The sequence below is a fragment of the Nitrosomonas sp. PY1 genome, assembly GCF_022836435.1.
Taxonomy (GTDB): domain Bacteria; phylum Pseudomonadota; class Gammaproteobacteria; order Burkholderiales; family Nitrosomonadaceae; genus Nitrosomonas.
On the sequence record NZ_BQXC01000001.1, the window covers coordinates 2,191,518 to 2,249,188 of the forward strand.

The 57,671-nt window shown below is 42.5% G+C and carries 60 protein-coding genes, 1 tRNA gene and 1 pseudogene; 28 read left to right on the forward strand and 34 right to left on the reverse strand.

Features of this window, described 5'->3' with window-relative positions; all coding sequences use genetic code 11:
• The first annotated feature begins 80 nt into the window (after window positions 1-80).
• From glyA to ribD, 3 genes are read left to right on the forward strand one after another with little or no spacing between them, the layout of a single operon-like run.
• Window positions 81-1,328 (forward strand): serine hydroxymethyltransferase, encoded by a 1,248-nt coding sequence (glyA, locus tag W03_RS10145; RefSeq protein WP_244072960.1) that lies wholly within the window; start codon window positions 81-83, stop codon window positions 1,326-1,328.
• 41 nt (window positions 1,329-1,369) lie between these two features.
• Complete coding sequence (gene nrdR, locus W03_RS10150) at window positions 1,370-1,831, forward strand: transcriptional regulator NrdR (protein ID WP_244072962.1); 462 nt, start codon at window positions 1,370-1,372, stop codon at window positions 1,829-1,831.
• Window positions 1,832-1,862: 31 nt separating this feature from the next.
• Complete coding sequence (ribD, locus tag W03_RS10155) at window positions 1,863-2,975, forward strand: bifunctional diaminohydroxyphosphoribosylaminopyrimidine deaminase/5-amino-6-(5-phosphoribosylamino)uracil reductase RibD (RefSeq protein ID WP_244072964.1); 1,113 nt, start codon at window positions 1,863-1,865, stop codon at window positions 2,973-2,975.
• On the opposite strand, the gene W03_RS10160 is transcribed toward ribD, so the two are convergent.
• From W03_RS10160 to W03_RS10175, 4 genes are all read right to left on the reverse strand, one after another.
• The gene (locus W03_RS10160; protein ID WP_244072967.1) at window positions 2,953-3,516 is read right to left on the reverse strand and encodes a response regulator transcription factor; all 564 of its coding nucleotides are present in this window, start codon (window positions 3,514-3,516) and stop codon (window positions 2,953-2,955) included. The genes ribD and W03_RS10160 overlap by 23 nt on opposite strands.
• Entirely contained in the window at window positions 3,513-4,784 is a 1,272-nt protein-coding gene (locus W03_RS10165) for a GerAB/ArcD/ProY family transporter (RefSeq protein WP_244072976.1), read from the reverse strand. The genes W03_RS10160 and W03_RS10165 overlap by 4 nt, the downstream gene beginning before the upstream one ends.
• Window positions 4,785-4,902: 118 nt before the next feature.
• Window positions 4,903-6,132 carry a murein transglycosylase A gene (locus tag W03_RS10170; RefSeq protein WP_244072978.1) on the reverse strand — a complete coding sequence of 410 codons (1,230 nt, stop codon included), beginning with the start codon at window positions 6,130-6,132 and terminating at the stop codon, window positions 4,903-4,905.
• Window positions 6,133-6,483: 351 nt separating this feature from the next.
• On the reverse strand, window positions 6,484-7,230 hold the full coding sequence (locus W03_RS10175; RefSeq protein ID WP_244072987.1) for a Nif3-like dinuclear metal center hexameric protein: 747 nt from the start codon (window positions 7,228-7,230) through the stop codon (window positions 6,484-6,486).
• A 79-nt stretch (window positions 7,231-7,309) separates the two neighbouring features.
• Here W03_RS10175 and W03_RS10180 point away from each other — a divergent pair, with 79 nt between their 5' ends.
• The 6 genes from W03_RS10180 to W03_RS10205 all read left to right on the forward strand — a co-directional run bounded on the left by W03_RS10180 (window position 7,310) and on the right by W03_RS10205 (window position 14,591).
• Window positions 7,310-8,449: a trypsin-like peptidase domain-containing protein gene (locus W03_RS10180; RefSeq protein WP_244072990.1), complete on the forward strand. Its 1,140-nt coding sequence runs from the start codon at window positions 7,310-7,312 to the stop codon at window positions 8,447-8,449.
• Between the two features lie 11 nt (window positions 8,450-8,460).
• Window positions 8,461-10,125 carry a hypothetical protein gene (locus W03_RS10185; RefSeq protein ID WP_244072991.1) on the forward strand — a complete coding sequence of 555 codons (1,665 nt, stop codon included), beginning with the start codon at window positions 8,461-8,463 and terminating at the stop codon, window positions 10,123-10,125.
• A gap of 405 nt (window positions 10,126-10,530) precedes the next feature.
• The gene (locus tag W03_RS10190) at window positions 10,531-11,124 is read left to right on the forward strand and encodes an alginate export family protein (RefSeq protein ID WP_244072992.1); all 594 of its coding nucleotides are present in this window, start codon (window positions 10,531-10,533) and stop codon (window positions 11,122-11,124) included.
• A gap of 5 nt (window positions 11,125-11,129) precedes the next feature.
• On the forward strand, window positions 11,130-11,354 hold the full coding sequence (locus tag W03_RS10195; protein WP_244072994.1) for a hypothetical protein: 225 nt from the start codon (window positions 11,130-11,132) through the stop codon (window positions 11,352-11,354).
• Window positions 11,329-11,928 (forward strand): alginate export family protein, encoded by a 600-nt coding sequence (locus W03_RS10200; RefSeq protein WP_244072996.1) that lies wholly within the window; start codon window positions 11,329-11,331, stop codon window positions 11,926-11,928. The genes W03_RS10195 and W03_RS10200 overlap by 26 nt, the downstream gene beginning before the upstream one ends.
• A gap of 845 nt (window positions 11,929-12,773) precedes the next feature.
• The gene (locus tag W03_RS10205) at window positions 12,774-14,591 is read left to right on the forward strand and encodes an acyltransferase family protein (RefSeq protein WP_244072998.1); all 1,818 of its coding nucleotides are present in this window, start codon (window positions 12,774-12,776) and stop codon (window positions 14,589-14,591) included.
• Between the two features lie 86 nt (window positions 14,592-14,677).
• Here the strand turns inward: W03_RS10205 and W03_RS10210 are convergent, their stop codons facing one another.
• A complete protein-coding gene (locus W03_RS10210; RefSeq protein WP_244072999.1) occupies window positions 14,678-15,121 on the reverse strand; it encodes a septal ring lytic transglycosylase RlpA family protein in 444 nt (147 codons plus the stop codon).
• Window positions 15,122-15,306: 185 nt separating this feature from the next.
• On the opposite strand from W03_RS10210, the gene speB reads away from it, so the two are divergent.
• The 13 genes and pseudogenes from speB to W03_RS10275 all read left to right on the forward strand — a co-directional run bounded on the left by speB (window position 15,307) and on the right by W03_RS10275 (window position 24,891).
• Window positions 15,307-16,299: an agmatinase gene (speB, locus tag W03_RS10215; RefSeq protein WP_244073001.1), complete on the forward strand. Its 993-nt coding sequence runs from the start codon at window positions 15,307-15,309 to the stop codon at window positions 16,297-16,299.
• Window positions 16,300-16,369: 70 nt separating this feature from the next.
• A complete protein-coding gene (locus W03_RS10220; protein WP_244073002.1) occupies window positions 16,370-16,894 on the forward strand; it encodes a DNA-deoxyinosine glycosylase in 525 nt (174 codons plus the stop codon).
• 165 nt (window positions 16,895-17,059) lie between these two features.
• Window positions 17,060-17,536 (forward strand): hypothetical protein, encoded by a 477-nt coding sequence (locus tag W03_RS10225; RefSeq protein ID WP_244073004.1) that lies wholly within the window; start codon window positions 17,060-17,062, stop codon window positions 17,534-17,536.
• 8 nt (window positions 17,537-17,544) lie between these two features.
• Window positions 17,545-17,952, forward strand: coding sequence for a hypothetical protein (locus tag W03_RS10230; protein ID WP_244073005.1), 408 nt, complete (start codon window positions 17,545-17,547; stop codon window positions 17,950-17,952).
• Window positions 17,918-18,535 (forward strand): annotated as a pseudogene (istB, locus tag W03_RS10235) (IS21-like element helper ATPase IstB); the annotation flags it as partial. The gene W03_RS10230 and the pseudogene istB, both read left to right, overlap by 35 nt.
• A gap of 13 nt (window positions 18,536-18,548) precedes the next feature.
• Window positions 18,549-18,788: a hypothetical protein gene (locus tag W03_RS10240; RefSeq protein WP_244073007.1), complete on the forward strand. Its 240-nt coding sequence runs from the start codon at window positions 18,549-18,551 to the stop codon at window positions 18,786-18,788.
• 12 nt (window positions 18,789-18,800) lie between these two features.
• Window positions 18,801-19,568, forward strand: a complete 768-nt coding sequence (locus W03_RS10245) for a DNA adenine methylase (protein WP_244073009.1) — start codon at window positions 18,801-18,803, stop codon at window positions 19,566-19,568.
• A 356-nt stretch (window positions 19,569-19,924) separates the two neighbouring features.
• The gene (locus W03_RS10250) at window positions 19,925-21,196 is read left to right on the forward strand and encodes an integrase family protein (protein WP_244073011.1); all 1,272 of its coding nucleotides are present in this window, start codon (window positions 19,925-19,927) and stop codon (window positions 21,194-21,196) included.
• Between the two features lie 29 nt (window positions 21,197-21,225).
• On the forward strand, window positions 21,226-21,546 hold the full coding sequence (locus W03_RS10255; RefSeq protein WP_244073013.1) for a type II toxin-antitoxin system RelE/ParE family toxin: 321 nt from the start codon (window positions 21,226-21,228) through the stop codon (window positions 21,544-21,546).
• The gene (locus W03_RS10260) at window positions 21,521-21,829 is read left to right on the forward strand and encodes a DNA-binding transcriptional regulator (RefSeq protein WP_279600072.1); all 309 of its coding nucleotides are present in this window, start codon (window positions 21,521-21,523) and stop codon (window positions 21,827-21,829) included. The genes W03_RS10255 and W03_RS10260 overlap by 26 nt, the downstream gene beginning before the upstream one ends.
• A gap of 298 nt (window positions 21,830-22,127) precedes the next feature.
• Window positions 22,128-22,799 (forward strand): hypothetical protein, encoded by a 672-nt coding sequence (locus W03_RS10265; protein ID WP_244073015.1) that lies wholly within the window; start codon window positions 22,128-22,130, stop codon window positions 22,797-22,799.
• Window positions 22,800-22,979: 180 nt separating this feature from the next.
• Window positions 22,980-23,174 (forward strand): AlpA family transcriptional regulator, encoded by a 195-nt coding sequence (locus tag W03_RS10270; protein WP_244073017.1) that lies wholly within the window; start codon window positions 22,980-22,982, stop codon window positions 23,172-23,174.
• A 7-nt stretch (window positions 23,175-23,181) separates the two neighbouring features.
• Complete coding sequence (locus tag W03_RS10275; RefSeq protein ID WP_244073019.1) at window positions 23,182-24,891, forward strand: replication endonuclease; 1,710 nt, start codon at window positions 23,182-23,184, stop codon at window positions 24,889-24,891.
• A 58-nt stretch (window positions 24,892-24,949) separates the two neighbouring features.
• Here W03_RS10275 and W03_RS10280 read toward each other — a convergent pair whose 3' ends face one another.
• Together W03_RS10280 and W03_RS10285 are read right to left on the reverse strand one after the other, a co-directional pair.
• The gene (locus W03_RS10280; RefSeq protein WP_244073021.1) at window positions 24,950-25,186 is read right to left on the reverse strand and encodes a DUF2188 domain-containing protein; all 237 of its coding nucleotides are present in this window, start codon (window positions 25,184-25,186) and stop codon (window positions 24,950-24,952) included.
• A 72-nt stretch (window positions 25,187-25,258) separates the two neighbouring features.
• Window positions 25,259-25,429, reverse strand: a complete 171-nt coding sequence (locus tag W03_RS10285; RefSeq protein ID WP_244073022.1) for a hypothetical protein — start codon at window positions 25,427-25,429, stop codon at window positions 25,259-25,261.
• 146 nt (window positions 25,430-25,575) lie between these two features.
• Here W03_RS10285 and W03_RS10290 point away from each other — a divergent pair, with 146 nt between their 5' ends.
• The 3 genes from W03_RS10290 to W03_RS10300 all read left to right on the forward strand — a co-directional run bounded on the left by W03_RS10290 (window position 25,576) and on the right by W03_RS10300 (window position 27,943).
• The gene (locus W03_RS10290) at window positions 25,576-25,896 is read left to right on the forward strand and encodes a helix-turn-helix domain-containing protein (protein WP_244073024.1); all 321 of its coding nucleotides are present in this window, start codon (window positions 25,576-25,578) and stop codon (window positions 25,894-25,896) included.
• Window positions 25,889-26,779: an ImmA/IrrE family metallo-endopeptidase gene (locus W03_RS10295; RefSeq protein WP_244073027.1), complete on the forward strand. Its 891-nt coding sequence runs from the start codon at window positions 25,889-25,891 to the stop codon at window positions 26,777-26,779. Before W03_RS10290 ends, W03_RS10295 begins: the two co-directional genes overlap by 8 nt.
• Window positions 26,780-27,178: 399 nt before the next feature.
• Entirely contained in the window at window positions 27,179-27,943 is a 765-nt protein-coding gene (locus W03_RS10300; RefSeq protein ID WP_375792734.1) for a DNA-methyltransferase, read from the forward strand.
• Here W03_RS10300 and W03_RS10305 read toward each other — a convergent pair.
• The 9 genes from W03_RS10305 to W03_RS10345 form a co-directional block, all read right to left on the reverse strand.
• Window positions 27,929-28,687: a hypothetical protein gene (locus W03_RS10305; protein WP_244073030.1), complete on the reverse strand. Its 759-nt coding sequence runs from the start codon at window positions 28,685-28,687 to the stop codon at window positions 27,929-27,931. The genes W03_RS10300 and W03_RS10305 overlap by 15 nt on opposite strands.
• Entirely contained in the window at window positions 28,684-28,950 is a 267-nt protein-coding gene (locus W03_RS10310) for a helix-turn-helix domain-containing protein (protein WP_244073032.1), read from the reverse strand. The genes W03_RS10305 and W03_RS10310 overlap by 4 nt, the downstream gene beginning before the upstream one ends.
• A 283-nt stretch (window positions 28,951-29,233) precedes the next feature.
• A tRNA-Thr gene (locus W03_RS10315) sits at window positions 29,234-29,309 on the reverse strand.
• A gap of 26 nt (window positions 29,310-29,335) precedes the next feature.
• Entirely contained in the window at window positions 29,336-29,758 is a 423-nt protein-coding gene (locus W03_RS10320; protein ID WP_244073033.1) for a ClpXP protease specificity-enhancing factor, read from the reverse strand.
• Complete coding sequence (locus W03_RS10325; protein WP_244073035.1) at window positions 29,755-30,354, reverse strand: glutathione S-transferase N-terminal domain-containing protein; 600 nt, start codon at window positions 30,352-30,354, stop codon at window positions 29,755-29,757. Before W03_RS10325 ends, W03_RS10320 begins: the two co-directional genes overlap by 4 nt.
• A gap of 57 nt (window positions 30,355-30,411) precedes the next feature.
• Window positions 30,412-31,140: a cytochrome c1 gene (locus W03_RS10330; RefSeq protein WP_244073037.1), complete on the reverse strand. Its 729-nt coding sequence runs from the start codon at window positions 31,138-31,140 to the stop codon at window positions 30,412-30,414.
• A gap of 4 nt (window positions 31,141-31,144) precedes the next feature.
• Complete coding sequence (locus tag W03_RS10335; RefSeq protein ID WP_244073038.1) at window positions 31,145-32,395, reverse strand: cytochrome b N-terminal domain-containing protein; 1,251 nt, start codon at window positions 32,393-32,395, stop codon at window positions 31,145-31,147.
• Window positions 32,396-33,001, reverse strand: a complete 606-nt coding sequence (gene petA / locus W03_RS10340; protein WP_244073039.1) for a ubiquinol-cytochrome c reductase iron-sulfur subunit — start codon at window positions 32,999-33,001, stop codon at window positions 32,396-32,398.
• 311 nt (window positions 33,002-33,312) lie between these two features.
• Window positions 33,313-33,510, reverse strand: a complete 198-nt coding sequence (locus tag W03_RS10345) for a hypothetical protein (protein WP_244073040.1) — start codon at window positions 33,508-33,510, stop codon at window positions 33,313-33,315.
• A 599-nt stretch (window positions 33,511-34,109) separates the two neighbouring features.
• Here W03_RS10345 and W03_RS10350 point away from each other — a divergent pair.
• Complete coding sequence (locus tag W03_RS10350; RefSeq protein ID WP_244073042.1) at window positions 34,110-36,311, forward strand: TonB-dependent receptor; 2,202 nt, start codon at window positions 34,110-34,112, stop codon at window positions 36,309-36,311.
• Between the two features lie 98 nt (window positions 36,312-36,409).
• Here the strand turns inward: W03_RS10350 and asnB are convergent, their stop codons facing one another.
• From asnB to W03_RS10415, 13 genes are all read right to left on the reverse strand, one after another.
• Complete coding sequence (gene asnB, locus W03_RS10355) at window positions 36,410-38,368, reverse strand: asparagine synthase (glutamine-hydrolyzing) (RefSeq protein ID WP_244073043.1); 1,959 nt, start codon at window positions 38,366-38,368, stop codon at window positions 36,410-36,412.
• Between the two features lie 149 nt (window positions 38,369-38,517).
• Window positions 38,518-39,639 (reverse strand): glycosyltransferase family 4 protein, encoded by a 1,122-nt coding sequence (locus W03_RS10360; protein WP_244073046.1) that lies wholly within the window; start codon window positions 39,637-39,639, stop codon window positions 38,518-38,520.
• Window positions 39,640-39,685: 46 nt separating this feature from the next.
• A complete protein-coding gene (locus W03_RS10365) occupies window positions 39,686-40,948 on the reverse strand; it encodes an O-antigen ligase (protein ID WP_244073047.1) in 1,263 nt (420 codons plus the stop codon).
• A gap of 12 nt (window positions 40,949-40,960) precedes the next feature.
• Complete coding sequence (locus W03_RS10370; RefSeq protein ID WP_244073050.1) at window positions 40,961-42,112, reverse strand: glycosyltransferase family 4 protein; 1,152 nt, start codon at window positions 42,110-42,112, stop codon at window positions 40,961-40,963.
• 155 nt (window positions 42,113-42,267) lie between these two features.
• Complete coding sequence (locus tag W03_RS10375; protein ID WP_244073051.1) at window positions 42,268-43,404, reverse strand: glycosyltransferase family 4 protein; 1,137 nt, start codon at window positions 43,402-43,404, stop codon at window positions 42,268-42,270.
• A gap of 13 nt (window positions 43,405-43,417) precedes the next feature.
• A complete protein-coding gene (gene murJ, locus W03_RS10380; protein WP_244073052.1) occupies window positions 43,418-44,746 on the reverse strand; it encodes a murein biosynthesis integral membrane protein MurJ in 1,329 nt (442 codons plus the stop codon).
• 79 nt (window positions 44,747-44,825) lie between these two features.
• The gene (locus W03_RS10385; protein WP_244073053.1) at window positions 44,826-45,836 is read right to left on the reverse strand and encodes an NAD-dependent epimerase; all 1,011 of its coding nucleotides are present in this window, start codon (window positions 45,834-45,836) and stop codon (window positions 44,826-44,828) included.
• A gap of 4 nt (window positions 45,837-45,840) precedes the next feature.
• Window positions 45,841-47,169: a UDP-glucose/GDP-mannose dehydrogenase family protein gene (locus W03_RS10390; protein WP_244073056.1), complete on the reverse strand. Its 1,329-nt coding sequence runs from the start codon at window positions 47,167-47,169 to the stop codon at window positions 45,841-45,843.
• A 303-nt stretch (window positions 47,170-47,472) separates the two neighbouring features.
• Window positions 47,473-48,567, reverse strand: a complete 1,095-nt coding sequence (locus W03_RS10395) for a biopolymer transporter Tol (protein ID WP_244073058.1) — start codon at window positions 48,565-48,567, stop codon at window positions 47,473-47,475.
• 87 nt (window positions 48,568-48,654) lie between these two features.
• Window positions 48,655-49,653 (reverse strand): sulfate ABC transporter substrate-binding protein, encoded by a 999-nt coding sequence (locus W03_RS10400; RefSeq protein WP_279600073.1) that lies wholly within the window; start codon window positions 49,651-49,653, stop codon window positions 48,655-48,657.
• A 90-nt stretch (window positions 49,654-49,743) separates the two neighbouring features.
• Window positions 49,744-50,979, reverse strand: coding sequence for a multifunctional CCA addition/repair protein (locus W03_RS10405; protein WP_244073060.1), 1,236 nt, complete (start codon window positions 50,977-50,979; stop codon window positions 49,744-49,746).
• 59 nt (window positions 50,980-51,038) lie between these two features.
• Window positions 51,039-51,509: a cytochrome c gene (locus tag W03_RS10410; protein WP_244073062.1), complete on the reverse strand. Its 471-nt coding sequence runs from the start codon at window positions 51,507-51,509 to the stop codon at window positions 51,039-51,041.
• A 9-nt stretch (window positions 51,510-51,518) separates the two neighbouring features.
• Window positions 51,519-52,061: a DUF411 domain-containing protein gene (locus tag W03_RS10415; RefSeq protein WP_244073064.1), complete on the reverse strand. Its 543-nt coding sequence runs from the start codon at window positions 52,059-52,061 to the stop codon at window positions 51,519-51,521.
• A gap of 303 nt (window positions 52,062-52,364) precedes the next feature.
• Here W03_RS10415 and ttcA point away from each other — a divergent pair, with 303 nt between their 5' ends.
• The gene (gene ttcA, locus W03_RS10420; protein ID WP_244073065.1) at window positions 52,365-53,279 is read left to right on the forward strand and encodes a tRNA 2-thiocytidine(32) synthetase TtcA; all 915 of its coding nucleotides are present in this window, start codon (window positions 52,365-52,367) and stop codon (window positions 53,277-53,279) included.
• On the opposite strand, the gene W03_RS10425 is transcribed toward ttcA, so the two are convergent.
• The 5 genes from W03_RS10425 to cutA all read right to left on the reverse strand — a co-directional run bounded on the left by W03_RS10425 (window position 53,259) and on the right by cutA (window position 57,292).
• The gene (locus tag W03_RS10425) at window positions 53,259-53,648 is read right to left on the reverse strand and encodes a DUF2784 domain-containing protein (RefSeq protein WP_244073067.1); all 390 of its coding nucleotides are present in this window, start codon (window positions 53,646-53,648) and stop codon (window positions 53,259-53,261) included. The two genes, ttcA and W03_RS10425, sit on opposite strands and share 21 nt — an antisense overlap.
• 85 nt (window positions 53,649-53,733) lie before the next feature.
• Window positions 53,734-54,066: a BON domain-containing protein gene (locus W03_RS10430; protein WP_244073069.1), complete on the reverse strand. Its 333-nt coding sequence runs from the start codon at window positions 54,064-54,066 to the stop codon at window positions 53,734-53,736.
• 254 nt (window positions 54,067-54,320) lie between these two features.
• On the reverse strand, window positions 54,321-54,896 hold the full coding sequence (locus tag W03_RS10435; protein ID WP_244073071.1) for a TlpA disulfide reductase family protein: 576 nt from the start codon (window positions 54,894-54,896) through the stop codon (window positions 54,321-54,323).
• Window positions 54,897-54,979: 83 nt separating this feature from the next.
• Window positions 54,980-56,953 carry a protein-disulfide reductase DsbD gene (gene dsbD / locus W03_RS10440; protein ID WP_244073073.1) on the reverse strand — a complete coding sequence of 658 codons (1,974 nt, stop codon included), beginning with the start codon at window positions 56,951-56,953 and terminating at the stop codon, window positions 54,980-54,982.
• 6 nt (window positions 56,954-56,959) lie between these two features.
• Complete coding sequence (gene cutA, locus W03_RS10445) at window positions 56,960-57,292, reverse strand: divalent-cation tolerance protein CutA (RefSeq protein WP_244073076.1); 333 nt, start codon at window positions 57,290-57,292, stop codon at window positions 56,960-56,962.
• Between the two features lie 160 nt (window positions 57,293-57,452).
• Between cutA and W03_RS10450 the strand changes: the two genes are divergently transcribed.
• Window positions 57,453-57,650, forward strand: a complete 198-nt coding sequence (locus tag W03_RS10450) for a hypothetical protein (RefSeq protein ID WP_244073078.1) — start codon at window positions 57,453-57,455, stop codon at window positions 57,648-57,650.
• The last annotated feature ends 21 nt before the right edge of the window (window positions 57,651-57,671 follow it).

Sequence of the window (57,671 nt, forward strand, 5' to 3'; positions counted from 1 at the left end):
TCCATTGCATGAATTCGAGTTGCTAATGGTAATATATGGCTCTGGTTGATTTACAAAAATTTCAAAGGATTAGTATCGTAATGTTTGCAAAGAATCACACCCTAGAAAATATCGACTCCGAAGTTTGGCAAGCGATTAAAGGCGAAGTTAAACGTCAAGAAGAATACATCGAATTAATCGCATCGGAAAATTACGCCAGCCCAGCCGTTATGGAAGCACAAGGCTCTGTACTGACGAATAAATATGCAGAAGGCTACCCAAACAAACGTTATTACGGTGGCTGTATGTATGCCGACCAAGTTGAACAACTCGCGATTGATCGATTGAAAGCCCTATTTGGTGCTGAGTATGTCAATGTACAACCACATTCTGGATCACAAGCCAATGCCGCAGTGTATTTGTCAGCGCTAAAACCTGGTGATACTTTATTAGGCATGTCTTTGGCACATGGAGGGCATTTGACGCACGGTTCCAGTGTCAACATGAGCGGTAAAATTTTTCATTCGGTATCCTATGGATTGAAGCCGGAAACTGAATTGCTTGATTATGATGAGGTAGAACGTCTAGCCCATGAACATAAACCAAAAATGATCGTGGCGGGCGCTTCTTCATATGCACGTATCATTGATTGGAAACGCTTCCGCGCAATCGCTGATGCAGTTGGCGCTTATTTATTCGTTGACATGGCACATTATGCCGGATTGGTTGCCGCAGGCTTATACCCTAATCCGGTCGGTATTGCTGATTTTGTTACCAGCACTACGCACAAAACCTTGCGCGGCCCTCGCGGTGGTATCATTATGGCCAAACCCGAGCATGAAAAAGCTCTAAATTCCGCTATTTTCCCGCAAACCCAAGGCGGACCACTAATGCACGTAATCGCAGCTAAAGCCGTTGCCTTCAAAGAAGCCGCAACGAAAGAATTCCGGAATTACCAAATACAAGTTATTGACAATGCACGCGTGATGGCAAAAGTACTGACACAGCGCGGCTTGCGCATCGTGTCAGGACAAACCGATTGCCATATGTTCCTAGTTGATTTACGCGCAATGGATCTAACCGGTAAACACGCCGAGGAATCCCTTGAAAAAGCACATATCACTGTGAATAAAAATGCTATTCCCAACGATCCGCAAAAACCTTTTGTTACGAGCGGTATTCGCGTCGGCTCACCCGCCATTACAACGCGAGGTTTTAAGGAGTTAGAAGCGGAACAATTGGCTAATTTAATCGCCGATGTGTTAGCAGCCCCCGATAACGATGCTGTTTTGGCAAAAGTCGCAACGGAAGCCAAACAATTGTGCATGAAATTTCCGGTATACGGCTAACAATTTGCCATAAGTCACAGCGTTTTTTAGCTAGTCATGAAATGAAATGTCCGTTTTGCAATGCTGACGATACCAGTGTCATAGACTCTCGAGATAGCGATGATGGTCACAAAATTCGGCGACGGCGGCGCTGCCAAGGTTGCGATAAGCGATTTACAACGTATGAGTCGGTTGAACTCCACTTACCTGAAGTGGTAAAACATGATGGTAGTCGCACAGAGTTTGACCGCAATAAGCTTCTCACCGGCTTTAAACGAGCGCTACACAAGCGCCCGGTACCGACCAGCTATGTTGACGCAGCAATTGACCGCATTGTGCAAAAACTGCTAAGCACTGGAGAACGCGAGGTGTCATCTCGCAGTATCGGCGAAAGCGTGATGCAAGAACTTTATCGCCTCGATAAAGTAGCCTATATCCGTTTCGCATCGGTATATAAAAGCTTTCAAGACACTGATGACTTCCGTGATGCGATCCAGGAAGCAGAAAAGCCCTCTGATGATTAAGCAATAGCTTTCCCTATTCAACATTACCACGATGTTTTCTGCTGCCGATCATACTTTCATGTCACATGCGTTGCAGTTAGCTGAGAAAGGATTATATAGCACCACACCCAACCCCCGCGTTGGATGCGTAATCGTTCAAAATGAACATATCATTGCCAGTGGGTGGCATAAAAAATCAGGCCATCCACATGCCGAAATATATGCGCTGAAAATGGCAGGTGAAGCAGCGCGTGACGCCACAGCCTATGTAACGCTTGAACCATGCAATCATTATGGATTGACGCCACCTTGCGCAAGGGCTTTGATAGAAGCCGGAATTGCGAAAGTCAATATAGCAATGGAAGATCCCAATCCAATAGTTGCCGGACGCGGTCGAGTGCTATTACAACAAGCCGGTATTACAGTAACGACAGGATTATTGGAAGCACAGGCACAAGCGCTCAATATCGGTTTTGTTTCACGCATGACGCGAAAAAAACCATGGGTACGCTTAAAGATCGCAACCAGCCTCGATGGGAAAATTGCTCTTCGGAACGGTGCCAGTCAGTGGATTACTGGAGAAGCGGCACGAATCGATGCTCATCGTTGGCGTGCGCGCTCTTGTGCCATTATGACTGGTATCGGCACGGTCAAATCCGATAATCCGCAACTCACAGTTCGGCACGTTGAAACAACTCGCCAGCCGAAAAAAATCGTGCTCGACAGCCAGCTATCCATTCCGCTGAGTACCTCACTATTACGAGATGAATCAGTTATTATCTTCACCACTAACCGTCAAAATCAAGGAAAAATATCGCAGCTCACACAATTAGGCGTTCAAGTAATCCTTATGCCTGCAAATAATGGCATGGTCGACCTAGAAAAAATGCTAACCCTGCTAGCCACTGATTTTGCTATGAATGAAATTTTGGTGGAAGCAGGAAGCCATCTGAATGGCGCTTTACTTAACGCCAATTTAGTCGATGAAATTATCTTATATATAGCACCACATCTACTTGGCGATGATGCGCAAGACATATTTAGGTTACCTGGATTGGTTGACCTTAAACAGAAAAAAACATTAATTTTTGAGGATATCCGTACAATAGGACAAGATATCCGTATCATTGCGCGCCCAGTTGCTACTGGCGTACAGGTCGTTTAGCTAATTTACGCTGCAAGGTACGGCGATGCATATTGAGTATTCGGGCTGTCACAGAAACATTGTTATCGTTCTCACTCAAAATACGCTGTATATATTCCCATTCCAGTCGCCCCACCGATAGAGGATTGGCGCTAATCGACATATCGGAATCGCCACTGGTGCGTTCAAATGCAGCCATGATTTCATCAGCATCGACAGGTTTTGCCAAATAATGCGTTGCACCCAGTTTAATTGCTTCAATCGCAGTTGCAATACTCGCATAACCCGTTAGCATCACGATTCTGGTACCAGGATCTAGAGCCTTTAATTTCTCAACCAAAACAAGTCCGGATTCATTCGATAATTTTAGATCCACGATCGCATATTCAGTAGTCGCAGATTCACACAAGCCCAGTGCATCTTCAATACTATGCGCACAGACCACCTGAAATCCTCGCTTGGTCATGGCTTTCGCCAACACACTACAAAATACCGTATCATCATCCACAATGAGTAGACTGGGGTTCTCTTCGGTACAATCTTCTAAAGAAATTTGGCTCATGATCTTGTTGCAATGAGTGGTAAAATAACTTGTGTGCATGCACCACCTTGTTCAAGGTTAAACAAGCGTACACTTCCACCAAAACGCTCGATATTAGCATTGGCAAGGAATAACCCAATACCAAAACCCTGCTGCCCAGGTTTCTTACTGGAGAAAAACGCCTCCCCAGCACGTTCCATCGCCTCTGCTGATAAACCTTCACCATCATCGACAATCTCAAAATGTAATATTTGTGTGGTCCAACTACTCTTGATATCGACACACTTAGAAGAAGCGTCTGCAGCATTATTTAGCAAATTAAGAATCGATTGACTAAGCAGCTGATTCTCCATAATTTTAGGTATCGGCTGTACGCCACCACTATGGTAGGTAAATTCCACCGAGGGGCGTATCAATTTCCACTTATCCAGAATCTGGTTCAAAAATTCATCAACAGGCAATTCGCTACCTTGCTCAGTTCTAGCATGCCCAGCTTTCGCCAGCAAATGAGTAAGCGTTTGCTTACAATGCCCGATCTGATCTTTGAGGATACGAACATTGTTCTGGAATTCGGTGTCCTGAGCATAATCTTTCTGTAATTCTCCGGCAATCACCGCCATCGTGGAAAGTGGCGTCCCTAGTTCGTGTGCCGCACCGGCTGCCAAGGTTCCTAACGCGATAATTTGCTCGTTACGTAAAGCTTGTTCACGTGCTTTTGCAAGATCTCGATCACGATCACGAATGGATGAACTCATGAGAACTACAAACCACGCGATAATCACAGTGCTTAATACAAAAGCCAGCCACATTCCCGATACGTGCAAAGCAAACTCAATCAAGTGATTTTCATGGTTATGCGGCAATGGAATATAAATAAATAACAGTACTGAATAACAGGCAATGGTAATGATCGCCATTACCCAGGTATAGCGCCAGGGTAGCACTGCTGCAGTGATTGTTAATGGCAACAAATACAATGAAATAAATGGATTAGTAGATCCGCCGCTAAAATAAAGCAGACAACTGAGCGCCACCACATCAACCAATAGTTGTAAAAAAAATTCAATATTAGTCACCGGCCATTTTTGATGCAAGCGTATCCAAGTGAGAAAATTAACCAATACAAGCAGTACGATCACCACAATCATCTCACCCCACGGGATAACGATATCGATGCTCCAATACATGATTGTCAGCGCTAAAGCCTGCACTGCAATAGCTATATTGCGGAGCAAAAAAAGACGCTGCAAATTTTTACTGATAGGTAACTTACTCAGCTCACGAAACATGAGAAACACACAATATGGATAGCATGCATTTTATAAAATGCAAAACATTAACCGAAATTTGTAACATTAGCCATGCGGCAAATTGTCTCAGGAAAATTAATACGCTGATAGATATCGACTATTTCGACACTGTCATATTACTCTTTGGCATTAAAACCCACATCTTTCCATTCTGCTTCATTTTACCGGCTTGATTGGTTGCTTCTTCGCCATAACCCCAGAAGAAGTCGGCACGAACCCCTCCTGTAATAGCGCTACCGACATCTTGCGCCACCATCAATCGATTCAGCGGTTTATTGGTATTAGGCCAAGTAGTGGCCAAAAATACAGGTGCACCTTGCGGAATGGATTGAGGATCAATGGCAATGCTGCGTCCCGCCGTTAGCGGTACGCCTAAAGCACCAATAGGGCCTGATATGTCCGCTGGTAGCTCACGAAAAAATACATAGCGAGCATTTTGTTTCAACAACTCGGGTAATTTGCTGGGATTCTTCTTCCCCCATTGCTTTATTCCTTGCATGGATGCATTTTCTAGCAACAAATCACCGCGCTGCACGAGTAATTTCCCGATAGAACTATACGGATGACCATTCTGATCTGCATATCCAATTTTAACGATCTCGCCATTCTCGAGCATCACTCGACCCGATCCTTGTATCTGCAAAAAAAACAGCTCGATTTCATCATCGACCCATAGAAATTCATACTGACTTAGTAACTTAGGGTCTTTCATGATTTCGGCGCGAGTATAATAAGGTACGATTTTGCGCCCATCCAGGCGCCCTCTTAACCGCAAGTCTTTTACTTCAGGGTACAGTGTGTCTAAACTAATTGTCAGCAACTCGGAAGGTGCGGAATGGATGGGATAACGATATCGCGCTGACGGCTTCCGGCTTCCTTTCAACAAAGGTTCGTAGTACCCTGTAACGATTCCTTCTTCAGTATTATCCTTATTGATAATTTGATAAGGAATAAAGTTGTTTCTAAAAAACTTTGATAATGCTGCATGGTCAGGTTTACTCAGCGACTTTGCCGCTTGGCAAGACGCTTTCCAAAGCGATTGCTGACTGAGTACACTACAGCTTTTTACAAACGCTTGCCAAGCAGGTAATAAGTCGTCGCTCTCCCAACCTACAAGCGCAGACCAAGGAACAGGTTTATGGATCGATTTCGTAAATACCTTCCCAGAATCAATTGAGGATGGCGTCTGTATGGCGGTTGGTACTTGAGGGGTAGGTAAAGTTTCAACAGATTGCGAATCCTTGTCCGTGGGGCTGACTGTACTCGTCGAACAAGCTGCCAGTGACAACAAAGCAATCAATGAAATGAAATAAGATAGTTTTTCCATTAAAATGTAGATACGCTGATTATTGTGTACTTTATTTAAGAGCAAATTTCTAATTATGTGGTGGTTACTAGTAGTCGAAGCAGCACTCGCGGCTGGATTGTTTATTTTTATCATTTGGTGGACAATGTTTTCTGGCAAGAAAAAGAAAGATGATGAAAATAACTCATAATTCCCAATAACTTGAAACATACTACTATCTCGCTGCTCATAGCCAGCAGTCTGTTAAAGAACGCATTCGAAACAACGATACCAGGCAGAAATAGCTGAAACGCAGTGTATCTATCAAATGAGCATTTAGGATCATTTTTCAATACCGAGATAAAATATAATTGTAGTCAAACTCGATGCGCATCATACTGGATTATCAATATCAATAAACTGATGTTGTATCGAAAATTTTTGTGCCACGTGATCGCCAAGCGCCTGTACGCCATAACGCTCCGTCGCATGATGTCCTGCGGCAATAAATGCGATTCCGGTTTCGCGTGCTAGATGTACGTTATGTTCAGAAATTTCCCCAGTAATATAGGCATCGACATCTTGTTTCACTGCTGCCTCAAAATAGTTTTGTGCACCACCCGTGCACCAAGCGATACGGCGAACGATCATATCCGCACTACCGATAACTTGAGGTTTTCGTAATAGTGTTCGAGATATTTTTTCTGTTAACGCTTTTAACGTAATTGCCCTATTTAGCTCTCCATGAATCATAATGTCCTGTCCACCAAAGCGCCCCGTTTCAATAAACCCCAACTTCTTCCCTAAAAGGGTATTGTTGCCGAATTGCGGATGCGAATCGAGCGGCAGATGATAAGCCAATAAATTGATTTGGTGCGCCATTAACAAGCTGATTCTGCGATGTTTCACGCCAACAATCCTGGCATCCTCATTGCGCCAAAAATAGCCATGATGCACCAGAATCGCATCGGCTTTAGCGGCAATAGCCGCTTGCAAAAGATCGACAGAGGCCGTTACACCGCTAACGATATTTTGAATTTCGGGGCGCCCTTCCACTTGAAGCCCATTTGGGCAATAATCCTGGAAGCGATGAATGTCTAATAATTCATTCAGGTACTTTTCCAACTCATCGCGATGCATATGGGCTCCTTTCTATGCTGCACATAAAATTTGATATACAGCAATGACAGTTTGTTTCATTTAGGGAGGTAAAGTATTTATGTATAAACATTGGTTAATTTTCACACAAAGTATCACTGTGTTGCTGGCCATTTTTTTTATCGTTTCATCCTTGCGTCCGGATTTGCTATCCTGGCGACCACGTGGAGAAGTAGTTGTCATCCGAGAATCAACGCCCACGCCCAGTAACGACCGTACCGACAGTTATGCCAAAGCCGCGGAAGTAGCCATGCCCTCGGTAGTCAATATTTTTACCAGTAAAGAAATTAAAGTTCCTTCGCATCCCTTACTCGATGATCCCGCACTACGAAAATTCTTTGGTGATCCATCAGAATCGCGCGCGCGGCGCCGGGCAAATTTGGGTTCTGGAGTTATCGTCAGCTCCAATGGTTATATCTTAACGAATCATCATGTCATTGAGGCAGCGGATGAAGTTGAAATCGCTATGATTGACGGGAGAAAAGCAAAAGCGACCATCATCGGCACAGACCCTGAAACAGATCTGGCGGTATTAAAAATTGATTTAAGCAATTTACCCGCTATTATTTTTGGTCAGTCAGAACAAGTTAAAGTAGGTGATGTCGTATTGGCGCTAGGAAATCCCTTTGGAGTTGGCCAAAGCGTCACGATGGGCATTGTCAGCGCACTCAGCCGCAATCATGTGGGTATCAATACCTTTGAAAACTTTATACAAACCGATGCAGCCATAAACCCAGGTAATTCGGGTGGCGCACTCACCGACACAGCGGGTAATTTAATTGGTGTGAATACCGGCATCTACTCGAAAACAGGAGGTTCATTGGGTATCGGCTTTGCAATTCCAGCTCATGTAGCCAAACAAATCATGGAACAAATTATTGAATCCGGTAGCGTCATTAGAGGTTGGCTAGGTGTAAGCATGCAAGATATGACTGAAGAATTGTCTGAGTCGCTAAATATAAAACAAGTCTCAGGATCGCTGGTTGCAAGCGTGCTTAAAGATGGTCCTGCTGATAAAGCAGGCATCAAACCGGGCGATGTGCTTATTGCTGTTGAATCGCAGCCGGTTAAAAATGCTGCGGAGATACTCAACTTGGTTGCCGCTCTGGCGCCCGGAAAAACAGTCAATATAACGGTTTTACGCAATAAAGAAGAGAAGTCCATTCCCATTACCGTCGGTGTACGGCCAAAGCAAAAATAGCCTAAAAAATAATGAATAAAAACAATCTAACAGAACAATCATCATCCGGCTTTGTCACGAAGCTATTTTCTTGGTTGGATACAAACATTCTCTCGCTAGGAAGGGAAATGCGCTTGTCCTACCTACCACCTTTGATGGTATATGTGGCCGCAGGCATTTCAGGACTGACAGGCATTGTTGGTACCTTTTACGTCAAGGAGAAGCTTGGACTTACACCAGAATTTCTCGCCATGCTAGGTTTCTGGATGATGTTACCTTGGGCAATAAAAATGCCTTTAGGACACTTAGTTGATTTGATTTGGCGCTGGAAAAGTATATTAGTGTACCTCGGTGCCAGCCTGATTATGCTCAGCTTACTGATCATGATCGGCTTGTTGGGACATACAGAAGCTATGGCTGCTAAAGCGCCAGTAGAAACATGGTATATCTTGTCAGCATTGCTAGCACCGGTTGGTTATGTGCTACAAGATGTCGTAGCTGATGCCATGACAGTCGAAGCGGTACCGCGTATAGATGAGAACGGTGAAAAATTTAACGCCGAAAAACGCAAACTGATGCACGTAACCATGCAAACATTAGGTCGTGTAGCGATTATCGGAGGTGGCTTGCTGGTATCGGTCGCGAATGTACTTTTATTACGCGATGCCAATACATTATCAGAAAACGAGAAAGAGGGTGTGTATCTATTAGTCTATCAATTGGCTTTAATCATTCCATTAATTTCAATTATGGGCACTATGTTAGCGTCATGGCTTCACTACCGTGAGCGCAAGCGTCTACATTATCTGGGACATAGTCACCAAGAAATTGCCACACTATTAGACTCTCATACTGAAACACCTCCTATCAATTGGTGGATCTTAGGAGGTGGATTGGCTTTCACCGTGATGTCTTTAGCTGTAGGCATAAGCCGTATTCCGGCTGGAGAAGAGATCGTTTTTGTTGTATCGATGACAATTATAATTTTCTTGATGTGGCGCTTAACCCAAGAATTGGAACCAGAAGCCCGTAACGTCTTAGTCGGTACAGCCATTATGATATTTGTATTCCGGGCCATTCCAGGACCCGGTGCCGGTTCCACTTGGTGGATGATCGATGAATTGGGATTCGACCAACAGTTTCTGGCTGTTCTGTCCTTAGTGGGTGCAATATTGACCTTGTTCGGTATGTTTATTTTCCGCCGCTTCATGGCAGAGCGCTCGATTGCTTATATTATCGTGTTTCTCACCGTTGTCGGTACCTTTCTAACGTTACCAATTATAGGTATGTTTTTTGGTTTACATCACTGGACAGCCTCGTTGACCGGTGGCTTTGTAGATGCACGCTTTATTGCATTGATCGATACCGCGCTGGAATCTCCATTGGGACAAATTGCCATGATCCCGATGTTGGCTTGGATTGCCAATTCTGCACCGGATAAGCTAAAAGCGACCTTTTTTGCCGTCATGGCCTCGTTCACGAATTTAGCATTATCGGCCTCGCAGTTAGGAACAAAGTACCTGAATCAGTTTTTTGATGTAAAGCGAGAAATTAAAGATAGCCTTACAGGCCAAGTCACGATGCCAGCCGATTATAGCGAACTAGGCCAGTTATTGATCACCGCAACGATCATCGGTTTTGTCATACCGTTAATGACAATCTTAATCATCAAACATACACGTTTTCAAAGCGCCTAATCAAAAGATATTGCTATACAGGAAACGCGATATCAATGAGCGCGTGTCAATCAGATTTGCTTTAAATAGCGATCGGATCAATATTTTCGTTTCGTTACTGCTACAATACCGTAGAATAACGTAAGGGCCTCAATAATGCTTACTTCCGCTTACTTCGATGAAATCACAGCTATTCCATCAATCCTTCTGTAAATAACCATAAAATTTCTTATAACTCGATTACCAGTTATTAATGTTGGATTCGTGATCTGCTGGCATAACATAATTATGAAGGAGAAGAGCTATATGCTTCTTCCAAGAAGTAGTCTTGCTTACGGAATTGTCTAATTGTTGATGGGGTTTTTATCGAGTAATTGTTCTCTTGCATCTGCAATAGAGGATACGAAAAAGAAGAAGTTTGATCCAATGCAAATTGCTAGTGCGGGTACAAAAAAACTCGATCAGGTGCCAATTATTGCGCAAATTCCTACAACCGGAAATGTAAAATTATTCAGCATAACGGAATCAGCCGGGAATATGCGGTTTGACTTCGATATTCTGCCTAAGTTGATAGAAGAGGGAAAATCGCCCTTCTCGACGCTTACTCCAGATTGGCTCAAAATAGCCATTGAGCAACGAACACGATACGCCTTGTATGACCATGGTGTTACTCGAAGCATTCCCGGGTTTGACGACATGGTTCATATGCGTACAAGGTTTTTATTTGAAGTCTTTAAGGCTACGGATCCTCTGAAGTTTACGTTAGAACTCACAGATATGCGTGCGCCATTGGCTCATTACGGTCAAGCTCACTCAAATGAATTCGCCAATCACTTCGATTTTACCCGGCTTCACGTCGGTTTGAATTCTCAAAATTTTCTGGGAACAGGATATGCTGCCAAGTTCGAAGTTGGGCGTTTTGCGTTTGATTTTGGTCATTCTCGCTTGATTGGTGGACACCGGTTTGGTACTTTTACACCCACCTTCGACGGCATGGTGTTCACGGTCGGCAATGAGTAAGAGAAATGGGGGTTACGCGTCTTCGGCACCCGCCCGTTGACCGCAAGCCGACGCATCTCGACTGGAATACTCCAGCAACATACTTTTCGGGCGCGCAAATTACCAACCGCGATATATCCTGGGCTAATTTCAATATTTATTTTTTTCAGTTAAATGAAGGCCATAAGATGAAACAACGTAATTTATCAACGACAGGTTTCCCGGTTGTTTGCCAAACCCGTTACGGGTAAATTAGACTATGAAATCGAATCCATGTATCAGTTTGGCGATACCAACCATAAACACCATTTTGCGAACCGCCATCATGGTGAGGTGGGTTATTCTTTTAAAACAGCCATGCCTTCTCGGTTGGCTTATTTGTTCGACTATTCATCAGGAGATCGTGACCCTGACAAGAACTTCGATATTTTATACGCAAGGCGGCGGGCGGAATACGGGCCAACCGGGTTACTTGGAGCATTTTTTCCTTCCAATCTTATGTCACCCGTGGGTTTTCGTGCAACACTGATACCAACGCCAACTGTCCAACTTATGATGGTGAATCGCGCCTTTTGGCTGGCTGATAAATATGGCGCCTATGTCGGTAGCGGTCTGCAAGATACAACCGGTAGCGCGGGATCTTTTCTGGGTAATATGCTTGATGTCAGTGTTGGTTGGAGTCCACAATGGAGTTATTGGAAATACGTAAGCTTCGACGTCGGCTACACTCGCATATTCAAAGGCGATTACTTTGATAAAGTACCACAAAGCCCAGGTTCGGCTGATACCAATTTCGGATATATGATGACAACTATCAAATTCTAAAATAGTGGTCGTTTTTTGGTCAAAATAGCAATTAAAAATGCTAAGATTTAGCCGTGCGATGCATCATCAATAGAATCTACTTGAGTACTTCAGCGCTTTAAGCTTATCGCTGCATATGATCGGCCGCCTCGAGCCGATCGTACCACTTCCAGTATGATTCGATTCGTGTGCGCATGCTCTCCTGACCGCTTTTGCTCTCATTTCCTTCCGGCCGTAACCCCTTTTAAGAAATATGTTTTTACAGAGCAAGTCCAATCTTAGATGTTCTGATAACTATCTATGCAGCAAAATTGCTGTGTTAGTTGATGCACGAAAACTCGTCATTTCTATTAGAAGAGACCTTTGCAAAAGTCTTTTGGTATATTTTCATGTTACTGTTTCTATTGATACTAAATTTTAAGAGATGAGGTTTTGCAAAGGTCTCAGAAATCCTTTTCCTATATCCCATTCGCCTTGTGATTTGCTTGTTCGATGAGCTAATCAGTATATCCCTCATAGAAAATATAAAGTTAGCTACCTCAGGATAAATACGTAGGTTTTTATACTAAAATTTCTTATAATACTTTAAAATATCATGGTTTTTTATAGAACGAGACCTTTGCAAAAGCCTTTTGATGGATCTTCAGGTTACTGTTTTTATTGATATTAAATTTCAAGAAATGGGGTTTTGCAAAGGTCTCAGAACATCTATTTTTTATTCCGTTCTGTTCTAACGTGATCAATGCAACTAACGATTCATACGGTTTCAACTTTTTCATAAAAACTTGCATCACTATATTTTTTATTAAATTTATTACCAAATAAATTGCAATTTACCCTAATATTTGCAATTCAAAGCTTAATTTATGGAATATAGAAAAGATATTCAAATACTTAGAGGAATATCAGTTCTTTTAGTTGTTCTTTTTCATCTTGAAATTGGCGGCTTTAAGAGTGGATTTTTAGGCGTTGATGTTTTTTTTGTAATTAGTGGTTATCTAATGGCCATTCTTTACAATCCTGAACGAAAATGGGATTTTTTTGTAAAACGAGCGCGCCGCCTATTACCCGCCTATTTTGCAATCATAGTGTTGACATTGTTCGCGTGCATACTGATAACCATACCAAATGATTACGATTCTGTCGTCAAGCAAGCACTATTCGGCGCATTTTTTACATCCAATATTGGATATTGGATGGAGAACTCCTATTTCAGCAAATCTGCTTTTAATCCATTGCTGCACTTATGGTCGCTGGGTGTTGAAATTCAGTTTTATCTCTTATTACCTTTTCTAGTTTGGCTTTTTTCTAAATTCCGAGGTAGTTATTTTATTGTCTTATTAGGTTCTCTGGTGGCTTGTCTCTATATGACCGGCGTTTCCCCTAAAACTGCATTCTTTATGTTGCCATTCAGACTGTGGGAATTTCTTTTAGGATATGGTATCGCTAGATTGGTCTTGCGCGGTACCTTAGGCAAGAACGAGACAATGCGATGGCTAGGTGTTGTCGGCCTGACACTATTGTTAGCTATTCCCATGATTACAGTCGATGGAAATGCAACTAACTTTATACAAGGACATCCGGGGTTACCCGCACTTAGCGTATGCCTAGCAACCGCTTTAATCCTTGGTGTTGGCTTACCATCAGTGGTAGAAAACCTTCGTATTGCGGGCTGGTTAGAAAAACTGGGACAATATTCCTACTCGGTCTACTTAGTCCATTTCCCACTCATTGTACTTTTTTTGTACAAACCTTTTTCAGGGACAGTTTTGCATGCGGAAGCATACTGGCAAACTGCAGCACTTGTCGGTTTGATTATCATCCTTTCTAAGGCAATGTATGCACTTATCGAGAACCCGCTACGATTAGAGCGCAATAATATTCGATATGCCTTAATTTCTTGCAGCTTAGCTATTCTGATCTCAGGCCCTTTAGGCACTTTAATACAAGTTATGACGATTCCTGAGAAGGAAATGCTAATTTATAAGGCCTGGACAGATCGCTCGGAGTATCGTTGCGGAAAAATTAAGCGCATTCTAGACCCATTAGCAATTAGTTGCGAAATTACTGAACCACTGGATAAGCCAGGACGACATATCATGCTGGTAGGTAACAGTCATGCCGATTCCATCAAAGACACATTCAAGTCAGCCGCTGAAGAAAGAAATCTATCAGTTCGTTTTATAGCCAGCAACACTCCGTTAATGAAAAATGGAATCACCCCGGAGAGTCTAATAAAGGAAGCAAAATTGCATCAAATCGATACAATCGTATTTCATTATGCACCGAGCTCAATTGATGCGTCGATTATTCAAAAAACAGTGTCTCTTGCCGACGCAGAAAATATATCGAGTGCTTTTATCATGCCAATACCGGTTTGGCGTGACCATATTCCTATGGCACTATGGAAACATTTGAAGCTTAATGATCCATTACCGTCAGCAAATCTAACCGATTATCAAATTTACAATCAGACCTTAATTGAAGGCTTAGCCACTATAACCAACAAAAAATGGAAAATTTATCAAGTTGCGAACTACTTATGTGCGAATGACTGCAAAATATCAGATGACTCAGGCAGACCACTTTATTTCGACTCAAGTCATCTAACGCTCACAGGAAGTGAATATCTGCGAAAAGTTTTTGAACAAATCATTGAAGATGTTATTAATCTAACCAAGTAAAGTTTGAGATTCCGAAACGGTATACTTATGAGTGAAGACTTTAATTCATTCTTTCTTTCGTATCGTATCGCTCCACATACTAATCACTAATCATTAAGGTGCTCTATCTTTACTTTCATAACACCAGAAAGCCCAATTTTTTTCGCTGCGCCACGAGACAAATCAATCACTCTGCCCTTCTTGAAAGGCCCTCGATCATTGACGATCACATCCACCTGAAGTCCATTTTGTAAATTTGTAACCCTAACACGTGAAGGTAACGGCAAAGTTTTATGCGCAGCAGTAACTCGCTCGGGTATAAAGCGCGTACCCATCGAAGTGCGATTACCGAATTCCGATCCGTACCAAGATGCATATCCGATTTCGCGATAACCTTTTGCCGATTTCAAAGGATAATAGGTCACACCAAAAATCGTATACGGTTTATTGTATGCGGCCATCAAATTCGGTGCGCGCAATTCAATATTCGATGACTGAAACGGTTTATCGGAAAACAAAGACGCACAGCCGCTGATTAGAATGCAGATCATTACAATGCAACTTCTGAAATAAACCATAATCAATGAATGCATAACATAAACTGAAAGCGTACATTAGATGCACATTATAATCTTACGAGTATAAATTCTTACAAGATAGAATTGCGTTTCTTATTAGCAAGATTAGACTAATTTTTCATTACATAAGGTTATGTTTTTAGGAGATTTCAAATAATATGAAGGAAATGGAAGTCAAGATTGACGGTGCAATAGCCTGTGAATCCCCCTATGGTATGCGGCGAGAACCTACCTTTGCAGGTGTTTTATCGTTCTTGCGGCGCAATTACTCTAAAGATCTAACCGGTGCCGATCTGGTCATCAGCGGAATACCATTCGATTTGGGTGTTACCTATCGATCTGGCGCACGTTCCGGGCCACAAGCCATTCGCCTTGCATCCGCCGAAATCGCTTCGCTCAAACCGTACCCCTGGGGTTTCGATCCCTTCGAGAAATTAGCTGTAATCGATTTCGGTGATTGTTATCTGGACACACACCACCCTATGTCGACACACCAAGCCATTGTCGACCATGCCCGGCATATATTGAACTCGGGCGCACGTATGCTAACCTTGGGTGGTGACCACTACATCAGTTATCCGCTACTCAAAGCGCATGCTGAGCGCTTTGGCAAACCGCTTTCACTGATTCATTTTGATGCGCACAGCGATACTTGGTCTGATGATAGTCAGGAATCTCTCAATCACGGCACCATGTTTTATAAAGCCATCAAGGAAGGCATCATCGATCCAAAGCGTTCGGTACAAATCGGCATTCGGACTTGGAATGATGACTTCATGGGCATCTCTGTCCTGGATTCGCCCTGGGTACATCGCTATGGTCCTGAAGCCGTAATTGCGGATATTAAGCGCATTGTAGGACAACATCCTGCTTATCTAACATTCGATATCGATTGCCTCGATCCAGCTTTCGCCCCCGGTACCGGCACTCCTGTTTGCGGTGGATTATCGACAGCGCAAGCGTTAGCCATCATCCGTGGTCTAACCGGAATGAATTTAATCGGTATGGATGTGGTTGAAGTAGCGCCTGCTTACGATCACAGTCAGATAACAGCACTGGCCGCAGCCCATATTGTCTGCGATTTCATTTGTTTGATTGCAAAACAAAAATCGGATGAAGGATTACCACCAATTCATGCTGTTAGCAAGTGATGAAAATAACACGCATAGGAACTGAGTACACACTCCGCTTCTTCACCATTCTCATCATTCTTGATGGCCCATGTCTCTGATACAAAGCTTTCCTCCCATTGTTGGGAAACAAGCAAAAATTCTGATTCTCGGGAGTATGCCGGGAGAAGCTTCTTTGGCTGCAAAACAATATTATGCGCATCCGCACAACGCTTTTTGGCCGATCATAACACAGTGGCTGGAAATTCCACTAGAAACATCTTACCAAGAAAAAATTGCGGCGCTACAAGCTTCGTCCATTGCACTTTGGGATGTGTTGAAATCCTGTCGGCGTACCGGCAGTCTGGATTCTAATATTAAGGCCGACGAGCAAATTATCAATGATTTTCATACATTCTTTGCAACTTATCAAAAAATTACTCAAGTGATTTTCAATGGCAGTAAGGCGGAAACGTGCTTTAAAAGAAATGTATCGCTTGTTACGAATTTGCACAGATTAAACTTGCTTCGCTTGCCTTCCACCAGTCCAGCAAATGCTCGTATGTCCTTCGAAGAAAAACGCCACATTTGGCACAAAAATCTTCAGGTAGTGAGAAACCGAGTCCCCAAGTGTTAGCACATTAAACAAAGAACTAGAGCCAGATCTGAGCTGCTTATGATATCCATAGTGTCAAACCGCGTGCAAAACTTACCGGGATTTTGGGTAAATCGGCGTTGAAAAGTTTCCACCCAGGATTGTTAAATACCCGACATTTAGTCGGAGAATTCTGGAGTGATAACAATGGATATTATTGCCGAAGTCAGAAGGCGTCATTTTGTTAGTAAGGAAAGTATCGGTTCAATAGCGCGTTCATTGGGATTATCACTCCCCACGGTCAGGAAGCATTTACAGACAGAAGCTGAACCGGTATATCGGCGTCGCATTCAAATTGCACCCAAACTGGGTGAATTCAAGATGTTATTAACGAAATGGCTTGAAGCAGAAGCATTGTTACCCCAAAGGCAACGTCGTACAGCGGTGCGCTTATATGAAGGTTTGGTTGATGAGGGTTATACAGGTGTTTATGACAGTGTTCGGCGATTTGTTAAACAATGGAAGGCCAGTTACAAGAACACACCTTCATTAAAGCAAGCCTTTGTTCCTTTGGCGTTTAAGCCTGGTGAAGTCTGTCAATTTGACTGGAGTCAGGAAGTTGTCGAGATCGGCGGTATAGAGCAAGCTATCAAAGCGGCACATTTGCGTTTTATGGCGGCGTGACCTTGCAGATGATTTATGACAATCCTAAAACGATTGTGGATACCGTTTTTATGGGCAAAGGGCGACAGTTTAACCGACGGTTTATGGCATTGGCCAATCACTATTTGTTTGAACCGGTAGCTTGTACACCGGCAGCTGGATGGGAGAAAGGTCAAATTGAGAATCAAGTAGGAAATGTCAGAGAGTGGTTATTTACGCCACGCGTAAAATTCGAGACCCTGGATGATCTAAATCGTTGGTTAGAAAAGCGGTGCCAAGAGCTATCAAACAGAAAACACCCTGACTTTTCATCACAAACCATTGCTGAGTGTTTTCAGCAAGAACAGCCATTTTTGAGGCAAATAACCACACCTTTCGCCGGCTACATTGAACACCTGTTGAAAGTTTCCAATTCACCGGGATTTGGTGAAATTTGACTGGAATGAAACACTGCTCTCACGCCAGCAAATAGAGCAGCTCGCAACGGCTGGTTTTATGGATGACGCACATAACCTCATTCTGGTCGGCGGCACGGGAACAGGTAAAACCCATTTGGCCACTGCACTGGGTATCGCAGCTATCCATCATGGAAAACGTATAAGATTCTTTAACGCCATTGATCTGGTTAATCTTCTGGAACAAGAAAAACAACTGAATAAAACCGGAAATCTGGCCAAAAGACTCATCCAATTTGACGCCGTCATCCTGGATGAACTGGGATACCTGCCTTTCCCTGAATCCGGAGGCGCCTTGCTGTTCCATTTAATCAGCCAATTGTATGAGCGTACCTCACTCATCATAACTACCAACTTAAAATTCAGTGAATGGGTGCAGGTTTTTGGCGATGCAAAAATGACCACCGCTCTGTTAGACCGAATTACCCATCATTGTGACATCATCGAAACAGAAAATGATTCTTATCGAATAAATTTGCTCCGCGCACCCTGCGCCTATCCCCGCGGCAAGACCACGGGGAATTGCAAATTCAAGCATTGTAAAAAGTGTATAAAAACCGATTAACCAAATATACCAGGTGGAAACTTTTCAACGCCGATACCTGGAAAGTTTTCAATGCCGATTGACAGCAGATAGCCATATTTATGGGCCAACTTATACAGTTAATGGTATCTCGCATCAAACATTGAATACTCCGTCTGACGTAGCCAGCGGAGATTACACAGGCAAGACCTTCGATAAGGTGACAACGAATTGGCTGAACCATCCGGGCAGCAATTTGTTAACCGTGACGACTAGGCCAACGTCGTGGCAGTAAAAAGAAAGGAATATGCATAAAAATTATCCATTTATCCCTTGGATCGGAGGAAAACGAAGACTGGCCAAAACCATTCTGCCTTTATTTCCAAAACACACCTGCTATGTTGAACCCTTTTGCGGTGCAGCCGCGCTATTCTTTATGAGGGACCCGGCTGAAGTTGAAGTGATAAACGACATTAACGGAGAACTGGTGAATATGTATCGGGTGGTCAAATACCACCTGGATGAGTTTGTTAAGCAGTTTCGTTGGGCGCTAGTAAGCAGGGAGATGTTCGGTTGGTTAAATGTTACGCCGTGTGAAACGCTCACAGATATCCAGCGCACCGCACGATTCTATTATTTGCAGAAGATGTCGTTTGGAAGCAGGGTTTCCAGCCGCACTTTTGGCATCGCAACAACGAGCGGTCCAAAATTGAACCTGCTTAGGTTAGAGGAGGATTTAAGCCAAGCACACATCAGGTTGTCACGGACATTTATCGAGCATCTTGCATGGCAGGAGTGCGTATCCAAGTATGATCGGGATCACGCGTTATTTTATTGCGATCCGCCGTATTACGGCACAGAGGGCTATGGCGTCGAGTTCGGGTTAGATCAATACCACCAATTGGCAGAGTTGGCTAAATCCATCGAAGGAAACATGATTATTTCAGTAAACGACATCCCAGAAATGCACGAAGCATTCGATGGACTGACTATTAATACAGCGGAAGTTTTCTATGCGGTTGGCGGCGGTAATAAAAGAGCAAAGCGCAGCGAATTGATTATCAGAAATGTTTAAAAATTAACCGTTAAATCAGTAAATCCCCAGTACCAAATAAAACGAAAATTAGTACCAAATAGCGCGGCACGTTACAGAATGACACAATTTTGACACAAGTGGAAAATTAGAAGAAGACAAAATCAATATAACTCATTGATTTTATGGTACCTACACCAAGAATCGAACTCTGGACCTTCTGATTACAAATTCTAAAATGTAGTGTTTTACATTGTTTTAATATTTTTGAATAACCGGTAATGTCATTGTTTTGTATTGATTTTATATATTAGGTTGTTTTAAACTCTTACCCATAGTTTTACGCCTACTGTCTACATAGTGTCTACATGGCGCCTACATGAAAGGAGATTGAAGCAATGACCACACCCCAAACGCTTCCACAAAAAATCACGAAATCCTATGTAAACAAATTGTCTACACCAGAAACTGGTCAAGCCTTTGTTCGTGATTCGGAACTAAAAGGTTTTGCGGTGCGCGTTACTTCTGCCGGCGCAAAATCATTTATTCTCGAAAAGAGAATTGATGGCAAAGTGAAACGACTGACGCTAGGCCGCTACCCTGAATTAACTGTTGAGCAAGCCAGAAAGAAAGCGCATAAATTACTTGGCCATATTGCCATTGGCCGGAATCCTGTCGCTGAAAGAAAGCAAGAATCCTTACAAGGCACGACACTGAAACAAGCTTTCGATGATTTTGTTAAAACGCGAAAAAATCTCAAAGAACGGACGCTCTATGATTATCGGCGAGTGATGTCTATTATTTTTACTGATTGGCAGGATAAGCCAATGATTAATATCAATAAGGATATGGTTAGCAAGCGCCATAACAAAATAGGTTCAGAGCGAGGCGAAGCCTATGCCAATCTGTCGATGCGTTTTTTACGCGCCTTGTTTAATTTTGCCATTGCGCAATACGAAGATGGCAACGGCAAATCCATTCTGCATGAAAACCCGGTTGTCCGCCTTACCCAAACTCGCGCCTGGTATCGAGTAGATCGCCGCCAGACTGTTATTAAGCCACATGAACTCAAACCCTGGTTCCAAGCAATCATGAACTTAAAAAATGATCCGCTCAGCCAAAACCGTGAAACCATTCGGGATTATTTACTGCTAGTAATCTTTACAGGATTAAGACGAGAAGAAGCTGCCAGCATGACCTGGGATAATGTCGACCTACAATCCAAGACCCTGAAGGCAACCGATACAAAAAATCATTTGGATCACACCCTGCCCTTATCTGATTTTCTTTACGACTTGTTACAGCAAAGAAAAAATAACGCGACCAATGAATACGTATTCCAAAGAGCCAGCGGAACCGGATATGTTTCCGAGCAGCGCAAGCAAATCGCCAAAGTCATCAAGGAATCTGGTATTTCATTCACGATTCATGATTTACGCCGTACATTCTTAACTGTAGCGGAAAGTCTCGATATCTCAGCCTATGCAGTGAAACGTTTGGCCAATCACAAAATGAGCAACGATGTTACAGCCGGGTACATTGTTGCCGATGTAGAACGGCTACGACAGCCTATGCAAAAAATTACCGACTATATTCTCAAGTGTGCTGGTTACAAACCATCAGCGACAGTAACTGATTTCCCTATAAAGAACTTACAGGGCAATACTTAAAATATACGTCATTGACGGATTTGTTAATTGTGTTTACTATTGTTGAAACTGAAATTTTTGAACGGCTGTGGCCACACTACTGGACAGATCAAGTACATGATGAATTTATAACCTTCATTACAGAGAATCCAGAAACCGGTGATGTCGTCAAAGGTTCTGGCGGCATGCGCAAAGTACGCTGGAGTCGAACAGGTTCTGGAAAATCCGGCGGTGTGCGTGTCATTTATTTTAACCGTCTGGCTAATGGCGAAATCTGGTTGGTCTTTATTTATGCAAAAAACAAACTGGACTCAATCAGCGCAAAGACTTTAAAGGAAATAAAACATGAAATCGAAAAAACCATTGACTGACGTAGAACTGGAAGCATGGGAAAACAGCCGGGACTTAAGCTCTGAGTTACTTGAATCTGTGCGTCAGATGAAAGCTGGAAAAGGTCGCGTTGTCATGTCGCCGGTCATCTCTGCACGCAAAAAAACGGGACTATCTCAGGCTGAATTCGCCAAACTGCTAAACGTATCTGTGCGGACATTGCAAGAATGGGAACAAGGCCGCCGTCAACCCAGTGGAGCAGCAAAAACACTGATTACCATTGCCGAACGACACCCTGATATTTTGAAGGAAATCGCTGCATAACCTTCATCTCATTGCCACCGCAAAGCGGCTTGCCCTTGACAGGCTGCCGCCGCCCAAGAAAATACTAACTGAGGGATTGAGGCACTGGCGTTTTTATATTCCTTCTGTTCCCACTTCAAAGTACGTCTGATTCTTCCAGACCAATCCACAAAACCTCAATCCTTCATACCAAACCGCACTTCGGGCGGCGGCAGCCTGTCAAGGGTGGCAAATCAAATACCAAATGCAATTTTCTCAAGTGTGGAGGCCCTTAGCCGTCAATTGAATATATTCAATTACCACCGCAAATAAACCCGCTATGTTTCTCGATGATAACCCAGATTATCAAACAGTCTGGCAATTAGCCCATATCTGGGTTGATGCCGAACCAGACGAAACCGATACCAGCGCGATTTCCCCCAAGCTTAGAGAACATATTATTCGGCTAATGCTTGCCATACGTAATAGAAAGATTTCTGCAAGAACCCGCAAACGATCAATTTTTATTGATGATTCCATTATCTCTCTGATAGCAGATATTCCTCATTATCTAAAAACCCTGAACTGCTTATTAAAAGATGCTATTAATAAAGCCTATCTGGATTCGCTGTATGTCAAGCGTGAAGAAGTAATTGATTTGTGCATCAGATCTCATTACGACCCACCGTCTTGCTGGATGCCCAAACATCTACCTGATGGACAAATAATTACGAAGGAAGCTAAAAATTACCGGCCAGCTAATGAAATAGAAGATAGGATTCGCTGCCAAGCAATAGCTAGTGCGTTATGGGAGCTTGATTCGACTATTCATCCGATCCATATAGTTCGATCAAAAATAATTCAGCAAATTGGCAATGGCAGAACTTATGATGATGAAACGGTCAAGGAATGGATTAAAAACGTTGATCCACAAAAGAAGCGCAAAAAAGGCGCTCCTCCAAAGGTTCAATATAAAATTGAACTGATAAAAGATCCTCAGCTTGAAGATTAACAGCGCAATTAATTGTTATTTGATTTTAGTCTGAAGACGCCAAGCCACATCGCCACTCACTTTAGAGATCTGCCATTCCTGAGGGAGACTTTTAATTACCCCTCAGTCAACTGACCCTTTTTTATTTCTCGGTGAGTTGCAGGATGATCAATTCCATTTCAATCACAAATGGAATTAATCATGCATGATCTTTTACTCACTACTAAACAAGCTGCACAAATCTTAGGCGTAAGCACCGCATTTCTGGAACGAGACCGCTGGGCCGGGGCGCGGGTGCCCTTCGTCAAGATAGGCTCCCGAGCAGTTCGATATCGTCATAGCGATCTGCTTGCCTATATTGAATCCTGCACACATTATTCAACTAGCCAGTACTGAGATCTTTATGCACTCCTCAGTACATGATAGCGGGGAACTGTCCAGCCCTGGTGAACGCATCGCCGAACGCATATTAAGCTTACTCGATGAACCCGATGCCAGTGATAAACGCTGGCGTGCGCCAATATTTCGGCAATTGCCTAAGCGATTCGCAGAGATTGTTGCCTATGACTACAAAGAAACCTATATCTTTGATGGCAGGCAATGCGCCAATCTCGGCTTGCTTAAAGCCTATGGTGAAATTACCAGAAATAATATACCAATTAATGCTACCGATGAAGATCTGAAAGATTTAGCAAAAAATATTGTTAGAGAAATGCAGCAAATCAGCCGCATTTATCCAAATCTCGAATACAAACTCTCACGGATGATTCATCGAGCACAGAAGTATGACATTAATAAAGCACTGCTTGAAGACTCAACTATTACGGCAATCGGTATTTATACCCGCCTCACCGATGAACTATGGTGGCTACAACGATTGCGCAAGAATCATGCGCAAAAACTAGAACAAGATGCCATACGTATAGGACTGGTTCATCAGCGAGCAAGCCGGTATGTGAGCGATGAGACATTGACAAGGCGCAGAGAACAGAAAAAACGTATTCGCCGCATTCTCGATGGTTTATTCGCCACTAATGAACTCGGCCAGTGCTTCACATTAAGCGAACTTGCCGATTTGGGCCTTGCAAATCCTCGCATTCGTCGCAGCGAATTGATGGTGCGCATATTCGGCTTTGAATACATTGCTAACGAGCTAGGACACATCGGCGAATTCTATACCATCACTTGCCCCTCCAGAATGCATGCCCGGCATTCGGGCACTGGAAAACAAAATTTAAAGTATGACGGCACCAATCCTAAACAAGCGCAAAAATACTTGAATCAAGTCTGGTCAAGAATTCGCGCCAAACTCAAAAGAGACAATCTTCCCGTGTATGGCTTCCGTATAGCGGAGCCGCAACATGATGGCACGCCACATTGGCATATGCTGTTATTTATGCCGCCTGAGCAAATAGAAAAAGTTAGGGAAATCATCCGGCATTATGCCCTGCAAACCAATGGGGACGAGCCCGGCGCCCAAGAGCATCGCTTCAAAGCCATTCCCATCGATAAAAGCAAAGGCACTGCGGTTGCTTATATTGCTAAGTACATTTCTAAAAACATTGATGGTCACGGTCTTGAACAAGACATCGATGGCAGTCCTATTCAAGAAGCTGCGGAGCGAGTCGAAGCATGGGCCTCAACTTGGGGTATCCGGCAATTTCAGCAAATCGGTGGCGCGCCGGTTTCAATCTGGCGCGAGCTTAGAAGGATTAGTGAAGCTCCCGAAGGTGTTCTGGATGAAGCACAACAAGCAGCCGATCAGAGAAAATGGTGGCGATTTGTTCAATTGATGGGAGGAGCTACGGCCAAACGCAAAGACAACCCTATCAAACTCATGAAAATCGACTCAAAAGAACGAGGCAAATACGGTGATCCCATCGGCAAGAAAATCTGTGGCGTTGAAACTGAATCTGTCCAGTTACCAACACGAATGCATCATTGGCGAGTAACAAAAATTATCAGTGAAACAAATTCGACTGAGCGGCGAAGTGCAAAGCGCCCGAGCGGGAGCGACGCGAGGAGCGACCGCGAGGCCGCATTTGCGGCGCAGCCGCCTTGGAGTTCTGTTAATAACTGTACGCAAGAAAGTAATAAACTGATAAAAAACTGAAAAGAAGAGGGCTGCATAACTTTTGCCCCCCTCTGTAACTGCCGTCATTACAATAAACTCAATGCTTCCTATCTATAGGAGGCTTAGGGTCGTTACCATAGCTGTCACTATCTCGAATAGTCCCATCTTTCCGATGGATTACAACTTCGACTTTCTCGCGCCTTGCCTGCTCACGTGCTCGATCAATTGCTTGCTTTTGTGTATCAACTACAGAGCCGACGCGTTGCGCATTTTCTTTCCTAGTAGCCCAACCATTTGTATGTGGAACAACATGGATATCACGTTTTTTACTCATAATAAATTTCCTATATTAGTTTCTATAATGTATCAGATAACAGAAAAAAACCGCTATCCGATACATATCAGGCTATGCGTAGCTTGAGAGCTTCCAAGTAACTGCTTTGCCAGAATAAGGCGGCATTGTGTTGTTTTTGGCAATTGGCGCAGTTGTACTAGGTGTTCCAACAACAACCCATACGCCGCTTTCTGGACATTTCTCACCTGTACGAGCGGTAGTACCTAATGGAGCTTTTTGCATATCACGATTCCTATTAAAAGTTTAAGAAGTAGCGCCTCTAACTAAAAGTTCGGTATAGGAGCACAAATAATATTACCATATAAAATTCCTGTTGCAAAATAAAATAAATACGTCTACTCTGAACTTATTTATTGGAGAGTTGGTAAATGGCTTCATTGCTAGGGGAAAAAATTCGTACGGAAAGAAAGCGTTTGAAACTAACGCTTGAAGAACTTGCAGAAAAAACAAACTCAAGTAAGAGCTACATCTGGGAATTAGAGAATCGCCCTACTGTAAGGCCTTCAGCAGAAAAAATTGGCAAAATTGCAGAAGTATTCGGGGTTCCTGTGGAGTATCTTTTGAATGATGAGAGGCTAAATCTGACAGAATCGGATGTTGATCAAGTATTTTTTCGCAGAATTACTCAGCTTGATCCGGTGAAACGAGCGCAGCTAGAAAAATTCTTAAAGGCAATTGACGATGAGTGACCCCAAGACTCCAACTGCTTGGGGTATTCAACTATCAAAATTGTGGTTGCTGTGCGAGAAAAGCTTCCCTGTCGATGTAAAGCAAATTGCACTCGAGGTGACTAAGACCAGATTTTCTGATCCTATCGGGATTATAAAAGGGCACAATATTTCTGGTGTTGATGGAATGTTATCTAAGCGCAAAAAGGGGGACTGGTGCATTTCATATGATGAAACTGTCAACATTCCTGGAAGAATTAATTTTACTCTTGGACACGAGTTTGGCCATTATCTACTGCATCGTAAAAATAGAGAAAATGGTTTTCGATGCAGCCAAGAGGAAATGCTTAATTACGAAAGTGGAGAGTCAAGGAAATTTGAATCGGAAGCAAATAAATTTGCTTCCTATTTGTTAATGCCGGCATCTGATTTCAGAGATCAAATCAATGGGCAACTTGTCACTTTAGATTTGCTAGGGCACTGTGCTAATCGTTATGGCACTTCATTTACGGCCACAGCACTCAAATGGATTGAGCTTACCGAGCAAGCTGCGTTGTTAGCGGTAGCACGTGATGGCTTTATTTGCTGGTCTTATCCGAGTCGTCGAGCACGTCTTCTTCATGCTAATTTGCCGCCCGGAACACCAGTACCGCAATCATCACTTGAGCGACTGAATACTGCTTTTGATGTTAACCAGAAAAATCACGGCTTTCGTGTTCGCCCTGGTGTCTGGCATCCCGAATTAGAAGCTGAAGAATTTGTAATAATTTCTGATCATTTCGACATGGCTATTTTCTTAGTGCAGTTTCCATACTCTGGAATGGTTGAGCAAATGGAAGAAAAAGAATCTGATGCATTCACATTCTTAGTCGATAGATCCGCAGGATTTAATTGGAAAAAATGATGTGTGCTTTTTACCTCGTACCCCCGTACTCTGGAAAGCAGTAGCCTTATGATTTTGTTACGGTAAATTTGTTCGTCAATGTCTATATAGTATTTGCATCAGTGTGAATTGATTTTAAGATTTATTGCAACTTGCTGTTTATGTGGCGCTGCTGGGCTTTTAATTTTTAACATTGACAGCAACTCATCAACTGAATACTATAAGTAGCACATTGCTACTACTAATTTCACAAAATTACCGCATTAAACATTGATTTTTGGAACATAGAGCATGAATGAAACAAGACAAGCACTCGATTTATTTGATACAGATAGTACACTTCTTGACGCTCAATGGACTGAAAACACTAAAAATCGTTGCGATTTACATGTCGGTGATGCGCGTCTTCTTCTAAAGCATATGTCTGATGGGTATTTCAATTGCATCGTAACTTCTCCCCCATATTGGGGACTACGGGATTATGGAGTTGAAGGACAGATAGGCGCAGAAACTACTGTGGATGAATATATTGCAGATCTAGTACTTCTGTTTCGTGAAGCTAGACGGACTTTGTCCGATGATGGCACCCTGTGGTTAAACATTGGGGACAGCTACACATCGGGGGGGCGCACTTGGCGTGACGCCGACTCAAAAAATAAAGGTCGAGCGATGGGATACAGAGCTCCTACTCCAGAAGGACTCAAACCCAAAGACTTGATTGGCATCCCTTGGAAGCTGGCTTTTGCGCTCCAAGCTGATGGCTGGTATCTCCGCACAGACATCATATGGAATAAACCTAATTGTCAGCCTGAGAGCGTAAAGGATCGTCCGACTCGCTCTCACGAATACGTGTTTCTTTTTTCGAAATCTGAAAAATATTACTATAACTGGCAAGCAGTCATGGAACCAGCATCCAGTCTGAAACAGGAATCAAAGAATCGCCGCACCGTTTGGAATATTACAACTGAGCCTTATCTTGGTAGTCATTTTGCGGTATATCCTCGAGCCCTCGTGCGCCTTTGTGTGATTGCAGGTTCCCGTGAAAAAGGCCGCGTCCTAGATCCATTCTTTGGTACAGGCACAACGGGGGTGGTTTGTAACGAATTGAACAGAGATTGTGTTGGGATTGAACTGAATGCTGAATATGCAGGATTGGCACGCGAACGTCTGCTAAAAGGTTGCTGATCCAAAGGCCCAAGTTGCATGAACTTTACAAAGATTTTTTCGTAGCCCCTTGATCTGGAGTTTACGTTCAGTCCCGCCATCGAAATAAAGAGCATATTTCAATTGCCCGGCAGCCTCCCTGACATAGCCGTAACCAGGTTTAGGATTCTGCCTACTGTCTTCGCGAATTTCAAGCTGACAGTTTGATGCTTCAACCATCAATGCTTTTGGAATCTCTACAAGTTCATAAAGTACATGGCAAGGGTCTATATCGAGACACCGCAGTGTGAATATGCGTGCGTAACTTTGCATGTGTTCAAGAAAAAGATCACGCAGTAAGTGAAGCTTCCATTCGCCCTTGCCAAGTTCCATCCACTTGCTGATGTGAATCGAATCTACTTTAATATTAGCTGCTGCTTCGGTTTTTAGGCTAACTGGCGTACCATCAATGGTTATGTCATGGCCGCGATTAGTTCTACTCTTCACGAGTTGTGCAGAAACGCCAGAATCATTAAGTGAGGCTTCAAATGCAAATTCAAAACGATCTTTACTCAATGCCTGGCGACTTCCCATGTGATGAATCAGGAGACGGTCACCAAGATTATCCAACACTGCTTGCGTAACGATATCCGAATCTGAAGCTCGCCAGAATTTGTGTGGTACTCCTAAAGCTAAAATTGTTGCTTTAATCCATTGTAGCTGTGTTGGTGTGAGGCGGCGTAGTGCGTCGACAATTTCACCAATTTCTTTTTCAGTGATATTCACTCATCAAGCTCCGTCTGCGAGCTATTTGATGGGTTTTCGCATTTGGTGAGTAATTTAGGAACGCTTATGCCTAAAGTTTCCGATAAAACCTCAAGCGTACTGAGAGTGACGTTCCGCTCATGACGTTCAACTGACCCAATGTATGTACGATGTAAACCGCATTGTTCAGCCAATTCTTCTTGAGAAAGTCCTTTTTTCTTTCGAAATAGTTTGATGTTCTCCGCAAGAGTCCCGCGAAGAGTGTCACTCGATTTTCTGACCATACTCTAACCTTACAGCTAATCAGATTCAGATTGTCTGCAAATGATGACCATAAGTCGACCGACTATAAGTAGCAATTAATACTTCTAAATTTCGGAAAGATGGATAAAGGATGATAAATTGCATCCAAAATAAGATGTGTTGCTGCAGTACCTTGCTAACAATGATCTTCAACGATGAAAGCTGTAAATTATTTTTTTTATCATTGCTTATTAAGCTAACGTCTACATATTGTCTACATAGGTATTATACATTTATAGGATAATTTATAACTCATTGTTTTTATGGTGCCGACACCAAGAATCGAACTCGGGACCTTCTGATTACAAATCAGCTGCTCTACCATCTGAGCTATGCCGGCAATATACTTCGGAGTTTCTAGAACTGTTACTTAACAATCCGTAAATGGTTTCTCTTACTAGTACTTCCAGATGAATTAGCTATTGAAGTCAAACCAGTATCTTCAGTAACTGGCAATCGGTTTTCATTATCTGCATCTAAAGAGAACAGTATCCCTTGATTAGTTTCCTTAGCAAATATTCCTTTTATTGCTGTCATAGGAATTTCAAGCTCTCTGGAAACTCCATTAAAACGTGCAGAAAAATAGATAAATTCATTATCAATGATTAAATCATTAACTGCTTTGTTGCTGATGTTAAAGATTATTTCATCATTATTGAAATACTTTCCCGGCATGTCTAGTTCAGGAAAAACAATTACAGATATATAAGGTGTAAAACTATTATCTACACACCATTCGTATATTGAACGGATCAAATAAGGTTTATTGGAACTGTTTTTTAATTTCATTTACGCATTACTTTTTCCGATGCAGACAAGGCATCAATAAATAGTGGTCGACTGAATAATCGTTCGGAATATTTAAGTAATGAAGCAGCCTGTTTTGGCAAGCGTATCTCAAAATGCTCTAAGCGCCACAATAGCGGAGCAATCGCAACATCCAACATCGAAAACTCATCTCCAAGCATGAATTTCTGCTTGTCAAAAATAGGAGATAGCATTGTTAGATTATCAGTAAGAACTGTTCGTGCCTCGCTGATCGCTTTCTGATCGCTACCATCGAATGCACCAATATAACAGAACAATTCTTGCTCAAAGCGATACAGCATTAATCGCGCACGCGCACGCATCACAGGGTCGGCTGGCATTAATTGCGGATGCGGAAAGCGGTCATCAATATATTCATTAATGATATTAGATTGATACAAAACCAGATCTCTTTCAACAAGAACCGGCGCTTTACCGTGTGGGCTAATTAATGCCAAGTCTTCAGATTTACTATTTGGATCAACATCAATTACTTGGAAATCCATGTCCTTTTCATGCAAAACAATCCTGCAACGATGACTATATGGACAAGTAACCGTTGAAAACAACGTCATCATAACTTCTTTTCTCTTACTATACAGTATGAATGAAAAAATCGAGAAATCACAAATGGATTAGTGTATGTCTTTCCAGTATTCTCTTTTTAATACATATGACAAGATAAGCATACCAAACAGGAAGGCCATTACCATTAATCCTATTTCCTTACGCGAATTCGCATGCGGCTCACCCAGATAAACCAAATAATTAACCAAATCGCCTACGAATTTATCATATTCTGCTGAGGTCAATTCACCCGATTTCTCCAACGATAAGGTTTTCTGTTCGCCTTTGTCACTTGTTTTTGTAATTAATTTTTGCTCACCTTGCAATCCATAAAGAACATGAGGCATTGCTGCTCGATCGAAAACCAAATTATTCCAACCGGTTGCAGTAGCTTCATCGCGATAAAACGCACGTAAGTAGCTATATAACCAGTCAGCTCCTTTCGCACGAGCAATTACCGACAAATCAGGAGGTACAACCCCAAACCACTCCTCAGCTTCTTTCTTACGCATCGCAGATTCCATCAAACCGCCGACTTTCTGCCCCGTGTATATCAGTTTATTGAGAATCTCCTCATTACTTAAACCGATGTCTCTATGACGGTTATAGCGCATAAAACTCGCTCCATGACAAGTCAAACAGTAATTTACGAAGTTTTCAGCCCCTCTTTGCAAAGAAGCATTATCCGTAATATCTACCGGAGCTTTATCCAAAGGAATGGCAGATTCTGCAGCAAATAGCTTAAATGAAGCCAGGCAAAAAACAAATACAATAGCACCAATTATTATCTTCTTCATTTTTTTACTCTTTCGTCAATCTTTTAGGCTCAGGTTTAACTTTATCTATTTTGCTATACCAAGGCATCAAAATAAAGAATGCAAAATAAATAACCGTGAAAATTTGTGCTAATAATGTATACATCGGTGTTGGAGATTTTGTTCCCAACCATCCTAGCACAAAGAAACTTATTACAAAAAGTGTCAATGCTACTTTAAAGTACGGACCTTTGTACCGTATAGATTTAACAGGACTCCTATCTAACCATGGCAAGAAACAAAAAATAACCACAGAACCCGCCATTAAAATCACCCCCCAAAGCTTCGCATCGATCCCTAAGAAATTGACGGTCACCGCACGGAGCATCGAATAGTAGGGTGTGAAATACCAAACTGGTGCAATGTGGTCTGGTGTTTGTAGCGTATTAGCAGGTATGAAATTATTATACTCAAGAAAATATCCACCCATTTCTGGAGCAAAGAAAATGATTCCACAGAATATAATCAAAAATCCCACAACACCGACTATATCTTTTACTGTGTAGTAAGGATGAAACGGTATGCCATCAACAGGAATCCCTGTTTTTGGATTTTTGTTATTTTTAATCTCGATGCCATCCGGATTGTTTGAGCCTGTTTCATGCAATGCCAAGATGTGTACAAAAACCAAGACTACCAAAAGAATTGGCAGCGTAACCACATGGTAAGCGAAGAAACGATTGAGCGCCGCATCAGATAAAGTAAAATCCCCCAACAACCATTGTTGCAAGGTCTCTCCTATTACTGGAATGGCACCGAACATACTCACGATTACCTGAGCTCCCCAATAGGACATTTGCCCCCACGGCAAAATATAGCCCGTGAATGCCAAACTCATCAGAATAAAAAATATTCCCATGCCAACAAGCCATAAAAGCTCACGGGGTTTTCTATATGAGCCGTACATCATGCCGCGAAACATGTGCAAATAAACCACGATAAAAAACATTGAAGCACCGGTAGAGTGCATATAGCGGATTATCCACCCATATTCCACGTCACGCATAATATATTCAACAGATGAAAAAGCTAAGCTTGCATCTGGTTTGTAGTTCATAGTCAAGAAAATTCCTGTAATCAGCTGATTGACTAGAACTAATAATGCTAACGAACCAAAGTAGTACCAAAAATTAAAATTTTTCGGTGCATAGTATTCCGATAGGTGTGCTTTCCAATTTGATGTCAATGGAAAGCGTTTATCGACCCACGCAATCATCGAATTAAATAAGTTACTCATTTATGCCGCTCCGCTTTCAGATCCAATTAATAATTGAGTGTCGCTTAGGTATGTATGAGGAGGAACCACCAAATTGGTTGGAGCAGGAACATGCTTGTAAACCCGACCAGCCAAATCAAACTTCGATCCATGGCATGGACAGAAAAAACCGCCCAACCAGTCAGAACCAAGATCTGCAGGCGCAATATCTTTTCTAAATACTGGAGAACATCCTAAATGAGTGCACACACCTTCGACAACAAGGGTTTCTGGTTTTATGGAACGTGTACGATTTTGAGCATACCCGGGTTGTTGTTTCTTTTCTGAATGTGGATCAGCCAATTGATCTTCAATTTTTGTCAAATTCTCTAACATTTCAGGGGTCCGCTTCAAAACCCACACAACTTTTCCACGCCATTCAACCGTCAATAACATTCCCAATTCGAGCTTGGAAATATCAACTTCTACCGGTGCACCAGCTGCTTTAGCTCGCTCGCTAGGCATCATGCTTAATAAAAAGGGGGTTGCAATCGCAGCCCCCGCAACCCCACCTGCAACAGAAGTGACAGTAACCAGAAACTTTCGTCTGCCACTCATCCTATTGCTTATACTAAAACTATCCGCCATGTTCAACCATTCCCCCCATTAGTGTTTCAGGAAAGTTCTGTCAAAACAGATGCCTATATTATCCGTCAATACGCATTGATCTAAATATTATGATCTATACTGTAATATTTACAAATTTGACAGAGCGACAGAGCATATCCCTAACTATAAAGACTCGAAGTATATCATAACCATTACGGCGTAAAAGCTATATTAGATCATCGCAAAACTAGCCTAGCGAATTATTGATACGTGACATACCCTGCCCTATTCCGCATTCTACTGCAGAATAATAGCAAGGTAGATTAAGCTCGGTGAGCTCAGTGTATGAGTTAATGCAAATCCAGAGAATCTATAGAAATATCGTTATCTTCGTCGGAATCATAGTAGTCATTCGATGCTTCGTATTCCTCTATAATCTCCGCAAACCGACCTTCCGGAATCTGACTATCCATAATTGCATCGTTTGCATCATTCAAATCGTCTTCGGAGTAAAGCTCATCATCTTCAAAAGTAAGTTCCTTATTCATCACAGTCTACCCCCTAGTATATTTTAAGGTAGTACATTGATATCACATATCAATATCCCAAGAATCAAGAATAAATTATATTTTTTACCCGTAATTCACTTCTATCTTCTTTGATGGTGTTTATGATGCGATAGTTTCTTGCTTCATCTTGTTTCAGTATGTGAGAAATATCTCATTTGAAACTCACAACGCAAATTATTACTTTGCTTAGTTCACACTACACCTCTTTTTAATAATTTTTATTCGCCACTTCAATCTGAAATAAATCATTAAAGAAAGCCTTTGCGCGGCAAAGACAAAATAAAAAGCTTGCCGCAGAATTGAATAGCCTTACAAAGATCTCTATTAATCTCGAAAACACGATTGCATATAGTTATGATATAACATATCATAATCAAAATCTTTTGGTATTCTCAATACAAGTAACAAACGACTAACAATCAAATAAAAATTTTGTTCATAAAACTACATATACTTATCTAAAGCTATAGATATTATTTATGTAATCAATAAATCAAATGAGCCAATGCAATGGCAGTATGCTAACTAATCGAAGCTTAATCAGCTCATTTTCAATCCAACGACCCAGAAGATATTTTGTGTATGCATGTATTTTCTTGGCGATTGGAATCGCTAATCAAGCCTTCCCAGCTGAAAATGCATCAAAAAAAAATGATTCTGAAAGAACCGCATCAGATTATGCGCAGAGTAAACCAAATGTTGAATTGAAACCAATCACAATTATTGGAGATAACCCCACGCTTCCTGCAGCAGATACAAAATCTACCGTATTGAAAGGCAGAGCATTACACATACAACAAAACGATACACTGGGTCGAACACTAGAAAGAGAGTTGGGTGTCAGTAATGCTTCTTTCGGACCGGGAGTCGGAGTACCGGTAATCCGCGGCTTGACCGGATCAAGAGTACGCACACTACAAAACGGTATTGGCAGTCATGACGCTGCTAGCTTAAGCCCTGATCATGCAGTAGCCATTGAGCCTCTGTTCGCCGAACAAATCAGAGTTCTGCGAGGACCCGAAACGATCCGTTATGGCGGTAATGCAATAGGTGGCGTGGTTGATGTAATTGATAATCGCATTCCAGAACGCGCTCCAAAAAATCAAATCGATGGCGCAGTGGATAATCGCTATGACACGAATGGCAACGGCACTAATTCCGCAATTAAATTGAACTTAGGAAAAAATTCTCTCGCGCTCAGCTTGGGTGGTTTATTTCGTCAACGCAATGACATCAGAACTCCCGGCAAAGCAATCAACGAAGCTTTCCTGCAACAATTTGACGCAAACGAATTTCAAAACTCTACAGGAAAAATTCCCAATACCGATAGCCAGGTGACTAGTGGTTTCGCAGGAATATCCTGGCTAGGCACACATGCGATGGCTGGAATGTCGATTAGCCATATTACCAATCATTATGGTGTACCCAGCGGAACACATGGAGAACATGAACATGCTGTTGAATTGAATCCCGTTTTACCACGCTCCAGTGACTCAAGCTCTAGCCAGCCTTCTCTGTCGAATATTCGCCTAAATATGCACCAATCACGCTATGATTTTAAAACTGAGTGGTATGAACCGATACGCGGAATCGAGCGCATTATTTTCCGCTATGGCTTGGTCGATTACCAGCATCGTGAAATTGAGAGCAGTCAACCTTTTACTCTATTCAAAAATAACGCAGGTGAAGGCCGTTTTGAAATTGATCATAAGTTATCGCAGCAGTTTACTGGCACACTAGGAGCGCAATGGATCAGCCGCGATTTCTCTGCTTCTGGGGTGGAAACCTATGTGCCCAAAACCAAGCAACAATCACTAGGCTTTTATACCACGCACAAATACACATGGAATGATTGGATCTTTAGTGCCGGTATGCGAGGTGAATTATCAAGCGTAAATCCTAAAATTGCACAGCAAAGATTGGATGGCAATGCATTGCCTCCAGTAAATTTACCAAACGATTTTCATTATCAGGCCATATCCGCCTCTACAGCCGCACAATGGAATCCTTTCAAGGACATGTCTGTGCTATTGTCGTTGAATCGTGGCAAGCGATCACCGGATATACAGGAATTATTAGCACTCGGACCTCACTTAGCTACACGTAGTTTTGATATTGGAAATATTGAATTGGGTAACGAAACAACGAATATGATTGATTTAAGCCTGAATTGGCAGACTCGTTATTTTAGTACACGTGTAAACGGCTACTACAACCATATCAATAATTTTATCTATCAACGCAACACCGGATCGTTTTACGAAATAGATAGCGAAGAAATCCATCAGAGTTGCGTCGATGCAGCTGAATGCGTCAATATCCTTGCATATGATCAACGCAATGCAGTTTTCACGGGATATGAAGCTGAAATCAAAACCATGTACCCTGTACCTCAGGGCGATTTTTCGATGACGGTATTTTCTGATTATACTCGTGGCCGTTTCACGCAAGGTAATCGAGACAGCGTGCCACGCATGCCACCGTTACGCTATGGTTTTGAACTGGGATTTAGCAATAACGTGTGGAATGCCGCTTTGAGATATACTCGTGGAGAAGCGCAAAATCACCCAGGAGAAAATGAAATTCGCACCCATAGTTATCATTTACTAACAGCCAATTTAGACTACCAATTAAAAATGGGGCGGTGGGGAGATCTATGGTTATTTGCTAAAGCATCAAATTTGTTAAACGATGAGATCCGAAATTCTGTTTCTTTTTTAAGAAATTTCGCTCCGGAACCTGGAAGAAGTTTCATCTTCGGTGTTCGTGCCACTTTCTAGCCATAGATCATACCAATCAAATTTAGGTATCCTGATATGATAGCAAGTTGATCTCAAATAGAGAGCCTTCCAGAGAATGAATAAATCAGGTATGTGTCTCATACATTACTCTCGAGCCAAGCTTGGAACATTAATACGTCCCACAAATGATATTGCCAATTTCTTTTGCCGCTGGAATGTTCCAACCATTTCTGACGAATAGGCGTTGGATTGAAAAAACCTTCTCGCCTCAAACGCGACTCATCCAGTAAATTCTCAGCCCAATCCCGCAGCGGCCCACGTAACCACGAATCAATAGGTACGCCAAATCCCATTTTAGGGCGATCAATCAGCTCTCTTGGAACATACTTGTACAGTAATTGCCGCAATAGCCATTTTGTATCACTATTTCTTACTTTATAACGCATCGGCAACCGCCAAGCAAACTCATAAACACGATGATCAATAAGTGGCACTCGTGTCTCTAAGCTAACCGACATCGCTGCTCGATCTACCTTAACTAGGATATCATTTGGTAAATAGCTGATCGAGTCGAGAAACATCATTTGTTCTACAAGCGACGATAATCCTTGTGGATCAAAATGGGTCAACTGCGTATCCGGTTCACGCATATTCAAAACAATTTCCTCAGGTTGCCAATGTGTCACAACGGATCGGTAAAGCAAAGCACCAGATTCACAACCCAAGAAAGTTGCGCCTTTATGCAATTTATTACCTAATGCTAACAAGCGATGCTTTTTAGGAATAATACTCGAAATCAAACCATACATTTGATCCCAATTGGAGGGTGGAATCAACAAAATAGCTTGTGCAATGATTTTGCGCAAACCGACTGGCATTGCAGAAATTTTATCCCAAACACCTTCCGCAAAAGCATACCGATTGTAACCACAAAAAAGCTCATCACCACCGTCTCCCGATAAAGATACAGTTACTTGTTGGCGTGCTAATTTTGAGATTAAGAATGTTGGTATCTGAGAAGAATCTGAAAACGGCTCATCGTATATTGCCGGAAGCTTGGGAATCACATTCATTGCATCTTCGGGAGACACATACAGTTCAGTATGCGCAGTACCGAGATGACGTGCAACTTCGCTAGCAAAAAAAGCCTCATCGTATTCTTTTTCATTAAAACCGATCGAAAACGTTTTAACCGGCCGACCAGATTGTGCTTGCATTAATGCCACAACTGTCGATGAATCTATGCCCCCGGAAAGAAAAGCACCCAACGGCACATCCGCCATCATCTGCCCAGAAACTGATTGCTTTAATGTCTTTTCCAGTGCGCTCACTGCCTCTGTATCGGAACTAAACCGATAAGGATCTGCAACACCGATTAAAGCAGCTTCTTTCGCTGACCAATAAACGAATGGCACAGGTTTCTCTCTTCGGTGCAGAATTTCTTGGGTAAATTCAAGCCATGTACCCGGAATCAATTTTGCAATATCGTGGTAGATCGAATAGGGCGCAGGAACATAGTTATGCCTCATGAGCAAACCCAACACATTTCGATTAATTTCGCCTTTAAACCCTGGAATTTTCCGTAATGCCTTAAGCTCCGAACCGAAAACCAATAGATCGCCGAAAAAACCATAATAAAGTGGCTTTTCACCCATCCTGTCTCGCGTTAATATTAACTTTCGCTCCTGCTTGTCCCACAGTGCAATCGCAAACATACCGACAGTCTTTTTCAGTGTAGCTTCAACCCCCCAATACTCAAATGCTGCCAGTAACGATTCGGTATCCGCATGCCCACGCCAGTTGGGTGCTCGCCCACACTTTTCCAACTCTTCCCGGAGATCCAAATGATTGTAAATTTCACCATTGAAAATAATAACAAAACGGCCACTAGCGGAAATCATGGGTTGATGGCCTGCAGGAGATAAATCTATGATAGACAAACGCCTGTGAACAAACCCTATTGAGGCATCTTTGTCCACCCAGACACCCATATCATCAGGGCCTCGATGGGCGATAGCACTGCCAGCTTGCTTCAATATTTCTTCTATGTCATTGGGTAAAAAACTTGCACTCAATACACCCGCTATTCCACACATTTAAGCAAATCCTAGTTATTTAAAAAAAGAAAATTCGAAGTAAGCATCAGTATTCCAAATCATCAGAAAGATATGCTGACGCCACGCACTCTTTTTCTGCTTTCGCTCTATTCCAAAATTAATTAGCCTCCTAGAAATGGATAAGTGCATTACCTTTTGACGCGATCGAACAGCTTATCCCACATCGCCAAAACACTCTCTACCGAAAAGCGCTCGCGGACATCGACCGCTTTTTGTGCCATGCGCTCACGCCGCTTATCATCCCCCATCAATTGATCCAGCGCTGATGTCAACGCCGTCACATCACCCACTGGATTCACCAACAACCCATCTTCACCATCACGAATAATATCGCGCGGACCCGTGTCGCAATCATAACTTACCACCGCGCACCCATGCGCCATCGCTTCAACCAATGTATTCGGGAATCCTTCAAAGCTTGAACTCATCACATATAAATCTGCACGCGCATACCAATCGCCCACATTACCCACTCCACCCGGTAAATGCACGCGTGATTCCAAACCCAACGCTTTAATTTGCGATTCCAACGCCCCTCTCAGCGGCCCTTCCCCAAGAATCACCAGGTCCCAATCCCCATAACGCTTCGCAAGCGTTGCAAACGACATCAAACAACAGTCAAATTGCTTTAATGCTATCAATCGCCCTACCGCCAAAAGAAGTCTACGTTTATCCGCAAGCAGCGTAAGCGGAACCAACCTAGGCTCAAAAGCCGATAGTGGATATGAAACTGGGTTAGGAACGACCGTACCTTTAGCTCGTGGAATTGCGCTCTGTAACCAACTCAACCCTTTATGGGTTTGCATAACCACCGATGATGCATACGGGTAAGTCAATTTCCGAAGCAATTCATAGAATCGACCAATGGACCTTACAGGTGGATAAGTTCTTTCTGAAACAACCACAGCATATCCACTACCCCACGCAGCCAGTATCGTGGCGACATTTACATTGGTAAGAAAAGAGAGCACCACATCAGGTTGGATTGTTTTAATCAAATGCCGTAGCGCAAAAAGACGCTTGAACTGAACAAACAGACCGAGCCGATCAAAATTCCCCACCAGATCAGATAAATAACACAATTGAATTTTGTCTGACAGCGCATAAAAACACTCTCCGCGCTTCGAATACGTCACCACAAGCGTTACTTGGTATCCACGCTCAACCCATGCGTTTGCCAAGTTTGCAGCAACCCGCTCAGCGCCTCCGCTACTCATTGCACTCACACAAAAAAGAATTTTTCTAGCCATCACAGGAAATTTATCATTCTCAATTCAATTGTTAGAAAAATTCTCATCAAGCGCATCTTCGGTCGGAAGAAATAAGCTCACGTTCCTTAGCCATCAAGGCTGCTAGAGTAATAATTCCAACAGTTTCACTTAACAAAGTATTGCTGAAGAAACCCAGAAATGCAAAATATACGGCAATCAAAATAAATGCGACACCAAACTCAGAACCCTGACGAGATGAAGCACGACGATACAAGCGTATTCCTTTGAACAAAATAATCCCCATGAAAGTGGCATAAAGAATTCCGCCCCATATACCTTGCTCAAACATTAACTGCAAATACATATTATGCGGTGGGTGAGGAAAACCCCATGCTGGAAAGGTTTCATCCAGTTCCCTCATACCGTACCCTACAAGAGGGTTCTCAGTAAATCTTTGCCAAGCCAATTCGGCAACATATCTCCTCTCCTGTGCGCTTTCATCGTTCGACTCTTTACCCATCGTCTCAAAAAACTGTAACCGTCCTGCTACATTATCATGGTTAATTTCTGTGGAACTTAATCCTATTGAAAATAGCGTAGCGCCAATAATGGATACAAAGGGTACGACAACTAATAATATTAGCAAGGTTTTCTTATTAAAATGGCCACGTAGAATCCATACCAAAGATACTAATATCGCTAGCAGCATAGCCGAACGAGAAAATGTCGGGAACACTCCCATTCCCATAACCAGAATCAGAAAAATACGCCAACGCATCGCAATAAAAGGCATGATAGCGATACACATGATCACCAATAGCCCACCTGCAATATTGGCATTAACGAAAAAACCAGCTGCTCGACCAGGATTACTTCCTTTTTGATCTGCCGGAATAAATGTAAATGGCACAAGATAATCTATCCAAAAACATACCGCAGCAAACAAAGCACACCCGAACCAAACAGCTACAAGTCGCCGAAAATCGACCCCTGCAGTCAACACAAAACAAGCTGAAAAAAGTAATAACGCGAGAAACCGGCTACGCCATGATCGATCTTCGGCCGAAAAATAACCTGCATCGACAAATACGACCCACAGCAAACCCGATAGCGCATAAACTAGAAACCAATAAAACATTGGCTCAGACAATAACAACTTCACTATTTTCGGCTTCAGGAAAACAAAAGCTGCAGCCATGATCCATGCGATCACATAATACCAAGTCGTTTCTGGCCCACCAAATCTATAATGATAAATGGGCCAATTCGTAAAAAAAACTATTACTAGCCCTATTAAGCTTAAAGAAGCCAACCAATGAACATTATTTTTATCGTTATTTAGCGACATAATGAATTATCATCAAGTTGAACGATGCCGATTTTTCCCTTGCTGCGCTATTATTTTGCTAAAAACTTCATCCCACATCGCCAAAATACTTTCTACCGAAAAGCGCTCGCGGACATCGACCGCTTTTTGTGCCATGCGCTCACGCCGCTTATCATCCCCCATCAATTGATCCAGCGCTGATGTCAACGCCGTCACATCACCCACTGGATTCACCAACAACCCATCTTCACCATCACGAATAATATCGCGCGGACCCGTGTCGCAATCATAACTTACCACCGCGCACCCATGCGCCATCGCTTCAACCAATGTATTCGGGAATCCTTCAAAGCTTGAACTCATCACATATAAATCTGCACGCGCATACCAATCGCCCACATTACCCACTCCACCCGGTAAATGCACGCGTGATTCCAAACCCAACGCTCTAATTTGCGATTCCAACGCCCCTCTCAGCGGCCCTTCCCCAAGAATCACCAGGTCCCAATCCCCATAACGCTTCGCAAGCGTTGCAAACGACATCAAACAACAGTCAAATCGTTTTTGATCCGCTAAGCGCCCTACTCCCAATAATAATTTACGCCCGTCCGCAAGCAATGTTTGTGGAGCTAACTTAGGCTCAAACACCGATAATGGATAGGGAATCGGATTGGGAATAACAGAGCCTTGTGCGCCTCGAATATTCTCGATTATCCATTGCATGCCCATTTTTGTCTGCACAACAATCGACGCTGCATAAGGATAGGTAAGCACACGCAATATGTTATAAAACCGACCAACTGGTTCCATAGGTGGATAGATTCGCTCAGAAACAACCACAGCATATCCACTACCCCACGCAGCCAGTATCGTGGCGACATTTACATTGGTAAGAAAAGAGAGCACCACATCAGGTTGGATAGTTTTAATCAAACGCCGTAGCGCAAAAAGACGCTTGAACTGAACAAACAGACCGAGCCGATCAAAACTCCCCACCAGATCAGATAAATAACATAATTGAATCTTGTCTGACAACGCATAAAAACACTCTCCGCGCTTCGAATACGTCACCACAAGCGTTACTTGGTATCCACGCTCGACCCATGCATTGGCCAAGTTTGCAGCAACCCGCTCAGCGCCTCCGCTACTCATTGCACTCACACAAAAAAGAATTTTCCTAGCCATACTGGAAATTAATCCCTCATTGACTTCGTTAAAAAATTCGCATCATGCATGCTTAGCGGTCTCTGCTTTTTTCTAAACGTTAAAAATACTCAAATTTGGAATATCAACAATACGAAATCTGACAATATGAGACACAAAATACACAGCACATTCAATTACTTCAAATACGTCGCCGACTTAGCAACGACCTTGATAAAAAGGCTATCCCACATCGCCAAAACACTCTCTACCGAAAAGCGCTCGCGGACATCGACCGCTTTTTGTGCCATACGCTCACGCCGCTTATCATCTCCCATCAATTGATCCAGCGCCGATGTCAACGCCGTCACATCACCCACTGGATTCACCAACAACCCATCTTCACCATCACGAATAATATCGCGCGGACCCGTGTCGCAATCATAACTTACCACCGCGCACCCATGCGCCATCGCTTCAACCAATGTATTCGGGAATCCTTCAAAGCTTGAACTCATCACATATAAATCTGCACGCGCATACCAATCGCCCACATTACCCACTCCACCCGGTAAATGCACGCGTGATTCCAAACCCAACGCTTTAATTTGTAATTCCAACGCCCCTCTCAGCGGCCCTTCCCCAAGAATCACCAGGTCCCAATCCCCATAACGCTTCGCAAGCGTTGCAAACGACATCAAACAACAGTCAAATCGTTTTTGATCCGCTAAGCGCCCTACTCCCAACAATAATTTACGCTCGTCCGCAAGCAATGTTTGTGGAGCTAACTTAGGCTCAAACACCGATAATGGATAGGGAATCGGATTGGGAATAACAGAGCCATTGGCTCGCGGAATCTCATTCTGCAACCAAGTTAATCCCTTATGCGTTTGCATAACTATCGAAGCTGCATGGGGATAAGTCCATTGACGAATCTGATGCCAAAATCGATTCAGGGGAAACATCGGAGGATAAACACGTTCGGAACCCACGACCGGAATGCCCAGACGAATACCCGCCAAGATAGCAAGTGCGGCACTGATTGTCATCATACCCAACACAACATCCGGTTTAATTCTGCAAAGCACCCTACGCAATCTTAAGATACGGTTTAAGTTTGCAAAAATTGCCTTAAAAATATTTGAAGACTCTCTAGCAAGATTAAGTGAAATATGCGTAATACCGACATTCATCTGATAGAAATCAGTAGATTTATCTTCAAGCGTAATCACTGTTACTTGATTACCGTGCTTCAGCCATTCATTCGCTAAGTTAACAACAGTACGTTCAGCTCCCCCTCGACGTAAAGAATGGATAAAAATTACAATATTCATATCAATGCGTAGATTAAATGAATCGCCGCGAAGCAATATAAAGACAAGCAGTCGACCATACGTACATCAATCCAGTTGACAGAGCAATTCCTGATACTCCCATCAAATCGGGCAGAAATAGATTGCCGATGATTTTAATGAACAAATTCGTAACCGTAAAAAACGCAATGACATTATAACGCTCATGGCTTGCTAATAACTGCACGAGAACCAATCCCGCATAAAAAAATGGCACTTGAATCAATCCCCAACGCAATACATCCGAAACGCTTTGCGTATCCGCGGCGCTAAATTGTCCTCTTTCAAAGAGAATAGCGATAACCCAGGGTGAAAGTATCCAAAATATCAAAAGCACCCCCAGTCCAAGCAAAAACATCCACCCGCACCACTGCAACGCGGTTTTCTTAAGATCGCCTTCACCTTTTGCATGCATATCTGAGAACACAGGCAAAACCGCCCTACCAATTGCCATTGCTCCTAGACTCAACAAAAGCGCAAGTACACGATTGGAGTAACTCAGAGTGGAGATAGCACCAACCCCTAGATTAGCCGCAGTAAATTGATCGATGATTATGGAAAAACTCATTAACGTTTGACTAATCGCCAATACTCCGATGGCATTCCAGAAACCTTTCCACGCAGGCGATTGAAAAGTGAAACGAGGTAATTTTAGTTGGTTACTTTGCATCAAAGGAATCGACAGTGCCACCAGTTGAAACACCACGCCTATCAATGTCCCCCAAAGTAAAGGCTCAGTCATCCAAGTAGATGGCAAAAATAACACCACAAAAATCACTAATGCAGGTATCGCTTCGAAAAGCGTATTTCGGTGATGCCCATTAGCTAACATCCATGCAGAAAACAAATTGATCACAATCCCCAGCAATCCGATTGACGCTAATCCCGTTGCAAAATTATCGGCCAAATGCTGTGTAGAAATAGGTAATCCTGTCCAATTCGCTCTCAGGATATATGGGAATGAAAAGTAAATAAGAATACTGAGAAGAATGCCTAGAACAATCGTAAATCCAAATACTTCATTCCTAAATTGCTGGATATCTATCGCATTGCTTACTTTCAAACGAGCCAGAAGTGGCACCAAAACAATGGATAAAACACTAAACCAAACCGATACAGGCCAATTAATCAGGGAGAAAACCAAAACATACGCATCTACAATCTCGCTAATGCCATAGCGCCACGCAATTGCCATTTCCTTGGCTGCACCGGCTAGCCTACCTATCAAAACAAAAGCGCTCACCAATAAAAAACTGCTCGCGATTCGACGATGATATGATTCTGGATTGGTAATGTGATGGCGAATGCGACTAAAAAAAGCCATAAGGATTACAATTTATAGTGTTATCAAGCTTTTTAGGAATAATAAAAATCATCAGCAGAAACAAAAGAAAGCATGATAATTAAGGTCGATTAATATAGCTTCGATACCAATCCACCCATTTTCTGATTCCAACCGCAAGTTCGGTTTTTGGTTCAAAATGGATATCACGTTTGAGATCTTCAACATCAGCATAAGTAGCAATCACGTCACCTGGTTGCATGGGCAGCAAATTCTTTTTAGCGGTTCGCTCTAAAGCATCTTCGATTATTTTAATAAAAGTAATCAATTCTACAGGTTGATGGTTACCGATGTTATAAACCCGATAAGGCGCATAACTAGAACCTGGATTAGGCGCATCGGTTTTAAAGTGCAAATCAGATGATGCAACACGATCCAGAACGCGAACAGTCCCCTCAGCAATGTCATCCACATAGGTAAAATCACGCTGCATTTTGCCATGATTGAATACATCGATAGCGCGATCCTCAAGAATAGCACTCGTGAATAACCAGGGAGACATATCCGGACGCCCCCAGGGACCATAAACCGTAAAATAACGCAACCCTGTAGTTGGTAATCCATACAAATGGCTATAGGTATGCGCCATCAATTCATTGGCTTTCTTAGTAGCCGCATACAGACTCACCGGATGATCAACACTATCATCAACGGAAAAAGGCATCCGAGTATTTGCCCCATATACACTGGATGAACTCGCATACACTAGGTGTTCTACTTCATTATGACGGCAACCCTCAAGTATATTGCCAAAACCAATCAAGTTGGTTTGCATATATACATGTGGATTCTTTAGAGAATATCGAACACCAGCTTGTGCCGCGAGATTAATGACCCGCTGCGGCTTTTCTTTGGCAAACAAATCTTCAACGACTTTTCGATCGGCGATATCGCCTTGCGTAAATTTAAAATTGAGATAGTCAACCAGTTGTCCAAGCCTGGCGTGTTTGAGACGTGGATCATAATAGTCATTGAAATTATCAATTCCTATCACCTCATCACCCCGTTTAAGCAAAACCTGCGCAACATGCATACCGATAAAACCAGCAACACCCGTTACCAGAACTTTCATAGCATTAATTTCTTCCGATCGAATAATAAACAAAACCACGGCGTTTCATGGCTTCTACACCGAATAAATTGCGACCGTCAAAAATGACAGGATTAATAAGCTCGGCTTTAACGAGATCGAAATCTGGCACGCGAAATTGTTGCCATTCCGTAACAACAATCAACGCATCTGCATTACGTAATGCTTGCTCTTTAGTTCCCATAAGAATCAAATCGTCACGTTGACCATAGATACGCTGACACTCTTTCATCGCTACTGGATCAAAGGCTTGCACTTTTACACCCGATTCCCAAAGCGCTTCGATCAACGTGCGGCTAGGCGCTTCTCGCATATCATCGGTATTTGGCTTAAAACTGAGCCCCCACACAGCCATAGTTTTACCGGCAAGCGCGTTAGCATTGCCAAAATGTTGTTTGATTTTCTCGAATAATTTATTTTTTTGACGATAATTAACGGTTTCTGTTGCTTTAAGCAGCTCGGCATCATAGCCAACTTGCTCAGCAGCCTTTTGCAATGCTTGCACATCTTTAGGAAAACAACTACCACCATAACCACAACCCGGATAGATAAAGTGATATCCAATACGGGGATCTGCGCCGATACCGTTACGCACCTGCTCAATATCCGCACCTAGCTTCTCTGCAATATTGGCCAATTCATTCATAAAGCTTATCTTGGTTGCCAGCATCGCATTGGCTGCATACTTTGTCAGTTCTGCACTTTCAACATCCATAAATAAAGTGCGTTCATGATTGCGGTTAAATGGTTCATACAGTTCAACCATACATTCTTTCGCTTTTATCGAACGGGTTCCAATGATAATACGATCCGGCTTCATGAAATCATCAACAGCCGCGCCTTCCTTTAGAAATTCCGGATTGGAAACCACATCGAATGGAATTTGTTTGCCGCGCTCAGTCAATATCTGGTTGATTTTTGCTTGGACTTTTTTTGCCGAGCCCACCGGAACTGTCGATTTATTTAGCACTACTTTATAATCCTGCATGTTTCGAGCGATGACCTCAGCAACCTTTAAAACATGCTGTAAATCGGCAGATCCATCTTCACTCGGTGGAGTGCCCACGGCAATAATTTGTATTTCACTATGGTCAATAGCTTTTGCTGCATCCGTAGTAAAATGCAAGCGTCCTTCGCGCACGCCACGTTCAACGATGTTTTCAAGTCCAGGCTCCCATATTGGCAAGATGCCTTTATTCAAATTGTCGATCTTATTCTGATCAATATCGACACAAAACACATTGTGACCAACCTCTGCCAAACAGCTACCAGTAACTAAACCAACGTACCCTGTACCAAAGATACTAACTTTCATTACTATTACTCTCTAGTCGTAATTCCAAATAAAGTACTCCACCGCAAACGGTAAAGAATTAAACTCGGAAGAGATTAAATAAAAAACCAACCAAAATGCATACAATAATATTTACTATGGAGATAAGTGCCGAATCAATAAGGAACCTAAGGCAGTAAATACATCCTGTTTGCTTAAAGAACAGCTTGAGGCTTTAATTAGCTCACTCTAAAAGGTATGGAAGTATTCCATAAAATACTCCATCAATCAAAATTTTATCGATTCAGGATAGTGAAACCAAGACCAAGTCTTCAAAATTAGATTTTACTTCAAAGAAAGACTCTCTAAAGCTTTTTGGTGATTCCACTTACCATGAAATAAGTGGCCCTTTTTTTCAGGTGTACGATCACTAGTCCAAGTCAGGTAGTTACCATCCGGTGTAAATACTGGCAAGCCATCAAAGCCTTCTAGATCAGTTACTCGTACTGGGTCTTTTTTGCCGTCTGTATCCACGATATAGAGCTCGAAATTGCGGTGCCCGTGTAAATTGGTAGTAAAAATAATGTATTTTCCTGAAGGGTGATAGAAAGGCGCCCATGACAATTTATTCAAATGGGTAATCTGCTTCTGATCGGTGCCATCAATGTTCATAGTAAAGATCTCAGCTTCCCGACCATTATCAGAGAAGCGTCGCCACACGATTCTCTTTCCATCCGGACTAAAAAAAGGTCCACCGTCATAGCTTTTGGTTTGTGTTAAGCGCTTCACATTCGAGCCATCCGCATCCATGATATAAATATCAATCAACGCAGAAGGATTCGCTTTAAATAAGGCCGCCTCTTCATCAGACAATTTTTCCGCATATGCACGTCGATTGGAAGCAAAAGCAATCTTTTTACCATCAGGTGACCACGATGCTTCCGCATCATAGCCCAATGTTCGGGTTAAATTCTTGATTCCTCCACCCGTAAAATCAGTTTCATAAATATCATAATATTCATCGTAATCCCAGGCATAAGAGTGCTGCACACCAGATTTCCTTTGCTCAATCTCAGCTTTCATTTTATTTTTTGCTTCAGGATCCTCATGTGTAGATGAGAACAATACTTTATCTTGCTTTGGATGAATCCATGCGCAAGTCGTTTTTCCAGTACCCGGCGATACCTGATTTACATCACCGCTAGCAATATTTTTCAGAAAAATTTGATAAAATGGATTGTCATCGGAAACTTCTGCTTGGTAAATCATCCACTTCATATCGTCACGATAGTAAGCTTCGCCAACCCTTTTTTCTTTGGTAGAGAGCTGATGCTCATCCGTAATAAATCCAATAGTATCCGCATAAGCTTGAGTATAGCCAGTTGCGGTTATCAATAAAATCAGCAGTATTTTTGAGTCTATCCTTAAAACGCTCATCATCTCTAACAATCCCTTCATAAAATAAATCTTGAGAATTCCTTCTGGTCTTACCGTTTTACACTCATGCCTTAACGCAAACCCACATCATTATTGCGAATGAATCTGATCGAATGTGCCACCTTCTGCAAAATGAGTTTTGTATGCGCTTTTCCATCCACCAAACGCTTCATCGATTTTAAATAATTCGATCCTTGGGAACTGATCAGCATATTTTTTAGTAATACCCGCATGCGTAGGGCGATAAAAATGCTTAGCCGCAATTTCCTGTCCCTCTTCGGAATAAAGGTATTCCAGATAAGCTTCAGCAATTGATCGTGTACCTTTTTTATCAACCACTTTATCAATAATTGCAACAGGAGGTTGCGCAAGAATACTTAACGATGGAACAACGATCTCAAATTTATCAGCACCGCCTTCCCTCAAAGCTAACAATGCTTCATTTTCCCAAGCGATAAAGACATCGCCGACTCCCCGTTCCACAAAAGTTGCCGTTGCACCTCTTGAACTGGAATCCATGACCGGTACATTACCGTAAATATTTCTGACAAATTCCTTAACTTTCTCTTCACCAAATTTACGCTTACCATACTCCCACGCCGCCAAATAGTTCCATTGTGCACCACCAGAAGTTTTCGGATTTGGCGTAATCACTTCGATACCGGAGCGCGCTAAATCATCCCAGTCTTTAATTTCTTTCGGATTACCTTTTCGTACCAAAAAAATAATCGTCGAAGTATAAGGCGTACTTTGCAGCGCTAAACGTTTCTGCCAACTCTCAGGCAATAATTTTGCCTTCCCGGCAATGTTATCAATATCGTTTGCAGAAGCTAATGTAACAACATCCGCCTCCAAACCTTCTATTACTGAACGAGCTTGCTTACCGGAGGCACCATGTGCTTGTTGAATAGTCGAGATCTCCTGTGTTCTCTCTTGCCAATACTTGGCAAAAGCCAAATTAAATTCCTGATAAAGCTCGCGGGTCGGATCATAGGAAACATTTAGCAATGTTTTTCCAGAAAACACCATGTTGCTGACTAACATACTTGTGACAACGAAACTCGCGATTAACCATTTTTTTATGGCCATAATTTACCCTCCAAAAGAGATAAATGATCAGTATTAGACACATGACAAGCTCAAGATAATCAATGTGTAATAGCGTAGCAGATTTTCATTTTACGCTTTTATTGATGCTGCTATTTGATCGATGCGTGCAGCGCGAACCTTATGTTGTATTGTATCGGGTAGTTTTCTGGGGTCAGAATTCGTTTCACGTATTGCACTTGCAATCGCACCTGCATCCACAAGCTTTGCTGCTACTAACGCTTGCTGTAAACGTGGCAGTTGCGGGTACGGTTTTTCTGCATATCCTGGGCGTCCATAAAAATCACATGCACACGCTTGTAAAAATTCCTCAAATCGCTGCGGTTTCCGATAGGCATCGGTTGCCTGCAACATATCAGCCATAGTTGCAGGCTTCAGTTCATCCGCGCGATGGACATTGCCATGATAACGCGCCACCAGTAACGCCAAATCCCGGCAATTTTTCGGCACACGTATTCGATCACAGAGTTTTTCAGTCAAACCAACGCTACGCGCTTCGTGATCGATATGGCGCGGCCATAACTCTCGCGGCGTTGCAGCTTTACCGAGATCATGCGTCAATGCTGCGAAACGAACGGTCAATGGGTATTCTTTTTTTGCAGCATAATCAATCACCAACATAATATGAACACCCGCATCTATCTCGGGATGAGCATGTTCAGGCTGTGGAACACCAAATAACGCATCCACTTCAGGTAAAATACACGCCAATGCACCACAATTACGCAAAGTTAAAAACATCCTCGACGGAATATCTGCCATTAAGCCCCTTGCCAGCTCTTGCCAAACACGTTCAGCGACCAGTGCATTGACCTCGCCGTTTTGCACCATATCCTTCATGAGCAACAACGTTTCAGGGGTTACTTGGAAATTAAACCGTGCAGCAAATCGAGCAACGCGCAAGATTCTAACCGGATCTTCAGAAAATGCCGGACTGACATGTCGTAAGATACCTGCTTTTAAATCCGATACACCATTAAATGGATCAATAATTTGACCTGCTTGATCTTTAGCAATGGCATTGATCGTTAAGTCGCGACGAGCCAAGTCTTCTTCTAAAGTAACTTGAGGAGACGTTAAAACCTCAAATCCTTTATATCCTCGAGATGTTTTCCGTTCTGTACGTGCAAGCGCATATTCTTCATGGGTTTCTGGGTGCAGGAAAACAGGAAAATCCTTCCCAACCGGACGATAACCCAAGCGCACTAAACTCTCGGGGGTCGCACCTACTACGACGTAATCTCGATCTTTCACCGGCAGCCCTAGGAGTTCATCACGAACAGAACCACCTACCCGATAGATTCTCAAAAGCTATCCAACCCGAAGATAATAAATTCAAAAAAGCTGCTTAAAAGCTACCAATTACATTATTGTTTATTCTCAAAATTTTTATACCATAAATCGTAAATCTCGGCAGGCCACAACGATTTAATCCAAACAATAACATCATCAATTTGCTGTTCTGTGAGCTTATCTTCCCATGCCGGCATAGATCCAATTTCTGGAGGGGTGCCTTTCAAAATCGTCTTCTTCAAGACATCAGTAGAATGATGCCAGGCGTGCGCGGTTCCATCCAAAGGAGGTGGAGGATATTTACCATCCGGATTGGGTTTACGCCAATCTGGCGTACCCACGCCATTTGGCCCGTGACAACCCGAGCAATTGGCCGCGTACACTTTCTCACCACGCATGATTTGTGCGGTATCAAAATTTTGCTGGATCATCACGGTAGGCTGACTATCTCTTATACCTGGCAACGAACTAAAAGTTGTTGCTTCTTTACACCCCAAGAATGATGCCATCACAAACACGAGCACCGCTAAATAATACTTAGGCATGCAATCCAACTACGGCTTTAATCGCATCACGGAACTATTCTTTTCAGCTTCGGCTGCTACAGGTTGAGCTTTTTCAGCTTGCTTTGCATAGGGATCGTAACGATTATAGATAGTGGTATCCTTGCGCAACTGGCCAGGTTCTTTAATTAACAATACATTATATGGATCAACGCGAGAACCCTCCATGCCAGGCGTTCCGTGCGGCATATCTGGCACAGACAAGCCGACTGCCCTGGGTTTTTCTTTTAATAAGCGCATGATATCAGCAGCCGGTACATGGCCTTCAATGGCATACCCATTAACCAGTGCGGTATGACAAGAGCCCAGTGTTTCAGAAATACCTGATTTCTTACGAATGTCTTTATTGCCAATATCGTGTGTATTCACGGTAAATCCATTTTCACGCATGTGATCGACCCATTTGCTGCAACAGCCACACGTGGGACTTTTATATACCTCTACGGTAGCAGTCGCGATCGCTTGCGAGGCCATACCCAACAAACCGATTGCGAATATTGATCGGATATACCGAGAAAAATCTTTTATCTTCATTTGCTCTCCAAAATTATTGATGTCCCATAAAAACCACGTAGCCTATTTATAACCACCATGTATTCTACGTAAAACTGATCGCGCTCCGCTTAAAAGTACTTGAATACTTGCTGGTATAATTAACCGCTTCACCGGGTTGGGATCTTATGTTTTCTACCCGTTTACGAATAATTTTTAATTCAAACATCTGCCACTTATTAGAATTAGGTCATGCTAAATTGTTCCACGCGATTTGTCTAATGTTGTGTAACGTACTCCACAGACTGTGACGTTGGTAGCAATATCAATCACACAATAATATCCATGCAAAATAAACAGCAATATAACACCAATAAGCTTCAAAAACGCTTGCGTCGACAAGTAGGTACAGCCATTGCCGATTTCAATATGATTGAGAAAAATGACAAAGTCATGGTGTGCCTATCGGGTGGTAAAGACAGCTATGCTTTGTTAGACATTCTACGCAACCTACAGGCGCATTCACCAGTACCATTCGAATTGGTCGCCGTCAATCTGGATCAGAAACAACCTAGGTTTCCCGAGCAAGTATTACCCAACTACCTAATGAGTATCGGCGTACCTTTTCATATCGTCGAGCAAGATACTTACAGCGTTGTTAAGCGGGTTATCGCTGAAGGCAAAACAACTTGCAGTCTTTGTTCGCGATTACGTCGCGGTGTATTGTATCGCGTGGCAACTGAATTAGGAGCAACCAAAATCGCACTGGGCCACCACCGCGATGATATCCTGCAAACATTATTCTTAAACATGTTTTACGGTGGCAAATTAAAAGCCATGCCTCCGAAACTCGTCAGTGATGATGGAAAGCATATCGTCATTCGCCCATTAGCTTACTGCAAGGAAAAAGATCTGGCAGCTTATGCTGAAATTGCTGATTTTCCAATTATTCCTTGTAATCTATGCGGATCACAACCCAACTTGCAACGCCAAGTTATTAAAGAAATGTTACAGCAGTGGGATAAAAAATTTCCTGGACGACTGGAAACCATGTTTCGCGCCCTTCAAAACATTCAGCCTTCTCATTTAGCTGATGCCACTCGCTATGATTTTATTAACCTGAGAGCACATGGTAAACCACAAGTAGATGGAGACATTGCATTTGATGAAGAATTATTTGAACCGAATATCGAAGAATTGGTGGTTTTATCGGAATCGGAAGAAAGAATTGAAAATAGTTCAGCTATTTCTGGAAAATAACGTTTGGTTTCCATTCGAATGGACAGGCACCCATTTGAGCGTCATCACGACTAAACCAGCAAACACAACATAGACGACCGTCAATACGTTTTCGGATACATCATAAAACATGATTCGGTGCAGCCATTGCTGAATAAAACTGCCTTTCTCGTTGACTTGGCGTAAAGCATTCTCCCATGACGTCAACGGACATACAACGCCCAACAAAGATTCAATCACGACCAATACAATCGCTGCAAGATGTAAATAGCGAAACCAAGCTGACCTGACAAAAACCCACTTAAACCATGCTCCCAACCAAATAAGCGGTAGACTTCCAACGACAAACAAAACATAGAGAAAATGGGTAACCAGTATTAAATCAGCCAATACCCTGCTTCCATATCAGTTTTATAGAAACTTGGGAACCGCATCCAAGCCAACTTCACTATATTATTGGCTTGGTTTAAAATCATCAATAACTTCCCGTAGCAGTAGCCTGAATTTCCATATCATTTTTGATAGATTTTATACCATCGATCTTACGCGCAACCTCGATAGCCTTATCCATATCATCTCGTGAATTGACATAACCGCTTAATTCAACGTGTCCTTTCTGAGTTCTAACATTGATATCAAAAGGCCTCAAAGACGGTTCATCCAGAATAGCTTCATAAATCTTAGTCGTAAGGCTCACATCATGATATTTCTCTTCCATACCGGCTGGGCTTGATGTAGACGCACAACCGGAAAGAAAAACCGGCAGCACCAGTAAGAAAAGAACGATAAAACCACTAGGTCGCAGCACGATAAGTATCTCCAAATGAAATATTTCATCTCATTACTTCTTAGCTTTGTATTGTGGCTACTTTGAATACATTTCCCATCTTACCTTACGTGCTTTACTTAAAAATCTAATAAATAGAAAATAAGTATAAGGCCAAACAATTCGTTGTACGCCGATAACAAAGCGTCGCATTCTTTCATGAAATATTACATGATAATACTAAACAATGAAAATAGATCGACCCAGAAACTCCGTAGAATCAAAATTTCTATTCATTAAGATTGTCGATTACTCGATTGTTCTTTTAGCAAAGGTACAATTTGACTCTCCAGTTTCTTCAGATTGATTCTCCCTAAGTAACTATCCACTATTTCTCCTGCACGATTCAAGACGATCGTGTAAGGTAGCGCTGACCGCTGATTACCTGTCGCTTCCAACAGTGGCCAAGTACTCATACCTCCAACCAGCACAGGATAATTGATGCCAAATTCCTTGCTGAACATTTGGACTTTATCTAATTGATCGATGGCAATCCCTACAATCACCAAACCTCGTTCACCAAATTTTTTCTGAGCTTCAATAAACTCTGGAATTTCTTCGCGACACGGCGTACACCAAGTTGCCCAGAAATTTACTACGATAACCTTACTCTGCCACTGTGAGACGCTCTGTTCCACCCCTTGTATATCGGGCAGAGTAGTCGCAAAAAGCGCTTTCGCACCTTGCTTACCTCGTTCATCTGAAAGCGATTGTGATCCCCCGCCTATGAGTTGGCTACGCAGCATAAAGCCAGTCGTAATTGCCAATGCGGCCAAAAGCGCATAAACAAAAAATTGTTTCAGTTTAGCCATGCCAGTTTCCTTTACTTTATTATTGTTTGCACTGATTACAATCGATGAAACAATGTTTGGCTATTTTAAAATTAAAAGTATGTTTAAACTAAAATAGCATTGAGTACAGCGAGAAAATCATTTTTATTCAAGAAGCCGATGACTCTGACATCCGGTATGTCGTTACCTTGACGATCAATAAACAAAATACCCGGAGGGCCAAATAAATTGAATCGCTTCAGTAAGGCCATGTCATCGGCACTACCCTCTGTTACGTCAATGGTAAGCAATACCACATCATTCAAGCGTGCCTGCACTTGCGCATCTGAAAGCGTGAAGCGTTCCATTTCTTTACACGAAATACACCAATCCGCATAAAATTTAACCATCAAATATTGATTATTGGATTGTCGAATAATTTCATCCAGTTCTGCCACAGTTTTGACGCGCCGGAAGGGTAATGATGCATAACTGGTCATTCCAGTATTATCTGCTTTCAAACTATTGACTGACGAGGCCGATCCGGCAATTCCGATCTTGGACAATGGTTGCAATACATCACGACTGCCCGATAAAACACCAATTAATAACGCAACACCAACAAGCAATGCGATGACACCGACGCCTTTGAGAAACCGACGTAATCCAGAAGCCCTTTCTGGTAATGGATCAATTGCCTGTAAGTAAATCGCTGAAATAATCAACAATGCAGCCCATAACAACATGTGTACAACTTCGTTGATTACTGGGGAAACGAGCCAAATAGCAACACCCAATAAGAGTACACCGAAGAATCGTTTAATTGACTCCATCCAAGCGCCGGCCTTTGGTAGTAACGCTCCGGCAGAAGTACCTAATAACAATAAAGGTACCCCCATACCTAATGCCATTATAAATAAGGCTGAGCCACCTAAAACAATGTCGCGCGTCTGACTGATATATAATAAAGCACCCGCTAATGGCGCGGCTACACACGGCCCCACAATTAAAGCAGATAAAGCTCCCATGCCAAATACACCTGTCAAATGGCCACCTTTGATACGGCCAGCCCCTTCCGATAATTTCGTTTGCAATGCATTTGGCAATTGCAACTCATAGAATCCGAACATAGAAAAAGACAACAACACGAAAATTAGCGCAAATACTCCCAATACCCAAGCATTCTGTAATGCAGCCGATAACATGGTTCCTGACAAACCGGCTGCAACTCCGGCAATGGCATACATGATTGCCATACCCAATACATAAGTCAAAGCCAGGATAAAACCGTGCATTTTAGTAATATTTTCGCCACGATTCGCAATAATCCCAGACAAGATCGGAAACATCGGAAAAATACACGGTGTGAATGCCAATAATAAGCCAATACCAAAAAATCCTGTCAGAATTAGCCAGAAATCACCCGTTTTGAACATTTGATCGATTTTGTAAGCCTCGGTTTCAATGACTGGACCTGCAAGCGCACCCGATTCAGGCGTTTGAAATAATGCAGCGGTATTATCCACTTGTGCTGCCGTCGCAGGCTTACTCATCGCTTCGGCAACCATGCCAATCGCTGCTTTAACAGCGGGCAAAGTCAGATCAATTGTTTTGTGAATAGGTGCATAGCAAACCCCCACCGGTTCATTGCAACCCTGATAACTTGCGGTTAATGTCAAAGATTGCTCACCGATACCATCTTCACGTTTTAACGAAATAATCGCTTGAATAGGTTCATAATAAACCTCTGTGGCACCGAAAGTTTGATCGTCTTTCATCGCCCCAGGGGGCAACGCAATCTTTTCAACCATAGCGTTTGTTTCTTTCGGCTCAAAAGCAATTTTATCGCGATAGAGGTAATAATCTTTAGCGGGCGTCAAATTAGCCACGAGTGTTTGGCCATCCAGTACTTCGATTGAAATTTTGAACGCTTCGTCAGGCGGCAGTAATTCCTGAGAATTACTTTGCCCGAGTTTAATGCCGAGCTGTTGCAATTTCGAAAACAAACTTGAAGAGCCGCTTTCTTGCGCATAAGCAGTCACGCTCATTAACACTAGCGCAGAAAATAATAACATCGAGGTGATAATTCGTTTTAGCATGAGTTTTTAATATTTTTCAGATAATGTTGTTTCGTCATTGATCCATTGCAGATAGTCAGTCAAGCCACCTATTATAGGAACCATGATTATTTCTGGAAGTTCATAAGGATGCATGATCTTGATCAATTGTTCAACCCGGTCAAAGTGTTGTCGACGGGTCTTGATCAAAACAGGAAACTCCTCTGCCGATGTGATTTTTTCTTGCCAACGATAGACCGAATGACAAGGACTGGAAATATTCACGCATGCAGCCAAATGCCGTTTGATCAAGCCTACCGCCAATGCCGTTGCACTTTCCTTGTCAGGATAATTAGTAATGATCAATACAAGTTCCGTCACTATCAGCAATCAAATTTCAAATCAGGTATTTTACGCTTAAAGTGATAGCACAACAAAAATCATAATGATTTTTAGAAATGTCAGTTCTGTGCATTTCTGAATAACGGATTTATACTTTAACAACCCGCTAACTGAATTATTTTTGTAGAGAACTTGCTTTATGAATCGATTTTTTAATTTAGTCATTACTCTTTCATTGATCGCCCCCGTTTCGATCTTCTTCGGTTACATCATTATGGATGAAGGTGATCAATTTACTTCCGAGCACTATATGGTTACAGCGCTGAGCGCTATTCCATTCATTTTTGCGATATTGATCAAATTTTTGATGTCTGGCGCAGACAAGAATAATCAATAAGCAATACGGCAATTACCTAAC

Excerpts from the sequence above, each read along its gene's own strand:
- W03_RS10435 (WP_244073071.1), bottom strand. The coding sequence starts at position 54,896 with ATGGCTAAACTGAAACAATTTTTTGTTTATGCGCTTTTGGCCGCATTG.
- W03_RS10270 (WP_244073017.1), top strand. The coding sequence starts at position 22,980 with ATGCATGATCTTTTACTCACTACTAAACAAGCTGCACAAATCTTAGGC.
- petA (WP_244073039.1), bottom strand. The coding sequence starts at position 33,001 with ATGGCGGATAGTTTTAGTATAAGCAATAGGATGAGTGGCAGACGAAAG.
- W03_RS10395 (WP_244073058.1), bottom strand. The coding sequence starts at position 48,567 with ATGATGAGCGTTTTAAGGATAGACTCAAAAATACTGCTGATTTTATTG.
- W03_RS10300 (WP_375792734.1), top strand. The coding sequence starts at position 27,179 with ATGTCTGATGGGTATTTCAATTGCATCGTAACTTCTCCCCCATATTGG.
- W03_RS10230 (WP_244073005.1), top strand. The coding sequence starts at position 17,545 with ATGATTTATGACAATCCTAAAACGATTGTGGATACCGTTTTTATGGGC.
- W03_RS10225 (WP_244073004.1), top strand. The coding sequence starts at position 17,060 with ATGGATATTATTGCCGAAGTCAGAAGGCGTCATTTTGTTAGTAAGGAA.
- W03_RS10220 (WP_244073002.1), top strand. The coding sequence starts at position 16,370 with ATGTCTCTGATACAAAGCTTTCCTCCCATTGTTGGGAAACAAGCAAAA.
- W03_RS10265 (WP_244073015.1), top strand. The coding sequence starts at position 22,128 with ATGTTTCTCGATGATAACCCAGATTATCAAACAGTCTGGCAATTAGCC.
- W03_RS10325 (WP_244073035.1), bottom strand. The coding sequence starts at position 30,354 with ATGATGACGTTGTTTTCAACGGTTACTTGTCCATATAGTCATCGTTGC.
- murJ (WP_244073052.1), bottom strand. The coding sequence starts at position 44,746 with ATGGCTTTTTTTAGTCGCATTCGCCATCACATTACCAATCCAGAATCA.
- W03_RS10345 (WP_244073040.1), bottom strand. The coding sequence starts at position 33,510 with ATGAATAAGGAACTTACTTTTGAAGATGATGAGCTTTACTCCGAAGAC.
- ribD (WP_244072964.1), top strand. The coding sequence starts at position 1,863 with ATGTTTTCTGCTGCCGATCATACTTTCATGTCACATGCGTTGCAGTTA.
- ttcA (WP_244073065.1), top strand. The coding sequence starts at position 52,365 with ATGCAAAATAAACAGCAATATAACACCAATAAGCTTCAAAAACGCTTG.
- W03_RS10245 (WP_244073009.1), top strand. The coding sequence starts at position 18,801 with ATGCATAAAAATTATCCATTTATCCCTTGGATCGGAGGAAAACGAAGA.
- W03_RS10450 (WP_244073078.1), top strand. The coding sequence starts at position 57,453 with ATGAATCGATTTTTTAATTTAGTCATTACTCTTTCATTGATCGCCCCC.
- W03_RS10375 (WP_244073051.1), bottom strand. The coding sequence starts at position 43,404 with ATGAATATTGTAATTTTTATCCATTCTTTACGTCGAGGGGGAGCTGAA.
- W03_RS10330 (WP_244073037.1), bottom strand. The coding sequence starts at position 31,140 with ATGAAGAAGATAATAATTGGTGCTATTGTATTTGTTTTTTGCCTGGCT.
- W03_RS10370 (WP_244073050.1), bottom strand. The coding sequence starts at position 42,112 with ATGGCTAGGAAAATTCTTTTTTGTGTGAGTGCAATGAGTAGCGGAGGC.
- W03_RS10415 (WP_244073064.1), bottom strand. The coding sequence starts at position 52,061 with ATGAAGATAAAAGATTTTTCTCGGTATATCCGATCAATATTCGCAATC.
- W03_RS10210 (WP_244072999.1), bottom strand. The coding sequence starts at position 15,121 with ATGATCTGCATTCTAATCAGCGGCTGTGCGTCTTTGTTTTCCGATAAA.
- W03_RS10400 (WP_279600073.1), bottom strand. The coding sequence starts at position 49,653 with ATGGCCATAAAAAAATGGTTAATCGCGAGTTTCGTTGTCACAAGTATG.
- W03_RS10275 (WP_244073019.1), top strand. The coding sequence starts at position 23,182 with ATGCACTCCTCAGTACATGATAGCGGGGAACTGTCCAGCCCTGGTGAA.
- W03_RS10320 (WP_244073033.1), bottom strand. The coding sequence starts at position 29,758 with ATGAAATTAAAAAACAGTTCCAATAAACCTTATTTGATCCGTTCAATA.
- W03_RS10160 (WP_244072967.1), bottom strand. The coding sequence starts at position 3,516 with ATGAGCCAAATTTCTTTAGAAGATTGTACCGAAGAGAACCCCAGTCTA.
- W03_RS10165 (WP_244072976.1), bottom strand. The coding sequence starts at position 4,784 with ATGTTTCGTGAGCTGAGTAAGTTACCTATCAGTAAAAATTTGCAGCGT.
- W03_RS10190 (WP_244072992.1), top strand. The coding sequence starts at position 10,531 with ATGCAAATTGCTAGTGCGGGTACAAAAAAACTCGATCAGGTGCCAATT.
- W03_RS10280 (WP_244073021.1), bottom strand. The coding sequence starts at position 25,186 with ATGAGTAAAAAACGTGATATCCATGTTGTTCCACATACAAATGGTTGG.
- W03_RS10335 (WP_244073038.1), bottom strand. The coding sequence starts at position 32,395 with ATGAGTAACTTATTTAATTCGATGATTGCGTGGGTCGATAAACGCTTT.
- W03_RS10285 (WP_244073022.1), bottom strand. The coding sequence starts at position 25,429 with ATGCAAAAAGCTCCATTAGGTACTACCGCTCGTACAGGTGAGAAATGT.
- speB (WP_244073001.1), top strand. The coding sequence starts at position 15,307 with ATGAAGGAAATGGAAGTCAAGATTGACGGTGCAATAGCCTGTGAATCC.
- W03_RS10365 (WP_244073047.1), bottom strand. The coding sequence starts at position 40,948 with ATGTCGCTAAATAACGATAAAAATAATGTTCATTGGTTGGCTTCTTTA.
- W03_RS10410 (WP_244073062.1), bottom strand. The coding sequence starts at position 51,509 with ATGCCTAAGTATTATTTAGCGGTGCTCGTGTTTGTGATGGCATCATTC.
- nrdR (WP_244072962.1), top strand. The coding sequence starts at position 1,370 with ATGAAATGTCCGTTTTGCAATGCTGACGATACCAGTGTCATAGACTCT.
- dsbD (WP_244073073.1), bottom strand. The coding sequence starts at position 56,953 with ATGCTAAAACGAATTATCACCTCGATGTTATTATTTTCTGCGCTAGTG.
- W03_RS10385 (WP_244073053.1), bottom strand. The coding sequence starts at position 45,836 with ATGAAAGTTCTGGTAACGGGTGTTGCTGGTTTTATCGGTATGCATGTT.
- W03_RS10360 (WP_244073046.1), bottom strand. The coding sequence starts at position 39,639 with ATGGCTAGAAAAATTCTTTTTTGTGTGAGTGCAATGAGTAGCGGAGGC.
- W03_RS10195 (WP_244072994.1), top strand. The coding sequence starts at position 11,130 with ATGGGGGTTACGCGTCTTCGGCACCCGCCCGTTGACCGCAAGCCGACG.
- W03_RS10290 (WP_244073024.1), top strand. The coding sequence starts at position 25,576 with ATGGCTTCATTGCTAGGGGAAAAAATTCGTACGGAAAGAAAGCGTTTG.
- W03_RS10295 (WP_244073027.1), top strand. The coding sequence starts at position 25,889 with ATGAGTGACCCCAAGACTCCAACTGCTTGGGGTATTCAACTATCAAAA.
- glyA (WP_244072960.1), top strand. The coding sequence starts at position 81 with ATGTTTGCAAAGAATCACACCCTAGAAAATATCGACTCCGAAGTTTGG.
- W03_RS10205 (WP_244072998.1), top strand. The coding sequence starts at position 12,774 with ATGGAATATAGAAAAGATATTCAAATACTTAGAGGAATATCAGTTCTT.
- W03_RS10250 (WP_244073011.1), top strand. The coding sequence starts at position 19,925 with ATGACCACACCCCAAACGCTTCCACAAAAAATCACGAAATCCTATGTA.
- W03_RS10185 (WP_244072991.1), top strand. The coding sequence starts at position 8,461 with ATGAATAAAAACAATCTAACAGAACAATCATCATCCGGCTTTGTCACG.
- W03_RS10170 (WP_244072978.1), bottom strand. The coding sequence starts at position 6,132 with ATGGAAAAACTATCTTATTTCATTTCATTGATTGCTTTGTTGTCACTG.
- W03_RS10260 (WP_279600072.1), top strand. The coding sequence starts at position 21,521 with ATGAAATCGAAAAAACCATTGACTGACGTAGAACTGGAAGCATGGGAA.
- W03_RS10390 (WP_244073056.1), bottom strand. The coding sequence starts at position 47,169 with ATGAAAGTTAGTATCTTTGGTACAGGGTACGTTGGTTTAGTTACTGGT.
- W03_RS10310 (WP_244073032.1), bottom strand. The coding sequence starts at position 28,950 with ATGGTCAGAAAATCGAGTGACACTCTTCGCGGGACTCTTGCGGAGAAC.
- asnB (WP_244073043.1), bottom strand. The coding sequence starts at position 38,368 with ATGTGTGGAATAGCGGGTGTATTGAGTGCAAGTTTTTTACCCAATGAC.
- W03_RS10180 (WP_244072990.1), top strand. The coding sequence starts at position 7,310 with ATGTATAAACATTGGTTAATTTTCACACAAAGTATCACTGTGTTGCTG.
- W03_RS10175 (WP_244072987.1), bottom strand. The coding sequence starts at position 7,230 with ATGCATCGCGATGAGTTGGAAAAGTACCTGAATGAATTATTAGACATT.